The organism is Streptomyces sp. NPDC058239, assembly GCF_042882185.1.
Lineage (GTDB): Bacteria > Actinomycetota > Actinomycetes > Streptomycetales > Streptomycetaceae > Streptomyces.
Genome location: NZ_JBHVWS010000003.1, coordinates 115,344 through 171,597 on the forward strand (window position 1 = coordinate 115,344; position 56,254 = coordinate 171,597).

General features: G+C 70.9%; 49 protein-coding genes and 1 pseudogene (2 of these 50 only partly in view). 22 read left to right on the top strand and 28 right to left on the bottom strand.

Features of this window, described 5'->3' with window-relative positions; all coding sequences use genetic code 11:
- The 3 genes from ACFVYE_RS05515 to ACFVYE_RS05525 all read right to left on the bottom strand — a co-directional run.
- Positions 1–777, bottom strand: the beginning of a protein-coding gene (locus ACFVYE_RS05515) for an ATP-binding protein (RefSeq protein ID WP_389604210.1). It extends 2,589 nt beyond the left edge of the window; 777 of the gene's 3,366 nt are visible here — the first part of the coding sequence; its start codon is at positions 775–777; the stop codon falls past the left edge of the window.
- An 85-nt stretch (positions 778–862) separates the two neighbouring features.
- Complete coding sequence (locus ACFVYE_RS05520; protein ID WP_383958804.1) at positions 863–3,802, bottom strand: FG-GAP-like repeat-containing protein; 2,940 nt, start codon at positions 3,800–3,802, stop codon at positions 863–865.
- Positions 3,802–6,378, bottom strand: a complete 2,577-nt coding sequence (locus ACFVYE_RS05525) for a S8 family serine peptidase (protein ID WP_383958802.1) — start codon at positions 6,376–6,378, stop codon at positions 3,802–3,804. Before ACFVYE_RS05525 ends, ACFVYE_RS05520 begins: the two co-directional genes overlap by 1 nt.
- A gap of 264 nt (positions 6,379–6,642) precedes the next feature.
- Between ACFVYE_RS05525 and ACFVYE_RS05530 the strand changes: the two genes are divergently transcribed.
- The gene (locus ACFVYE_RS05530) at positions 6,643–8,031 is read left to right on the top strand and encodes an aldehyde dehydrogenase family protein (RefSeq protein WP_389604213.1); all 1,389 of its coding nucleotides are present in this window, start codon (positions 6,643–6,645) and stop codon (positions 8,029–8,031) included.
- A 52-nt stretch (positions 8,032–8,083) separates the two neighbouring features.
- Positions 8,084–9,163 carry a Zn-dependent alcohol dehydrogenase gene (locus ACFVYE_RS05535; RefSeq protein WP_383958798.1) on the top strand — a complete coding sequence of 360 codons (1,080 nt, stop codon included), beginning with the start codon at positions 8,084–8,086 and terminating at the stop codon, positions 9,161–9,163.
- 219 nt (positions 9,164–9,382) lie between these two features.
- Here the strand turns inward: ACFVYE_RS05535 and ppk2 are convergent, their stop codons facing one another.
- The 4 genes from ppk2 to ACFVYE_RS05555 form a co-directional block, all read right to left on the bottom strand.
- On the bottom strand, positions 9,383–10,276 hold the full coding sequence (gene ppk2, locus ACFVYE_RS05540; protein ID WP_383958888.1) for a polyphosphate kinase 2: 894 nt from the start codon (positions 10,274–10,276) through the stop codon (positions 9,383–9,385).
- A gap of 100 nt (positions 10,277–10,376) precedes the next feature.
- Positions 10,377–11,360: a DMT family transporter gene (locus tag ACFVYE_RS05545; protein ID WP_383958796.1), complete on the bottom strand. Its 984-nt coding sequence runs from the start codon at positions 11,358–11,360 to the stop codon at positions 10,377–10,379.
- Between the two features lie 33 nt (positions 11,361–11,393).
- Positions 11,394–12,116 carry an ArsR/SmtB family transcription factor gene (locus ACFVYE_RS05550; RefSeq protein WP_383958794.1) on the bottom strand — a complete coding sequence of 241 codons (723 nt, stop codon included), beginning with the start codon at positions 12,114–12,116 and terminating at the stop codon, positions 11,394–11,396.
- A gap of 15 nt (positions 12,117–12,131) precedes the next feature.
- Positions 12,132–12,806, bottom strand: coding sequence for a TetR/AcrR family transcriptional regulator (locus ACFVYE_RS05555; protein WP_383958792.1), 675 nt, complete (start codon positions 12,804–12,806; stop codon positions 12,132–12,134).
- A gap of 65 nt (positions 12,807–12,871) precedes the next feature.
- Here ACFVYE_RS05555 and ACFVYE_RS05560 point away from each other — a divergent pair, with 65 nt between their 5' ends.
- From ACFVYE_RS05560 to ACFVYE_RS05570, 3 genes are all read left to right on the top strand, one after another.
- Positions 12,872–14,023 (top strand): acyl-CoA dehydrogenase family protein, encoded by a 1,152-nt coding sequence (locus tag ACFVYE_RS05560; RefSeq protein ID WP_389604216.1) that lies wholly within the window; start codon positions 12,872–12,874, stop codon positions 14,021–14,023.
- Between the two features lie 91 nt (positions 14,024–14,114).
- Positions 14,115–14,405, top strand: a complete 291-nt coding sequence (locus ACFVYE_RS05565) for a YiaA/YiaB family inner membrane protein (RefSeq protein WP_383958788.1) — start codon at positions 14,115–14,117, stop codon at positions 14,403–14,405.
- A gap of 82 nt (positions 14,406–14,487) precedes the next feature.
- A complete protein-coding gene (locus tag ACFVYE_RS05570) occupies positions 14,488–15,111 on the top strand; it encodes a TetR/AcrR family transcriptional regulator (protein ID WP_389604218.1) in 624 nt (207 codons plus the stop codon).
- Between the two features lie 42 nt (positions 15,112–15,153).
- Here ACFVYE_RS05570 and ACFVYE_RS05575 read toward each other — a convergent pair whose 3' ends face one another.
- On the bottom strand, positions 15,154–15,615 hold the full coding sequence (locus ACFVYE_RS05575) for a MaoC family dehydratase (protein WP_383958784.1): 462 nt from the start codon (positions 15,613–15,615) through the stop codon (positions 15,154–15,156).
- 134 nt (positions 15,616–15,749) lie between these two features.
- Here ACFVYE_RS05575 and soxR point away from each other — a divergent pair, with 134 nt between their 5' ends.
- On the top strand, positions 15,750–16,223 hold the full coding sequence (gene soxR / locus ACFVYE_RS05580; protein WP_266362746.1) for a redox-sensitive transcriptional activator SoxR: 474 nt from the start codon (positions 15,750–15,752) through the stop codon (positions 16,221–16,223).
- Between the two features lie 58 nt (positions 16,224–16,281).
- On the opposite strand, the gene ACFVYE_RS05585 is transcribed toward soxR, so the two are convergent.
- Entirely contained in the window at positions 16,282–16,893 is a 612-nt protein-coding gene (locus ACFVYE_RS05585) for a hypothetical protein (RefSeq protein ID WP_383958782.1), read from the bottom strand.
- 225 nt (positions 16,894–17,118) lie between these two features.
- On the opposite strand from ACFVYE_RS05585, the gene ACFVYE_RS05590 reads away from it, so the two are divergent.
- Complete coding sequence (locus ACFVYE_RS05590; RefSeq protein ID WP_383958780.1) at positions 17,119–19,947, top strand: penicillin acylase family protein; 2,829 nt, start codon at positions 17,119–17,121, stop codon at positions 19,945–19,947.
- Positions 19,948–20,028: 81 nt separating this feature from the next.
- Here the strand turns inward: ACFVYE_RS05590 and ACFVYE_RS05595 are convergent, their stop codons facing one another.
- Entirely contained in the window at positions 20,029–21,294 is a 1,266-nt protein-coding gene (locus ACFVYE_RS05595; RefSeq protein WP_389604221.1) for an exo-beta-N-acetylmuramidase NamZ domain-containing protein, read from the bottom strand.
- A gap of 185 nt (positions 21,295–21,479) precedes the next feature.
- On the opposite strand from ACFVYE_RS05595, the gene ACFVYE_RS05600 reads away from it, so the two are divergent.
- Genes ACFVYE_RS05600 through ACFVYE_RS05610 form a run of 3 tightly spaced genes read left to right on the top strand, consistent with a single transcriptional unit; the run spans position 21,480 to position 24,547 of the window.
- The gene (locus ACFVYE_RS05600) at positions 21,480–22,244 is read left to right on the top strand and encodes an SDR family oxidoreductase (RefSeq protein ID WP_389604223.1); all 765 of its coding nucleotides are present in this window, start codon (positions 21,480–21,482) and stop codon (positions 22,242–22,244) included.
- Positions 22,241–23,899, top strand: a complete 1,659-nt coding sequence (locus ACFVYE_RS05605) for a class I adenylate-forming enzyme family protein (protein WP_389604225.1) — start codon at positions 22,241–22,243, stop codon at positions 23,897–23,899. The genes ACFVYE_RS05600 and ACFVYE_RS05605 overlap by 4 nt, the downstream gene beginning before the upstream one ends.
- Positions 23,900–23,953: 54 nt before the next feature.
- Positions 23,954–24,547 (top strand): TetR/AcrR family transcriptional regulator, encoded by a 594-nt coding sequence (locus ACFVYE_RS05610; protein ID WP_389604227.1) that lies wholly within the window; start codon positions 23,954–23,956, stop codon positions 24,545–24,547.
- A 93-nt stretch (positions 24,548–24,640) separates the two neighbouring features.
- Here ACFVYE_RS05610 and ACFVYE_RS05615 read toward each other — a convergent pair.
- Positions 24,641–24,833, bottom strand: a pseudogene (locus ACFVYE_RS05615) (LysR family transcriptional regulator); the annotation flags it as partial.
- A gap of 74 nt (positions 24,834–24,907) precedes the next feature.
- On the opposite strand from ACFVYE_RS05615, the gene ACFVYE_RS05620 reads away from it, so the two are divergent.
- On the top strand, positions 24,908–25,072 hold the full coding sequence (locus ACFVYE_RS05620) for a hypothetical protein (RefSeq protein WP_389604229.1): 165 nt from the start codon (positions 24,908–24,910) through the stop codon (positions 25,070–25,072).
- A gap of 52 nt (positions 25,073–25,124) precedes the next feature.
- The gene (locus ACFVYE_RS05625) at positions 25,125–29,735 is read left to right on the top strand and encodes a HEAT repeat domain-containing protein (protein ID WP_389604231.1); all 4,611 of its coding nucleotides are present in this window, start codon (positions 25,125–25,127) and stop codon (positions 29,733–29,735) included.
- Positions 29,736–29,792: 57 nt separating this feature from the next.
- Here the strand turns inward: ACFVYE_RS05625 and ACFVYE_RS05630 are convergent, their stop codons facing one another.
- Both ACFVYE_RS05630 and ACFVYE_RS05635 read right to left on the bottom strand, forming a co-directional pair.
- Complete coding sequence (locus tag ACFVYE_RS05630; RefSeq protein WP_383958768.1) at positions 29,793–31,007, bottom strand: acyl-CoA dehydrogenase family protein; 1,215 nt, start codon at positions 31,005–31,007, stop codon at positions 29,793–29,795.
- 7 nt (positions 31,008–31,014) lie between these two features.
- Positions 31,015–32,037 carry a phosphotransferase family protein gene (locus ACFVYE_RS05635; RefSeq protein ID WP_383958766.1) on the bottom strand — a complete coding sequence of 341 codons (1,023 nt, stop codon included), beginning with the start codon at positions 32,035–32,037 and terminating at the stop codon, positions 31,015–31,017.
- A 152-nt stretch (positions 32,038–32,189) separates the two neighbouring features.
- Here ACFVYE_RS05635 and ACFVYE_RS05640 point away from each other — a divergent pair, with 152 nt between their 5' ends.
- Positions 32,190–33,479: a glucarate dehydratase family protein gene (locus tag ACFVYE_RS05640; protein ID WP_389604233.1), complete on the top strand. Its 1,290-nt coding sequence runs from the start codon at positions 32,190–32,192 to the stop codon at positions 33,477–33,479.
- A 68-nt stretch (positions 33,480–33,547) separates the two neighbouring features.
- A complete protein-coding gene (locus ACFVYE_RS05645; RefSeq protein ID WP_389604235.1) occupies positions 33,548–34,492 on the top strand; it encodes an NADP-dependent oxidoreductase in 945 nt (314 codons plus the stop codon).
- 18 nt (positions 34,493–34,510) lie between these two features.
- On the opposite strand, the gene ACFVYE_RS05650 is transcribed toward ACFVYE_RS05645, so the two are convergent.
- The 6 genes from ACFVYE_RS05650 to ACFVYE_RS05675 form a co-directional block, all read right to left on the bottom strand.
- Complete coding sequence (locus ACFVYE_RS05650; RefSeq protein ID WP_266362768.1) at positions 34,511–34,822, bottom strand: DUF202 domain-containing protein; 312 nt, start codon at positions 34,820–34,822, stop codon at positions 34,511–34,513.
- Positions 34,819–35,214: a YidH family protein gene (locus ACFVYE_RS05655; RefSeq protein WP_383958760.1), complete on the bottom strand. Its 396-nt coding sequence runs from the start codon at positions 35,212–35,214 to the stop codon at positions 34,819–34,821. The genes ACFVYE_RS05650 and ACFVYE_RS05655 overlap by 4 nt, the downstream gene beginning before the upstream one ends.
- Positions 35,215–35,279: 65 nt before the next feature.
- The gene (locus tag ACFVYE_RS05660) at positions 35,280–35,801 is read right to left on the bottom strand and encodes an NUDIX domain-containing protein (RefSeq protein ID WP_389604237.1); all 522 of its coding nucleotides are present in this window, start codon (positions 35,799–35,801) and stop codon (positions 35,280–35,282) included.
- 33 nt (positions 35,802–35,834) lie between these two features.
- Positions 35,835–36,608, bottom strand: a complete 774-nt coding sequence (locus tag ACFVYE_RS05665) for a glucose 1-dehydrogenase (protein ID WP_389604239.1) — start codon at positions 36,606–36,608, stop codon at positions 35,835–35,837.
- Positions 36,609–36,637: 29 nt separating this feature from the next.
- Positions 36,638–37,267, bottom strand: coding sequence for a TetR/AcrR family transcriptional regulator (locus ACFVYE_RS05670; RefSeq protein ID WP_389604241.1), 630 nt, complete (start codon positions 37,265–37,267; stop codon positions 36,638–36,640).
- A gap of 70 nt (positions 37,268–37,337) precedes the next feature.
- Complete coding sequence (locus tag ACFVYE_RS05675; protein ID WP_383958752.1) at positions 37,338–38,231, bottom strand: DMT family transporter; 894 nt, start codon at positions 38,229–38,231, stop codon at positions 37,338–37,340.
- Positions 38,232–38,435: 204 nt separating this feature from the next.
- Between ACFVYE_RS05675 and ACFVYE_RS05680 the strand changes: the two genes are divergently transcribed.
- Positions 38,436–40,091 carry an FAD-binding dehydrogenase gene (locus tag ACFVYE_RS05680; RefSeq protein ID WP_383958750.1) on the top strand — a complete coding sequence of 552 codons (1,656 nt, stop codon included), beginning with the start codon at positions 38,436–38,438 and terminating at the stop codon, positions 40,089–40,091.
- Positions 40,092–40,201: 110 nt separating this feature from the next.
- Here the strand turns inward: ACFVYE_RS05680 and ACFVYE_RS05685 are convergent, their stop codons facing one another.
- Positions 40,202–40,651, bottom strand: coding sequence for an ASCH domain-containing protein (locus ACFVYE_RS05685; protein ID WP_383958748.1), 450 nt, complete (start codon positions 40,649–40,651; stop codon positions 40,202–40,204).
- Between the two features lie 214 nt (positions 40,652–40,865).
- Between ACFVYE_RS05685 and ACFVYE_RS05690 the strand changes: the two genes are divergently transcribed.
- Positions 40,866–41,531: a molybdopterin-dependent oxidoreductase gene (locus ACFVYE_RS05690; RefSeq protein WP_389604453.1), complete on the top strand. Its 666-nt coding sequence runs from the start codon at positions 40,866–40,868 to the stop codon at positions 41,529–41,531.
- A complete protein-coding gene (locus ACFVYE_RS05695; protein ID WP_389604244.1) occupies positions 41,473–42,159 on the top strand; it encodes a cytochrome b/b6 domain-containing protein in 687 nt (228 codons plus the stop codon). Before ACFVYE_RS05690 ends, ACFVYE_RS05695 begins: the two co-directional genes overlap by 59 nt.
- Here the strand turns inward: ACFVYE_RS05695 and ACFVYE_RS05700 are convergent.
- Positions 42,148–43,545, bottom strand: coding sequence for a GntP family permease (locus ACFVYE_RS05700; protein WP_383975042.1), 1,398 nt, complete (start codon positions 43,543–43,545; stop codon positions 42,148–42,150). The genes ACFVYE_RS05695 and ACFVYE_RS05700 overlap by 12 nt on opposite strands.
- Positions 43,546–43,556: 11 nt before the next feature.
- Positions 43,557–44,066, bottom strand: coding sequence for a gluconokinase (locus ACFVYE_RS05705; RefSeq protein ID WP_327276097.1), 510 nt, complete (start codon positions 44,064–44,066; stop codon positions 43,557–43,559).
- A 144-nt stretch (positions 44,067–44,210) separates the two neighbouring features.
- On the opposite strand from ACFVYE_RS05705, the gene ACFVYE_RS05710 reads away from it, so the two are divergent.
- Positions 44,211–44,912, top strand: coding sequence for a FadR/GntR family transcriptional regulator (locus ACFVYE_RS05710; protein WP_383975045.1), 702 nt, complete (start codon positions 44,211–44,213; stop codon positions 44,910–44,912).
- Between the two features lie 53 nt (positions 44,913–44,965).
- On the opposite strand, the gene ACFVYE_RS05715 is transcribed toward ACFVYE_RS05710, so the two are convergent.
- Positions 44,966–45,688 (bottom strand): TetR/AcrR family transcriptional regulator, encoded by a 723-nt coding sequence (locus tag ACFVYE_RS05715; RefSeq protein WP_383975048.1) that lies wholly within the window; start codon positions 45,686–45,688, stop codon positions 44,966–44,968.
- 99 nt (positions 45,689–45,787) lie between these two features.
- Here ACFVYE_RS05715 and ACFVYE_RS05720 point away from each other — a divergent pair, with 99 nt between their 5' ends.
- The 4 genes from ACFVYE_RS05720 (at position 45,788) to ACFVYE_RS05735 (ending at position 50,932) form a co-directional block, all read left to right on the top strand.
- Positions 45,788–47,317 carry an APC family permease gene (locus ACFVYE_RS05720; RefSeq protein ID WP_389604247.1) on the top strand — a complete coding sequence of 510 codons (1,530 nt, stop codon included), beginning with the start codon at positions 45,788–45,790 and terminating at the stop codon, positions 47,315–47,317.
- 35 nt (positions 47,318–47,352) lie between these two features.
- On the top strand, positions 47,353–48,990 hold the full coding sequence (locus tag ACFVYE_RS05725) for an amidohydrolase (RefSeq protein WP_383975052.1): 1,638 nt from the start codon (positions 47,353–47,355) through the stop codon (positions 48,988–48,990).
- Between the two features lie 227 nt (positions 48,991–49,217).
- Complete coding sequence (locus tag ACFVYE_RS05730; RefSeq protein WP_383975055.1) at positions 49,218–50,303, top strand: S-(hydroxymethyl)mycothiol dehydrogenase; 1,086 nt, start codon at positions 49,218–49,220, stop codon at positions 50,301–50,303.
- Positions 50,303–50,932: an MBL fold metallo-hydrolase gene (locus ACFVYE_RS05735; RefSeq protein WP_383975057.1), complete on the top strand. Its 630-nt coding sequence runs from the start codon at positions 50,303–50,305 to the stop codon at positions 50,930–50,932. The genes ACFVYE_RS05730 and ACFVYE_RS05735 overlap by 1 nt, the downstream gene beginning before the upstream one ends.
- Here ACFVYE_RS05735 and ACFVYE_RS05740 read toward each other — a convergent pair.
- From ACFVYE_RS05740 to ACFVYE_RS05760, 5 genes are all read right to left on the bottom strand, one after another.
- On the bottom strand, positions 50,926–51,879 hold the full coding sequence (locus ACFVYE_RS05740) for a pseudouridine synthase (protein ID WP_383975060.1): 954 nt from the start codon (positions 51,877–51,879) through the stop codon (positions 50,926–50,928). The genes ACFVYE_RS05735 and ACFVYE_RS05740 overlap by 7 nt on opposite strands.
- 115 nt (positions 51,880–51,994) lie before the next feature.
- Positions 51,995–52,279 carry a hypothetical protein gene (locus ACFVYE_RS05745; protein ID WP_389604250.1) on the bottom strand — a complete coding sequence of 95 codons (285 nt, stop codon included), beginning with the start codon at positions 52,277–52,279 and terminating at the stop codon, positions 51,995–51,997.
- Entirely contained in the window at positions 52,276–53,010 is a 735-nt protein-coding gene (locus ACFVYE_RS05750) for a hypothetical protein (protein ID WP_389604252.1), read from the bottom strand. Before ACFVYE_RS05750 ends, ACFVYE_RS05745 begins: the two co-directional genes overlap by 4 nt.
- Before the next feature lie 220 nt (positions 53,011–53,230).
- Positions 53,231–53,482, bottom strand: a complete 252-nt coding sequence (locus tag ACFVYE_RS05755; protein WP_389604254.1) for a hypothetical protein — start codon at positions 53,480–53,482, stop codon at positions 53,231–53,233.
- Between the two features lie 58 nt (positions 53,483–53,540).
- Positions 53,541–56,254: the 3' portion of a glycoside hydrolase family 2 TIM barrel-domain containing protein gene (locus ACFVYE_RS05760; protein ID WP_389604256.1), read on the bottom strand. Its footprint extends 172 nt past the window's final position; 2,714 of the gene's 2,886 nt are visible here — the last part of the coding sequence; its start codon lies off the right edge, out of view; its stop codon occupies positions 53,541–53,543.

The following is a 56,254-nucleotide window of genomic DNA, read 5'->3' on the forward strand; positions in this document are numbered from 1 at the left end:
CAGGGCCAGCAGGTACAGCTGCTCGGTCGCCGCGCCGGGCCGTACGCCGAGTTCGGCGTCGAGCGCCTCCCGGCACAAGTGGTACTGGCGCACGGCCTGCCGGCGAAGGCCCTGGCGCAGATAGGCGTCGATCAGCACTCGGTGGGCGCGCTCCTCGGCCGGGGCGGCGGCCATGGCACGCAGCGCCACCTCGGTGGCCGATTCGGTCTCGCCGTCGGTGAGATGGGCCTCGGCGAGTGCGAGCCGCACCCGGTCGCACAGCGCGGAGAGCTGCTCGCGCCGGGCCTCGGCCCAGGGCGCGTACCGGTCCTCGGGCAGCAGCTCGCCGGTGAACGCGGCGAGTGCGGTGGCCAGCTCCTCGGCCGTACCCGCGCCCAGTGCGTGCTCGGCGAGGCTCTCGGCGTGATCGGCGTCGATCACCACGGTCTGCGGATCGAGCCGGAGCAGGGTGCCCTCGCCGGTCAGATAGGACGAGGAGGCGCGGGGGGCCAGCTCCGGTTCCAGGGCGCGGCGGGCGGCGTGCAGGGCGACCCGCAGACTGCCGAGTGCGGCCCGGTCGTCGGAGTCCGGCCAGCAGATCTCCATGGCCTGCTCGCGGTGGAGGCTGTGGCCGGGGGAGACGGCGAGGAGTTTCACGAGGGCGCGGGCGCTGGGGCGGGGCCATTTGTCCGCGAGCGGGGGCCCGCCGTCGCGAGTCACCCGGAACCCGCCGAAAAGGTGCAGTCGCAGCAGCGGCGGACCGGCGTCCGTGCCGTGTCCCGTTCGCTCGGCGTCCATAAGGGCGCCACTGTAACGCCCCTGTTCGGGCAGGCCGCAGGCCCCCGGAGCGGAGTCCGGGGGGCCTGCGGCAGGGCGGGGCCTGTCAGGAGAGCGTGGACACCGTCATCTGGGAGATGGCGGTGAACTGCTGCAGATACCTGCCGCCGAGCAGCTCGGTCATGCGGTCGTAGCCCGTCTCGTCGAAGCCGAGGTTCACGACCTCGTCGACGCCGTCACCGTCCAGGTCGCCGGAGAAGTAGTTCCTGGCGCCCAGGAGAGTGATCTCGCCCACCTCGTCGGGGTAGTTGTGGCCCGCGGTCAGTACAGCCGGGTCGTACAGGTAGGTGCCCGCATCGACGCCGCCGATGAGGAGGCGCCGCCCGCCGGGCCCGGTGAGGAACCCGCCGGTCTGCACCGTCGGCAGGGTGAATATCGAGTAGTCCTGGCCTCCGGCCGCGTACGTCCGGAACGACGCCGTCCCCGCGAGGATCAGCCCCTCGGGCCCGGTGAAGAAGTTCCCGTTCGTCCAGGCGCCCCCGGCCAGGCCGTGGTGGAGGACCTCACCCGTGCGGCTGTCGCGGATCTCGACCACGTTGCGCAGGCTGGAACCGTCCGGCGTGCCCTCCGCCGTCGTCGAGGTGGCCGCCATCCAGGTGTAGACGACCGCGTGCCCATCGGCGTACGGGATCTTTGGCGAGGTGAAGACACCGTGGTTGAGGACGGCGCCGTACAGCTTGCCGTCCACGCTCTCGGCCGGGGCCTTCGGCGCGGCGGTCCAGCGCACGGTGCCCTTCCCGGCATCGAGCGCGACACCGTCGACCGCGGGCGACTCCTTGTCGAGGGAGCCGGTGCTCGCGTATTGCGCGTACACCCGCCCCTCGCCCACCGCGAGGTCGCCGAAGACGACGCTCCCCGCGCTGTCGGGCGCGCCGTAGGTCCACAGCTTCGATCCGTTGCCGCGGTAGGCCCGCAGCTTGTCGGTCGGCACGACGATGTCGGCGCGCTTGTCACCGTCGAGGTTCGCGACCGTCACGGAGCGGACGAACTGCCCGTTGCCGTCGATGCGTTCGATGACCTTGCCGGTGCGTCCGTCGATGACCGCGACAGCCGTGTCCGCGGCCACCGCGAAGTCGTCGTGGCCGTCGCCGTCGACGTCGCCCTTCTCGATGCGGTGCACCTGCCCGGGGACCGTGGCCTTCCACAGCAGCTTGGGCCTGCCCGCAGTCAGCGAAGAGCCCGAGTAGGCCCACACGCCGTTGGACTTGCCTCCGACGACGAGGTCCTTCTTCTTGTCGCCGTCGATGTCGGCCGACTGCGCCGACGACAGGTCGCCCTGGAGCGGCAGAAGGCTCTGCTGCTTGCCGTTGCCGAACCCGAAGGTGCGGACGTTCTCGTTCTGGTCGACGGTGCGCACGTGCCGGCCGTCGGCGTCGCGGTAGACCTGGTTGAAGAGGGGTGAGGCGCCGATTCCCTTCTCCCGCCAGCGCACGTCGCCGCTGCCGGAGAACACGGTGAGGGAGCCGTACTGCCCGTCACCGGGGTTCTCGGCGGTGTTCATGCCGGTGTCGTCCTGGGCGGACGTCACCAGATTGCCGTCGACGACGTCGAGGCTCCAGGCGCTCGGTCCGTCGTGGCCGTTGTCGGCGTCGCGCTTGACGGTGGAGGACCACAGCAGGCTGCCGGGGTCCGTGCCGTCCACGACCCGCACGGTGTTGGCATTGATGTACAGGTGCGGGTCGAGCGTGGACTCACTGACCGCGTACTCGGACTTCCGGTCGCCCCGCAGATCACCCGTCGTCATGTCGATGGGCAGCGCGTTGATCCGGGTGTCGAGCGTGGTGCGCCTGCCGTCGGCGAGGGAGTAGGAGTCCAGTTCGTACTTCACGCCGTCGGTGGGGTCGGACTGCTCCAGGGCGACGAGCCGCCCGCGCACGGTGTCCAGGTGCAACTGGCGCGAGTAGAGGGCGCTGTCCGTCTGCCACTTGACGGAGCCGTCCGCGGTGTCGAGCACCAGGGTGCGGCCGCGCCCCGCGGCGGTCGGGGTCCTGCGCTGGTTGTACGACGCGGCGACCAGTCCGCCGCCGAGGTCCTCCAGGGCTCCCCACGCCGTGCCGGCGCGCACGCCCGTGTCGTACGTCCAGGTGGCGGAGGGGGACAGTGTCCCGTCGGCGTACGAGAAGCGGATGCCCGACACGGTGGCGGTGGCGGCGGCGGGGGAGTTGAGGTTGTAGTACGGCGCGTCCGTGACGACGAGCGTCCTGCCGACGAGCTTCACGTTGTAGGCGTACGCGTACAGCTTCGACCACAGCGTCCTGCCGGTCCTGCCGTCGAGGACCGTGACGAAGGTGCCGTTGGCCAGCGAGGAACCGGGGGAGGTGAACGGGCGGTAGGGGGACACGCCCACGCTCGCCGAGAACACCACGTCGTCCACGCCGTCGCCGGTCAGGTCGCCGGTCACGTACCCCTGGTCCGACGCCGGCGTGAACGGGCTCACCGCGTTGTAGCCCATGACGATGCGCGCCGGGTACGGCTCCGTCTGCCAGGGCCGGCTCGGCTCGACGCCCCAGTCCGTGTACAGCGAGGCGTTGTCGCGCCGCCACAGGGCGGTGCCGTCGGCCTTGCTGCGCTGGACGCTGCCGAGGCTGTGCAGGGTGAAGTAGTCGCCGCCCCTGCCGGCCGGGAGGGTGGCGGCGAGGCCGCGTACGCCTTCCAGCGTGGACTTGGGGGAGATGGTCACGCCGGCATCGCTACCGGCGCCCGTACCGGTGCTTTCGTCGAGGTGGGAGCCGGAGCCCGGGTCATCCGTGCCCGAGCCGTCGGAGCCTTCGGTCGCGCCCTGCGGGTCGACGGTCTCGCGGTCGGCGTCCGCGTAGGCGTTCAGCTGGGCGTGGTCCCCCAGCTTCTCGGCCTGGCTTTCCGTGAGCGTGAGCAGGCTGCTGCTGCCGTCGTCGGAGGCCAGTGCGGGCGGTGCGGCGCTCAGCGCCAGACCGGCAGCGACCAGCGCGGAGACGAGCCGCAGCGCTCGCCGGGAGTCGGTTCTCATCACTTGGTCCCCTGCGCGATGCGAATGGCGGACCGGTCCGTGAGGACCGGCTCGTTGAAGGAGTACTGGAGGGCGTCGGTGCCGGCCTGGTTCTCGATGCCGACGGTCGCGCTCGCGCCGTTCCCGGGCGAGGCGGCGGACAGACCCCGGTACTGGAAGGTGACGGAGCCGGTGGCCTCGTCGAAGACGGCCTCGAAGGAGACACGGGCCGAGGTGTTGCCGGCGAAGGCGGCGTTGTTCCAGACGACCGCGAACTTGCGACTGCCGGCCGTGCCCGTGGTGGCCGTCTGCACGCTGGACCTCCTGTCCAGGGTCAGGTCGTCCCAGAAGGCGGCGACCGTGCCGTTGGGCTTGTCGGCCGATGGGAGCGCGACGTTGTCGTAGTCACCGAGGCGCGGTTCGAGGAAGTTGATCAGGCCGTTGGTGGTGACGCTCGCGCCGGAATAGGAGACGCCGTACAGCTTCACCGGGAAGGGCAGCGCGATCGTCCTCGCGTCCTCGTCGCCGCTGAGCGCGACCTTGCTGCTGCCGCTGATCCAGGAGTACGTCGCCGGGGCGCAGCTGTTGCCGTAGGCGTCGCTGCGGGCGGGCGCCCGGGCGGTCAGCGACTCGTCACCGTCCACGGTCAGCTTGCCGCTGTAGATGCCGTTGCACAGCACGGGCGCTGCGGGCGCGGCGGTCAGGGTGTACGAACCCTCGGCGACCTTCGGCAGGTTGAAGTGTCCGGTCGCGTCCGTGGTGACGGAGGCGACCGGAGTGCCCGCGACCTGGACGGTGGCCTCGGCGAGGGGCTTGCCGGTGACGTCGAGGACGGTGCCGGACACCGCGTGGGAGGCGACCGCGTCGAGTGTGAAGTCCTTGGTGAGCTGCTCACCGGTGGCGACCGTGACGCCGGACGCGGAGCCGTTCGCGTAGCCGTAGCCGCTGAGGGCGAAGTCGTACGTGCCCGCCGGCAGCGTGAGCCGGTAGGAGCCGCCCGCCGAGGTCGTCACGGTGCGCGTCGAGGCGGACCCGAAGGCCTTCACCGTGATGCCGGTCAGGGCGGAGCCGGTCGCCTTGTCGGTGACCTTGCCGGTGAGGACGGCCGCCGTGTGCGGGGCCCTGTCGACGGAAGCGAAGATGTCGAGCTTGCCCTCGCCCCAGACGTTGTTCGCGTCCGCGGTGCCGCCGCAGTGCGTGTCGTCGACGTCGACGGCGCCCTCGTTCAGCAGTGCGCGGGTCGCGTCGATGTTGCCGATGAGGGAGGGGGCGGACGACCACAGCAGGGCGACCGCGCCCGCGACGTGCGGCGTCGCCATCGACGTACCGGAGATGGCCTTGTACGTGTTGCCCGGCCAGGTGGAGCGGACATTGACGCCCGGGGCCGAGATGTTCGGTTTCATCGAGCCGTCGAGCCTGGAGGGACCGAAGCCGGAGAACGACGCGATCCTGCCGTCGACGTCATAGGCGCCGACGCCGTATGCAGGTGCCTGCGAGCCGGGCGCATGGCCGGTCGAACAGGTCGCGCCGTCACCGTCGTTGCCGGAGGCGAACGCCTCGAAGATCCCGGCCGCGTTCCACGCCTCGACGATGTCCTGGTAGAAGGTCGTGTCGCCGCCACCCCAGGAGTTGTTCACGATGTCGGGGGCGAGATCGGGGCGCGGGTTGCGACCGGTGTGGTCGGTCGGCGCGAGGATCCACTGCCCTGCCGCGAGCAGTGAGGAGTCCGAACAGGAGCTGGACTCGCACCCCTTGGCGGCGATCCACTTGACGCCCGGCGCGACACCGACACCGCCTGCGCCGGCCATGGTGCCCATGGTGTGCGTGCCGTGGCCGTTGTTGTCGCAGGGCGCCGACGTCGTGCACTGGCCCGTCGGGTCGTACCAGTTGTAGTCGTGCGTGAAGGAGCCGTCGCCGTTGTTGCCACGGTAGTTGCCGACGAGCGCCGGGTGGTCGTACTGGACGCCCGAGTCGACATTGGCGATGACGATGCCCTCACCGCGGTCGTCGTACTGGTCCCAGACCTGGTCGGCCTTGATGTCCTCGACGCCCCATTCGGGGGTGACCGGGTCGGCGTCGGTGGCGGCGTCCGACACCGCGCCCTCGGTGGCGTCGAGCTCGTAGTGGTGCTCCTTGACGATGCTCGCCACGTCGGAGCGGTTCGCCAGGTCCTCGACGAGCTGCTCGTCGCCCGTGACCTTGACGGCGTTGGCTATCCAGAAGGACCGGTAGCCGACCTTCTCCTTGTCCAGGAAGGACGTGAGCGGCTGCTGGCTCCTGTTGGCCTCGGCGCGCAGCGACGCGAACGCCGACTTCGCCTTTGCGGCGTGGCCGCGCCCGCCCTCGGCCGCGGACAGGTCCGCCTGCTTCTTCAGGACGACGAAAAAGGTCGACTCCTCGCCCTTCTCGACAGTGTCGAGAACGGCGGAGTCGACCTTGGCGGTGTTCCTTGCGGCGGTGTTCTTCGCGGCTGTACCGGTAACGGCGGTGCCGGACTGCGCGAAGGCGGGGGCCGGGCCGATCAGCACGGCCGCCGCCGTGATCGCGGCCGCCGCCCACGCGGCGGATCTGCGCCGGGGGGATCGGGGCAGGTGCATGGATCGCTCCTCCTGGACGGGTACGGGGGAGCCGGCCCCCGTACCCGGACCTACGAGAGGAAGTACGGGGTGGGGCGGGCTGGTGCCGGACGCTAGGAGGAGGCCGTTACTGGCGTATTACTGGCCGGGGCGGGCGGACTTCCGGCGCATGGCGTGACACCGTGACGGGAGCGATGGGAACGGCCCCTGGCGCCCAAAAACTAACAGCGCTAGTTTGGGGCGTCGACGACTACGCCGTAGCCACGGCACCCCGGGAGGAATGCGATGAAGGCCCACGACGGGATGTACATCGGCGGCGAGTGGCGGGCCGCCGCAGGCACGGACCTGATCGCGGTGGTCGATCCGGCGGACGAGCAGGTCATCGCCCATGTCCCGGCAGGCACCGCCGAGGACGTCGACGCCGCCGTGTCCGCCGCGCGTGAGGCCTTCCCCGTGTGGGCCGCGACCCCGCCCACCGAGCGCGCCGCGAAGATCGCCGCCCTGCGCGACGTCCTCGTCGCCCGCAAGGACGAGATCGCGGAGACGGTCACCGCCGAACTCGGCGCACCGCTGCCCTTCTCGCAGACGGTGCAGGCGGGCGTACCGATCCTGGTGGCCGGCTCGTACGCCGAACTCGCCGCCTCGTACGCCTTCGAGGAGAAGGTCGGCAACTCCACCGTCTACGCCGAGCCGGTCGGCGTCGTCGGCGCGATCACGCCATGGAACTACCCGCTGCACCAGATCGTCGCCAAGGTCGCCCCCGCGCTCGCGGCGGGCTGCACGGTCGTCCTCAAGCCCGCCGAGGACACCCCGCTGACCGCCCAGCTCTTCGCGGAGGCCGTCCACGAAGCGGGCATCCCCGCAGGCGTGTTCAACCTGGTCACCGGCCTCGGCCCGGTCGCGGGACAGGCGCTGGCCGAGCACGGGGGAGTCGACCTGGTCTCCTTCACCGGCTCCACCGCCGTCGGCAAGCAGATCGGTGCCGCGGCCGGCGCGGCCGTCAAGCGCGTCGCCCTCGAACTGGGCGGCAAGTCCGCCAATGTCATCCTGCCGAGCGCGGACCTCGCCAAGGCCGTCGGCGTCGGTATCGCGAACGTCATGGGCAACTCCGGCCAGACGTGCAGCGCCTGGACCCGCATGCTCGTGCACACCTCCCAGTACGACGAGGCGGTCGCGCTCGCCGCGGAGGCCGCCGTCAAGTACGGCGACCGCATCGGCCCCCTCGTCAACGCCAAGCAGCAGACTCGGGTGCGCGGCTACATCGAGAAGGGTGTGGCGGAGGGTGCGCGCCTCGTCGCGGGCGGACCCGAAGCCCCGTGCGAGCAGGGGTACTTCGTCAGCCCCACCGTTTTCGCCGACGTCACCCCGGAGATGACCATCGCCCAGGAGGAGATCTTCGGCCCGGTCGTCTCGATCATCCGCTACGAGGACGAGGACGACGCCCTGCGCATCGCCAACGGCACCGTGTACGGGCTCGCGGGAGCGGTCTGGGCGGGTGACGACGCCGAAGCGGTGGCCTTCGCCCGCCGGATGGACACCGGGCAGGTCGACATCAACGGCGGCCGGTTCAACCCGCTGGCCCCGTTCGGCGGATACAAGCAGTCCGGCGTCGGCCGCGAACTCGGTTCGCACGGGCTCGCCGAGTACCTCCAGACCAAGTCCCTGCAGTTCTGACCTTCCCCGCCCCTGCCCCGATCCCTGCTGCCGACCGTCAAGGAGCCTGTTCGTGGTCCGCGCCGCCGTACTGCCCGCCGTCGGAGCTCCCCTGGAGATCACCGACATCGAACTCCCGGAGCCCGGCCCCGGCCGGGTGCGAGTCCGTCTCGCCGCCGCCGGCGTCTGCCACTCCGACCTCTCCCTGTCCAACGGCACCATGCGGGTGCCCGTCCCCGCCGTCCTCGGTCATGAGGGTGCGGGCACCGTCGTCGCGGTCGGTGAGGGCGTCACCCATGTCGTGCCCGGCGACGGCGTCGTACTCAACTGGGCGCCGTCCTGCGGCAGTTGCCACCACTGCGGGATCGGCGAGGTCTGGCTCTGCGTCAATGCCCTGTCCGGTAAGGCCGGCATACATGCCCGTACCGCCGACGGCACCGAACTCCACCCCGGCCTGAATGTGGCGGCGTTCGCGCAGGAGACCGTCGTCGCCGCGAACTGCGTCGTGCCCGCCCCCGACGGCATCCCGCTCACCGACGCCGCCCTGCTCGGCTGCGCGGTCCTCACCGGATACGGCGCGGTCCACCACAGCGCCCGGGTCCGCCCCGGCGAGTCCGTGGTCGTGTTCGGCATCGGTGGTGTCGGCCTCGCCGTGCTCCAGTCCGCCCGGATCGCGGGCGCCTCGAAAATCATCGCCGTCGATGTGTCCCCCGAGAAGGAGGAGCTGGCCCGGCAGGCGGGCGCCACCGACTACGTGATCGCCTCCGACACCACCCCGCGTGCCGTCCGGGGGCTCACGGGCGGCCAGGGTGCCGACGTCGCGATCGAGTGCGTCGGACGGCCCGCCACCATCCGGGGCGCCTGGGACTCCACCCGCCGCGGCGGCCGCGCCACGGTCGTCGGCATCGGCGGCAAGGACCAGCTGGTGTCCTTCAACGCGCTGGAGATCTTCCACTGGGGCCGCTCGCTGACCGGCTGTGTGTACGGGAACAGCGACCCGGCCCGCGACCTGCCGGTCCTCGCCGAGCACATCCTGGCGGGCAGGTTCGACCTCTCCATGATGGTGACCGAACGGATCGCGCTGGACGGCATCCCGGCGGCCTTCGACAACATGATCGCGGGCAAGGGCGGCCGCGCCCTGGTGGTCTTCTAGCCGACGCCCGGAAGCGACCCCGGCCGCCCTCGGCGGCGGCGGGGATTCGCCGTGCCCGGCCTCTCCTCGTGGGCGCTGGCGGTGTTCGGCGGCGGCCTCGCCATCAAGGTCCTTGCGGGGCGGGCGAGTTCACGCTGATCGCGGCTCCCGGACCCGGTCCGGCCCCGGCGCCGGTGCCTCCCCCACCGGTGCCGGAGCCGTCGCGCGCCGAGCAGACCGTTACGTCGTCGTCCCGCCCTCCGTCCGCCCCGTGGCGAGCAGCCGGGCCTCCATCTCGCCGCGCTCGAAGAGCTGGGAGGCCGGGCCGACGATCAGCGGGTCCGGCTCGCCCGCCACGTCCATGTCCTTGTCCGGGTAGTCGAAGCGGTGCAGTACGTGCCGGATCGCCTCCAGCCGGGCCCGCTTCTTGTCGTTGCTCTTCACCACGGTCCAGGGCGCGTCCGCCGTGTCCGTGTGGAAGAGCATCAGCTCCTTGGCCTCCGTGTACGCGTCCCACTTGTCGAGGGAGGCGAGGTCGACCGGGCTCAGCTTCCACTGCCGTACCGGATCGATCTGCCGGATCATGAACCGGTTGCGCTGCTCGTTGCGCGAGACCGAGAACCAGAACTTCACCAGGTGGATGCCGTCCCGGGCGAGCATCCGCTCGAAGCCCGGCGCCTGGTGCATGAATTCAAGGTATTCGCGGGTGGTGCAGAACCCCATCACCCGCTCCACACCCGCCCGGTTGTACCAGGAACGGTCGAACAGCACGATCTCCCCGGCGGCGGGCAGATGGGCCGCGTAGCGCTGGAAGTACCACTGGGTGCGCTCCCGTTCGGTGGGCTTCTCCAGCGCCACCACCCGCGCACCACGGGGGTTGAGATGCTCGGTGAAGCGTTTGATCGTGCCGCCCTTGCCCGCCGCGTCGCGCCCCTCGAAGAGGATGACGAGGCGTTCGTCGCGCTCCTTCACCCAGTGCTGGAGCTTGAGCAGCTCGATCTGCAGGGCGCGCTTGGACTTCTCGTACGCCTTCCGGCCGAGCTTGTTGTCGTACGGATAGTCCTCGCGCCAGGCGTCCCGGGCCCGGCCCTCGGGCGTCACCAGGACCGGATCGTCGTCACCGCTGTCGGCCACAGCGAAGCCGTCGAGCCCGGAGCCGCCGTAGCGGGCCGCCTCGGTGAGGGCGTCCAGCATGGCTTCCCGGGCCCCGGCCGACTTTTTCTCCGTCTTCTTCCTACGGCCGCTCGGTTCCTCGGCGCTCCGCGTCATGTCGGCGTCCCTCCACCGGCTGTGCCGGATTCTTCCGCGTCAGGCCAGTCTGCGGACGCATCCGGGAGACCGCCACCCCGGCCAGACAGAGCAGACCCCCGCCGACGGTGAGCAGCGCGGGCACCTCGTCCAGCAGCAGCCAGGACATCAGCACCACCAGCGCGGGCACCGCATAGGTGGTTGCTCCCATTCGTCCCGCGGTGGTCCTGGCGAGTGCGTAGGCCCAGGTGGTGAAGGCCAGCGCGGTCGGGAAGAGCCCGAGGTAGACCACGTTCAGGGTGGCGGACAGAGGCGCATCGGCGGCGTCGGAGATCAGCGCACCGGAGAACGGCAGACAGGCGACGGTGCCGACCAGACAGCCGAACGTGGTGATCTGCAGTGCGGAGCCGTGCCGCAGCGCCGGCTTCTGGCTGACCACCCCTGCCGCGTACGCCACCGCGGCCAGCAGACAGAGCGCCACGCCGAGCACCGACGCGTCCCCGTGTCCCGACATCGAGAGTCCGACCACGGCGGCGCCCGCGAACGACACGGCCATGCCCGCGATCAGCCTGCCGGGCAGCCCCTCGCCGAGCATCCGGGCACCGAGCAGCGCGATCAGCAGGGGTCCGATGTTCACCACCATCGCGGCCGTGCCCGCGTCGACCTGCTGCTCACCCCAGTTGAGCACCACCATGTAGAGGCCGAACCAGAGCAGGCCCGACCATATGATCCCCGGCCAGGCGGCCCGCGGCGGCAGCCCCTCGCGCCGCAGCACCAGCAACGTGCCCAGCGCCAGGGAGCCCGCGAGCAGCCGGCCGAGAGCGAGCGCACCGGGCGAGTAGGCATCCCCGGCGCTGCGGATGGAGACAAAGGCGGAGGCCCACAGCAGCACAGTGGTGCAGGCCGCGGCAGGGGCCCGCCAGTCACGATGTGCCGCGGGTGTCGCCGCCGGGGCGGGTGTCGTCGTCATGTACCCGACCGTAGGGCCGCGACCGTTCGGCACCTACCGAATTGTTTCCGGCTCGATGCCGAGGTGTTCGTGGAGCGCCCGTTCCCCGTCCGGGGTCGCTCTCACCGCACGCCCGGACCCGATCCGTACGCACCACCCGGCATCCAGCGCATGGCGGCACAGCGCTGCTCCCGCCACCCCTGCCAGATGCGGCCTGCGCTCCGTCCAGTCCAGACAGCTCCGTACGAGCGGACGCCGCGACCTCGACCCCAGACCGATACCCAGTCCGTCGAACCAGCCGAGCCCGTCGTCGGTGAGCGCGAAGCCGGTGTCCTGCTCCAGCAGTCCCCGTACGGTCATGGCATCGGCGATCGCGATGCCGATCCGGCCCGCGAGATGGTCGTAACAGGTGCGGCCGCGAGCGAGTGCGCTGCCCGCGCTCGCCGCGCTCAGGGTGCGCGGCCGCTCGGGCGCGGTGCCGGGGACGACCTGGGCGGCCAGGTCCTCGACCAGGTGCGCGGTCCGTTCGTCGGCGAGCCGCAGATAGCGGTGGCGGCCCTGCCGCTCCTCGGCCAGCAGCCCGCCCGCGACGAGTTTGCCGAGGTGTTCGCTGGCGGTGGACGGTGCCACCGAGGCGTATCTGGCCAGTTCGCCCGCGGTCCAGGCGCGGCCGTCGAGCAGGGCCAGGCAGAAGGCCGCGCGGGTCTCGTCGGCGAGGAGCGTGGCCAGGGCGGCGAGGCGGGGTGCGGCCGGGTCGGGGTGTGCCATGCGTGCCATGTGTTCCAGGATGCGTCAGGAACGCTTCGGTGCCGGTCGAACAGTCCCGGCGGACGCCAGCTGCTCGTACTGGAGGCAGAGGCCGTCGACCAGCGCTCGCAGCCCGGTCTCGAACGCGCCCTCGTCGACCTTCTGGCGGCGGTCGGCCAGCAGATGGGCCTGGCCGAGGTGCGGATAGTCCGCGGGGTCGTACGCCGTCTCGTCGTCGACGAAGCCGCGGGCGAACGAACCGAGGGCCGAGCCGGTGATGAAGTAGCGCATCAGGGCCCCGATGTACGTCGCCTGGGCGGGCGGCCAGCCGGCCCTGACCATCGAGCCGAAGACCGCGTCGGCCACCCTCAGACCGGCCGGGCGGCGTCCCGGGCCCTGGGCGAGCACCGGGACGATGTGCGGGTGCTCGGTGAGCGCCGCACGGTAGGAGACGGCCCAGTCGTGCAGGGCGGCGCGCCAGTCGCGGGTGTCCGACTCGTCGAACATCGACAGATCGACCTGGGCGGACACGGCGTCCGCGACCGCGTCCAGGATCTCGTCCTTGTTGCGGAAGTGGTTGTAGAGCGAGGGTCCGCTGACCCCGAGTTCGGCGGCGAGCCGGCGGGTGGAGACGGCGTCGAGCCCCTCGGAGTCCACGAGTGCGCTCGCCGTCTCGACGATGCGGTCTCTGCTGAGGAGGGGCTTGCGCGGTCGGGCCATGCGGCACATAGTAGGGCCTGCAAACGAAAAACTAGCAGTGCTAATTAAAAGTGGAGAGTCGAAGGATGAACCTGGAGCTCAGCGAGGAGCAGGAAGCCGTCCGGCAGCTCGCCAAGGACTTCGTCGCCCGCGAGATCGCGCCCCATGCCGTGGAGTGGGACCGGGTCGAGAGCGTCGACAAGTCGATCGTGAAGAAGCTGGGCTCCGTCGGCTTCCTCGGCCTCACCGTCCCCGAGGAGTACGGCGGCTCGGGCGGCGACCACCTCGCGTACTGCCTGGTCACCGAGGAGCTCGGCCGCGGCGACTCCTCGGTCCGCGGCATCGTCTCCGTATCCCTCGGCCTGGTCGCCAAGACGATCGCGGCCTGGGGCGACGAGGCGCAGAAGCGGCACTGGCTGCCGAAGCTCACCGCGGGCGAGGCGATCGGCTGCTTCGGCCTCACCGAGCCCGGCACCGGCTCGGACGCCGGGAACCTGACGACGAAGGCCGTCCGGGACGGCGACTCGTATGTCATCAACGGCAGCAAGATGTTCATCACCAACGGAACCTGGGCCGATGTGGTGCTGCTCTTCGCCCGCACCAACGACACCCCGGGCCACCAGGGCATATCCGCCTTCCTGGTCCCCACCGACACCCCCGGCCTCGGCCGCCGCACCATCCACGGCAAGCTCGGCCTGCGCGGCCAGGCCACCGCCGAGGTGGTCCTGGAGGATGTCCGCGTGCCCGCCTCGGCGCTCATGGGCCCGGAGGGCAAGGGCTTCTCCATCGCGATGTCCGCCCTGGCCAAGGGACGGATGTCGGTCGCGGCCGGCTGTGTCGGTATCGCACAGGCCGCCCTCGATGCCGCCGTGGGCTACGCGGGCGAGCGCGAGCAGTTCGGCAAGTCCATCGCGAGCTACCAGCTCGTCCAGGAACTCATCAGCGACATCTCCGTCGACGTCGACGCCGCCCGGCTGCTGACCTGGCGGGTGGCCGACCTCATCGACCGCGGCGAGGACTTCGCCACCGCCGCCTCCAAGGCGAAGCTCTTCGCCTCCGAGGCCGCCGTCCGCGCCGCCAGCAACGCCCTCCAGGTCTTCGGCGGCTACGGCTACATCGACGAGTACCCGGTGGGCAAGCTGCTGCGCGACGCCCGTGTGATGACGCTGTACGAGGGCACCAGCCAGATCCAGAAGCTCATCATCGGCCGCGCGCTGACGGGGGTCTCCGCCTTCTGACCCCTTCGTCACCGCTCGAACGGGAGTCTGAGTACCGGACTGAGTACGGGGACGGATGTGGCACACACCACGTCGGCCGATGCTGGGCGACATGAGTGACACAGCATCGGTCAAGCAGCAGAGCACGGCGGCCTTCTACGGCCAGGCCGTCGCGTCCTTCGGGGTGGCGATGGCTGCGACGGCCCTCGGTATCTACTTCCTGGACGCCGACGCCTGGGTCCGCGGATTCCTCGCGATCGGCGTCCTCTATCTCGTCACCTCCTGCTTCACCCTGGCCAAGGTCATCCGTGACCGTCAGGAAGCGGGACAGATCGTCAGCCGGGTCGACCAGGCCCGGCTGGAGAAGATCCTCGCCGAGCACGACCCCTTCCAGAAGCTCTGACGATCCCGCCCGGACGGACCCTAAGCGCTTGCTCAGGTTCGGGGTATGGTGTTCGTCCTGCTGACGAGAGGGGCGAGTGACGATGAGCACGGCGGAGGAGACCGACGGCGACAGTGCGCCGTGGGCCGAGGTGACGCCCGAGGCGGCCAGGCGGCTCCTCGTCGCCGCCGTCGAAGCCTTCGCCGAGCGCGGATACCACGCCACCACCACCCGCGACATCGCCGGCCGGGCAGGGATGAGCCCCGCCGCGCTCTACATCCACTACAAGACGAAGGAAGAGCTGCTCCACCGGATCAGCAGGATCGGTCACGACCGCGCCCTGTTCGTCCTGGAGGCCGCCGCCGACGGCGGGGGCACGGCCGCCGAGCGGCTGGCCGAGGCCGTACGGTCCTTCGTCCGCTGGCACGCCGAACGGCACACCACGGCCCGCGTCGTCCAGTACGAACTCGACGCCCTCGGTGAGGAGCACCGCACCGAGATCGTCGAGCTGCGCCGCAAGAGCGACGCGGTGGTGCGCCGGATCATCAGCGAGGGCGTGCAGGCCGGGGAATTCGACGTCCCCGACGTCCCGGGCACCACGCTCGCGGTGCTCTCGCTCTGCATCGATGTGGCGCGCTGGTTCAACGCGCAGGGCAGCCGGACGCCGGACGAGGTCGGCGAGCTGTACGCCGACCTCGTGCTGCGCATGGTCGCTGCCAAGCGGTAGCGGTAGCAGGGGCGGGCCGCGCCGTCAGGAGCAGCCGCGCCGTCAGAAGTAGTAGCGCGACACCGACTCGGCCACGCATACGGGCTTGTCGCCGCCCTCGCGCTCGACCGTGACGAGGGCGGTGACCTGCACGCCGCCCCCCGCCTCCTCGACGCTCTTCAGGGCGGCAGTAGCACGCAGCCGTGAGCCCACGGGCACGGTGGACGGGAAGCGGACCTTGTTCGTCCCGTAGTTGATGCCCATCTTCATGCCCTCGACCCGCATGATCTGGGGTACGAGGGCCGGCAGCAGCGAGAGCGTGAGGTAGCCGTGTGCGATCGTCGTGCCGAACGGCCCGGCCGCGGCCCGCTCCGGGTCCACATGGATCCACTGGTGGTCACCGGTGGCCTCGGCGAAGAGGTCGATCCTCTTCTGCTCGATCTCCAGCCACTCGCTGTGACCCAGCTGCTCGCCCACCCCGTCGCGCAGCTCCTGCGCGGACGTGAAGATCCTCGGCTCTGCCATGTCCCTGGTCCCTGCCCTTCCAGCTCTCGGCCATCCGGCGTCGCGCCTCTGTCTAAGCGCTTGCTCAGCATGGTTGGCGGGTGCGTTCCTGTCAACGACGGACCGGCCGGGGGCGGACAAGTAGGGTTGGAGGGGTGCCCCAGATCCCACAGACACTCCATGAACTCACGGTCGGCCAGCTCTCCGCACGCAGCGGCGCCGCCGTTTCGGCCCTGCACTTCTACGAGGCCAAGGGCCTGATCAGCAGCCGCCGCACCAGCGGCAACCAGCGTCGCTACACCAGGGACGCGCTGCGCAGGGTCGCGTTCGTCCGTGCGGCGCAGCGGGTCGGAATCCCGCTCGCCACCATCCGGGACGCCCTCGCCGAACTCCCGGAGGAGCGCACCCCGAACCGTGACGACTGGGCGCGGCTCTCCGCGGCGTGGCGCTCCGAACTGGATGAGCGCATCGAGCAGTTGGGCCGGCTGCGGGACCATCTCACCGACTGCATCGGCTGCGGCTGTCTGTCGCTGGAGAACTGTGTGCTCTCCAATCCGGACGACATCTCCGGTCAGCGGATCAGCGGCTCACGCCTGATGCCGGAGCGCCGGTCGGCCGACTGTCCGTAGAAGCGGGGGCCCGGCCGCTCAGGCGCCCGACGGGCGAGCCGGGCGCTCTCGCTGTCCGTCACGCCGCCGACGCCAGATCCCGGCGCAGTGCGCCCCGGGCCTTCGCCAGCGCCCCCGGTGTGAGCACCGGCTGCGGCACCACGATCCCGCACCCCGTGCAGACCGGCCCCGACCACGGCTCGCACTCCAGATCCGGCCGCCAGACGATCTCGGCGCCCGCGCACACCGGACAGGACGCGCCCGGTTCCGACTCCAGCGCGGCGATCAGCCGGCCGAGAACCACGGCGAGCGGCGCCGAGGGGTGAACCGTCGGGTCCTCGCAGCGGGCGACGCCGTGGCCGCCCCAGGTGCGCCGGTGCCAGTCGTCGAACGCGCCGGGCCTGCGCAGCCCGTCGTGCTTCTCCCGCCTGCGGCGCTCGGCGAACCCCGCCTCGTATCCGAGCCAGACGGCCCTCGCCGCCTCCAGTTCGTCCAGTGCGCGCATCAGCCGCACCGGATCGGGGGACCGGTCCTCGGGCTCGATCCCGTGCCGGGCGCACAGATGATCCCAGGTCGCCCGATGCCCGTAGGGGGCGAACCTCTCCAGGCACTTGCGCAGCGAATACCGCCGCAGCGCCAGGTCGCCCCGTGGATCGCGGACCTGTCTCGCAAGACTCCGGAATCCGGCCACTGCACTGCCACCTCCGTCGCTCGTACTTCGGCGTCAAGGAATGGACGTACGGCTGCCCGATTCGGATCCATCGAAATATGCTGACGTCCAGCATGTGAGATGACTCGTCGTCATGGGGTCGCATGCGGCGCATGTGTTGATTCGGAAAAGGTGACTGTTGTTCACCTTACCGGCGGGTCATACCGCCAGTAACCTCCGGCGCATCGGCCTCTCGGAGGAGCGCGCATGCCCCCACGCACCGTCAAGTTCAGAGCCGCCACCGTCGCGGCGGTTCTCGCACTCGGCACCACCCTGCTGGCGGCCTCGCCGCAGTCCGGCGCCGCGGCAGCGGAACCCGCACCCGTCACCGACTACTGCCAGGGGCAGTGCGACGACATCCTGCCGCCCGGCGAGAACGGCAACGCCACGCTCGTCGACATCCTCGGCAACAAGGCGTTCGGTACGCACCCCGCCCACAGCGACGACCAACTCGACCGCTACAACGGCCTGGTGGCCGGGCACACCGGTCTCACCGACCAGAAACTGACCGACTTCTTCAACGACGCCTCGTTCGGCGTCCCCGAGAACCAGGTCGAGTCCGTCACCTCGCCGCGCGACGATGTCACGATCACCCGTGACAAGGCGTCCGGTGTCCCGCACATCAAGGGCACCACCCGTTACGGCACCGAGTTCGGCGCCGGATTCGCGGCCGGGCAGGACCGGCTCTGGCTGATGGACCTCTTCCGGCACATCGGGCGCGGCGAACTGACCTCGTTCGCCGGTGGCGCGCTGGCCAACCAGGGCCTGGAGCAGCAGTTCTGGCCGCAGGCCCCGTACACCGAGGCCGATCTCGAAGCGCAGGTCGAGTACATCAGGACCCACGAGGGTGCCCGCGGCGAACAGGCCATGGCGGACGCCCAGGCGTATGTCGACGGCATCAACGCGTATCGCGAGAAGTCCAAGAACGGCCGCTACTTCCCCGGTGAGTACGTCCTCACCGGAAAGATCGACGCCATCACCAACGTCGGGGAGATCCAGCCGTTCGAGCTGACCGACCTGATCTCGATCGCCTCCGTGGTCGGCGGTCAGTTCGGTGGCGGCGGTGGCGGCGAGGTGCAGGCGGCGCTCTCGCTGCTGTCCGCCCAGCAGAAGTACGGCGTCGCCGAAGGCACCAAGGTCTGGGAGTCGTTCCGGCAGCGCAACGACCCCGAGGCCGTGCTGACGATCCATGACGGCACGTCGTTCCCGTACGCCGGCAAGCCCGACACGGCCCGCGGCACCGCGCTGCCCGACAGCGGGTCCGTCACCGCCGAACCCCTGATCCATGACCGCACCGGCTCCGCGGGCACCGACAGGAAGGCCCCCGTCAAGGCCCCGGCCACGCTCAAGAAGGCCCAGGGCATCTACGACGACGGTGTCATCCCCGAGGGCTCGCTGCCCGGTTCCGGCTCCGCAGCCCAGAAGCGCGGCATGTCCAACGCCCTGCTGGTCTCCGGCAAGAACACCGCGAGCGGAAACCCGATCGCCGTCTTCGGACCCCAGACCGGCTACTTCGCGCCGCAGCTGATGATGCTCCAGGAGCTCCAGGGCCCCGGCATCAGCGCCCGAGGCGTCTCCTTCGCCGGTGTCGGCATGTACATCCAGATGGGCCGCGGCCAGGACTACGCCTGGAGCGCCACCTCGGCCGGCCAGGACATCACCGACACCTACGCCATCGACCTGTGCGAGCCCGACGGCTCCACGCCGACCAAGGACTCCACGCACTACCTCTACCGCGGTACGTGCACCGCCATGGAGACCCTCGAGCGCACCAACTCCTGGAAGCCGACCGTCGCCGACTCCACGGCGAAGGGCTCCTACCGGATGCAGGTCCGGCGCACCGATTACGGCATCGTCACCCACCGTGCCACCGTGGGCGGCAAGCCCGTCGCCTACACCTCGCTGCGTACCACCTACCGTCACGAAGCCGACTCGATCATCGGCTTCCAGATGCTCAACGACCCGGCGTACGTCAAGGACGCCGCCTCGTTCCAGCGGGCGGCGAGCAATATCGACTACGCGTTCAACTGGTTCTACGCCGACTCCCGCACCGCCGCGTACTACAACAGCGGTATGAACCCGGTGCGTGCGGCGGGCGTCGACCCGGCGCTGCCCGTGAAGGCCGCGCAGGCCTACGAGTGGAAGGGGTACGACCCGGCCGCCAACACCGCCGCGTACACCCCGTTCGCCGAGCACCCGCAATCCAGCGGCCAGGACTACTACGTCTCCTGGAACAACAAGCAGGCCGAGGGGTACGCCTCCGCGGGCTTCGGCCTCAGCGCCGTGCACCGGGCCGATCTGCTGGACGACAGGGTGGCGAAGCTGGTCGAGGAGGGCGGTGTGACCCGTGCGTCCCTCACCCGGGCGATGGCTGAGGCCGCCGTCACCGATCTGCGCGGCGAGCAGCTGCTGCCCGAACTGCTGAAGGTGATCCGCTCGCGCCCGGTCACAGATCCAGAACTCAACGGCGTCGTACAGCAGTTGGAGTCCTGGCGGGCGGCAGGTTCGCAGCGCAGGGAGAGCGGCCCCGGATCGCATGCGTACACCTACGCCGACGCGGTACGGATCATGGACGCATGGTGGCCGAAGCTGGTCGAGGCCGAGTTCAAGCCGGGTCTCGGCGACGGCCTGTACGGGGCACTGACCGCGAACCTCGCCACCGACGAGTCCCCGGCGGCCAGCCACGGGCCGAGCGGGGCGCACAGCGGTTCGGCGTTCCAGTACGGCTGGTGGGGCTTCGTGGACAAGGACCTGCGCCGGGTCCTCGGACAGCCGGTCAAGGGTCCGCTGGCCAAGGCGTACTGCGGGAACGGCGATCTGGGCAGCTGCCGTGACGCGCTGCTGGCGTCCCTGAAGGCGGCTGCGGCGGAGCCGGCCGCGGAGGTCTACCCGGGTGACGACAGCTGCAAGGCCGGCGAGCAGTGGTGCACGGACTCGATCGTCCACCGGCCGCTCGGCGGGATCGCCCAGAAGTCCATCCACTGGCAGAACCGCCCGACGTACCAGCAGGTGGTGGAGTTCCCCGCCCACCGGTAGTGCATTTCCGGCCCGTCCGGCGTTCGCGGACGGAACCGGTGCGCCGGGCGGGCCCGAACCCTCGGACCCGCCCGGCCCCTGTCACCGGTACTGGAGATACCTCTTCCGCACGGCCCGGAACGCGGCGAGATCCTCCGCCCACGCCCCTGCCACCTCATCCGTGCCGGCCCCCGCATCGATCATCGTGCGGACCCGTGTGTTGCCGGTGAGCTTGTCGATCCAGTTGTCGGAGCGCCACGCGAACCCGCTCCACGTCCGCTTCGCCGTCACCAGCAGCGCGATCCCCGTGCGTACCGGATCGAAGACCTCGCGGTCCTGGACGTGCAACTGCACCCCGCCGACCGTCTTCCCCTGGAACTTGGAGAACGTCGGCGCGAAGTACGCCTCGCGGAAAGCGACTCCGGGCAGGTCGAGCGCGTTCGCGGCCGCCGCCCACCGGTGGTCGATGCCCTCCGCGCCGAGCAGTTCGAACGGCCGGGTGGTGCCGCGCCCCTCGGAGAGGTTCGTGCCCTCGAACAGGCAGGTCCCCGAGTAGACCAGCGCCGTGTCCGGCGTCGGCATGTTGGGGCTCGGCGGAACCCAGGGCAGCCCGGTCGTGTCGAAGAAGTCCGAGCGCTTCCACCCCGACATCTTCACGATGCGCAGGTCGACCGGCCGCTGGGCCACGAACTCCGCGTTGAAGAGCAGAGCCAGCTCGGTGACCGTCATGCCGTGCGCCTGCGAGATCTCCCGGCGGCCCACGAACGTGGAGAACGCCGGGTCGAGCACCGGCCCGAGCGCCGCCCGCCCGGTCACCGGATTCGGCCGGTCCAGGACGACGAACCGCTTGCCCGCGAGAGCCGCCGCCTCCATGCAGTCGTACAGCGTCCAGATGTATGTGTAGAAGCGGGCGCCCGCGTCCTGGATGTCGAAGACGATGGTGTCCACGCCGGACGCGGTGAAGACATCGGCGAGCGGCTGCCCGCTCTTCAAGTACGTGTCGTAGACGGGGAGTCCGGTCGCCGGGTCGTCGTACCGCCCCTCGGAGCCGCCCGCCTGAGCGGTGCCGCGGAAGCCGTGCTCGGGTCCGAAGACCGCGACCAGGTCGACCCGCTCGTCCGGGTGCATCACATCGACGATGTGGCGCACATCGGAGGTGATCCCGGTCGGGTTGGTGACGACGCCGACCTTCTGGCCCTTCAGCAGCGCATAGCCGTCCGCCGCCAGCCGGTCGAAGCCGGTGCGGACCCGGCCGTGCCCCTTGCCGGGCGTGGGGGCGGCGGTCGCGACCCCGGTACCGGCGGCCGTCGCCGCGAGGGCTCCCACCGCACCGCCGGCGGCCAGCAAACCACGTCTGGACAGGCTCATTCAGCTACCTCCATGATCGCGACGTCTGTCATGGTCACGCACGCTAGCGCGCGTTCAGGCCATACGGAATGAGCCGGACGAGTCGGTTGTGACAGGAGTGTCGCCCGAGCGGTGCCGGCCCCTTCCACAATCACATACCGACTGGTTAGTCTGCTGGGGCAGTCGGCCGAGAGAGGCGGGACCCGATGAGTACGGTGCAGGGCGCGGGCGTAGTGGTCACAGGGGCCGGAGGCGGCATCGGAGCCGCTCTGGCCCGCCGATTCGCCGCGGAAGGCGCGCGGGTCGTGGTCAACGACCTCGACGAGGCCAGGATCAAGCCGCTGGCCGAGGAGATCGGCGGCACAGCCGTGGCCGGTGATGCCTCGCAGATCGTGGACGCCGCCCGCGACGCACTGGACGGCACCGTCGACATCTACTGCGCCAACGCGGGCCTCGCCTCGCCCGGCGACGTCTTCGCCGACGAGGAGGTCTGGGCCGCCGCCTGGGACGTCAATGTGATGGCCCATGTCCGCGCGGCGAGGGCGCTGCTGCCGGACTGGCTGGAGCGCGGCAGCGGCCGCTTCGTCTCCACCGCGTCCGCCGCCGGGCTGCTGACCATGATCGGCGCGGCGCCGTACAGCGTCACCAAGCACGGAGCCGTCGCCTTCGCCGAATGGCTCTCGCTGACCTACCGCCACCGCGGCATCAAGGTCCACGCGATCTGCCCGCAGGGCGTGCGTACGGACATGCTGACCGCCGCCGGATCGGCCGGCGAGCTCGTCCTCGCCCCCAGTGCCATCGAGCCCGAGGCGGTCGCCGACGCGCTCTTCGACGCCATGGCCGAGGACCGCTTCCTCGTCCTGCCGCACCCCGAGGTCGCCGGTTTCTACCGGGCCCGCACCAAGGACACCGACCACTGGCTCGGCAGTATGAACCACCTCCAGCAGAAGTGGGAGGAGACCGGCGCATGACCGAGTCCATCTACGCGGCAAAGCCCTGGATCTCCCTGCTCAGCGAGGCCCAGCGGGCCCCCGTCAGCCCGGCCGAGACCCTGGTCCATGCCTTCCGCTCCTCCGCCGCCCGCAGCCCCGGGCATCCGGCGCTCGCCTACTTCGACGGACGCCTGAGCTACCGCGAGACCGACGCGCTCTCCGACTCCGTGGCCGGGCACCTCGCCGCCGAGGGCCTGGAGCGCGGCGACCGTGTCGCGATCATGCTGCAGAACACCCCGCAGTTCGTGCTCGCACTCCTCGGCGCCTGGAAGGCCGGTGCCACCGTCGTCCCGCTCAACCCGATGTACAAGTCCGCCGAGGTCGGCCACGTACTGAAGGACGCCGAGGTCACCGCGCTGATCTGCGCGGACCGGGCCTGGGAGGCGTATCTGCGGGACACCGCGGCCGACGCCCCGACCGTACGGATCGCGCTCACCACCAGTGAGCTCGACCTCCAGACGCAGAACGACGAACGCGTACTGGGCTTCGAGCGGCTGCCCGTGCCCGAGGACGCCGACGATCTGGTCGCCGTCGCCCGGCAGGGCCTGGGGGCTCCCGAAGGGCGCGAACCCACCTCCGCCGACGTGGCGTTGATCAGCTACACCTCCGGGACCAGCGGCACCCCCAAGGGCGCCATGAATTCCCACGGCAACATCATGATCAACGCCGAGCGGCAGCGGACCGGCCACCCCATTGCCGAGGGCTCCTCCTACTTCGCGCTCGCCCCGCTCTTCCACATCACCGGCATGGTGTGCCAGCTGGCCGCCTGCCTCACCAACGCGGGCACCCTCGTGCTCGCGTACCGCTTCCACCCGGGCGTCGTCCTCGAAGCCTTCGCCGAGCACCGCCCCGCCTACACCGTGGGCCCGTCGACCGCCTTCATGGCACTGGCCGCCCACCCCGGCGTCACCCCCGAGCACTTCTCCTCCTTCCAGGTGATCTCCTCCGGCGGCGCACCGCTGCCGCCCGCGCTCGTGGAGAAGTTCCGGGCGGGCTTCGGCCCGTACATCCGCAACGGCTACGGCCTCACCGAGTGCACGGCCCCCTGCGCTGCCGTACCGCCGGAGCGCGAAGCCCCCGTCGACCCGGTCTCCGGAACCCTCTCCGTCGGCGTCCCCGGCCCCGACACGGTGGTGAGGATCCTCGACGAGAACGGCAGCGAAGTGCCCTTCGGCGAGCAGGGCGAGATCGCGGTGCGCGGACCGCAGGTCGTCTCCGGCTACTGGCGGCTGCCCGAGGCCACCGCCACCGCCTTCCCGGACGGCGAACTGCGCACCGGTGACATCGGTTTCATGGACAGCGAAGGCTGGCTCTATGTCGTCGACCGCAAGAAGGACATGATCAACGCCTCCGGCTTCAAGGTCTGGCCGCGCGAGGTGGAGGACGTCCTCTACACCCATCCGGCGGTCCGGGAGGCGGCCGTCGTCGGTGTCCCCGACGCCTACCGCGGCGAGACCGTCCGTGCCTACGTCAGCCTGCGGCCGGGCGCCACGGTCGAACCGGAGGAACTGGGCGCGTACTGCAAGGAACGGCTTGCCGCGTACAAGTACCCGCGCGAGGTCGAGATCCTGACCGAACTCCCGAAGACGGCGAGTGGGAAGATCCTCAGGCGGGAACTGCGTTCCCCTCGATAGACCGCTTCACGCACAGCACGGATTCACGCACGGTACGAAGGGAAGGTGGCGGCAATGGCCAAGGCGACGGACGGGGACACGGCCCCCGTTCCTCAGCGGCTGCTGGCCGCCGCCACCCGGCTCTTCGCCGAGCAGGGGTACGACCGCACCTCGGTCCAGGAGATCGTCGAGGCGGCAGGCGTCACCAAGGGTGCGCTCTACCACTACTTCGGCTCCAAGGAGGACCTCCTCCAGGAGGTCTACGCCCGGGTGCTCCGGCTTCAGCAGGAGCGCCTCGACGCCTTCGCGGACGCCGACGCCCCGGTCGAACAGCGGCTGCGCGACGCCGCCGCGGACGTGGTCGTCACGACCATCGAGAACCTCGACGACGCCTCGATCTTCTTCCGGTCCATGCACCACCTCAGCCCGGAGAAGAACAAGCAGGTACGGGTGGAGCGGCGCCGCTACCACGAGCGCTTCCGGGCCCTGGTGGAAGAGGGCCAGCGGAGCGGAGTGTTCTGCACGGCCACCCCGGCGGACCTGATCGTCGACTACCACTTCGGCTCGGTCCACCATCTGTCCACCTGGTACCGGCCCGACGGCCCGCTCAGCCAGCAGGAGGTCGCCGACCACCTGGCCGACCTGCTGCTGCGAGCCCTGCGTCCCTAGCCGACGGCTGAGGAGAGCCGCCGGTCAGCCGGTCGAGGAGTGCCTGCGCCACCGGGTTGCGGGGGCGGGGCGCCCGCCCCGCGAGGACCACCGTCCGGCCGGGCTCCGCCCCGGTGAGGATCACGCGCCGGCCGGTCCGGTCGAACAGCTCGGCGCCCAGCTCCCGTTCGAGGTTGCGTACGGAGGTGCTCGGCACGGACTGCACGATCAGCTCGGCACGGGCGGCGGCGGTGAAACCGCCGTGCGTGACCACCGCCATGAAGTGGCGGAGCCGGCGTATCTCCATCCATCCACGGTATCGATCACAGCCGGCTGAACCATCTGTTGGACCGACCACCGGTACGGGTCGAAGCTGGATGTATGACTCATATCCAGCCATCCGCACACGTTCCCGCACTCTGGGTCGCGGCATACGGCCCGCGCCACACACCGGCCGTCCGCCTCGTCGCCCGGTGCCTGTTGCGTGTGAGGGCTTTCGCCCGCGACCTGGCGCTGGCCGATCATGTGCCGTTCGGCGGCTACTGACGGGGACGAAATCCGTTGGTGGAGCCGGGAGCGCCCCGGTTAGCATCCGACGGTGAAGACGCCGGCCGACGAACAGTTCCACGACGCCGTACGCCGGGCCGACGCCGGGCGGCTGTCGAGACTCCTGGACGCACAGGACTGTCCACCGGCAGCCCTGGGACGTCTGATCCGGCACGCGGACGCCGCCCTGCGTCATCTGGGGCTGGTCCTGCTCACCGAGCGAGTGGCAGCGGGCCGCCCGTCCGACGACGGGGAGACGGCCGAACTCGCCCGGCTGCTGCCCGTATCGCTGATGGGGCCGCCGGAGGCGGATCTCCTCCTGGCGGGGCTCTACGAGCGACTCGGCCACCATCTCAGGGGCCGCCCCCGCCCGGCATGGCGCACGGCCGGGCTGCCGGTACGGGTGAGGATCGCGTGGCTGCGCACCGAACTCCTCGACGAGCCGGCGGTGATCCGTGACGAGGCCCCGGGCGAACTCCTCTACCAGGCCGTACGGGAGACGGGCATCACCGCGGCGCATCGGCCGGCTCAGCTCGTGGACGTGCTGGCGGACAGCGGCGACCCCGTGCTGCAGGCCGAGGCGCTGCGGCTCGCGCGGCAGGGGCTGCGCGCCGGAGTGCTGGCTCCCGCACTGGTCCGCGAAGACCTGATCGGCCTGCTCGACGCCGACAGCGACCGGGTCGTCACCGGTGCGCTGGGCGAACTCACCGAGCCGTGGGCGGCGATGGAGCCGCTGCCGCAGGGGCGCATCTCTTTGTTTCTCGCCGCCGGTTCGGCACGGGACAGGCCCGCGGTGGCCGATGCCGCCCTCGCGGCCGCCGCCCGCCACGGCCACAAGGACCTGCTGCGGCAGATCATCGACGATCCGGATCTTCCGCCGGGCCTTCGCCGACGAGGAATGGAACTGCTCGGCGATCTGGCGGACCGCGACGACATCGGTGGACTCACGGCCGTGGCCGCACGCGATCCGCTGCTGTTCGGCAGGCCGACGGTGACGTGCCTGCGCGGTCTCCACCGGCGCGGGTACTTCGTGGACGGTCCGGAAGTTCCGGCCGTGATCGGCCTGGCCCTGGCCGATCACTCGATTCCGCTCCGTGAGATCGCGACGATCCTGTTCACCTGCCGGAAGGAGGCGTTCCGGGTACTGGCGGAGGCAGCCGCCGATGATCCGAGCCGGCCGCGACGGCTCGCCCTGCTGGTGGCCCTGGCCGGGCAGGGAACGGGCGAGCTCCCGATCGGGGACGCGATCGCACGCGTACTTCCTTCGGCCCCCGCCCCCGGTCCGTTCCTCGACGCGATCCGGGAGCTGCGCCATGCGGATGCCGAAGACGCCGTGATCGCGCTGCTGCCCTCGGCGCCCGCCGCGGCCCTGGACGCCCTGGAGGCCATCGGAGGGCAGCGGACGGTACTGGCCCTGCGAGAAGGGCTGGGCCTGGCCGGTGACGCGATCGCGCCTCACCTGTACGCCGTACGGGACCGCGCCCTCGAACTGCTGTGGCAGCTGACCCGCGATCCGGCACACCGCCGCGCCCTCCTCGTACGGCTGGATCCCGTCGACCTGCCGGCGCGCATCGCGGCGGACCTGGGCGGCCCGGACGAGCGGGAACTGGCCCTGCTGAGTTCCCATCTGAACCCGGACGAGCCGGTGGCGGCGCTGTGCCGTCTTGCGGACCACGGCAACGCCGGCACACTGCCGGCCGTCGCAGACCTGCTGCTGCGCATCGTGGCCGAGCAGGCCGCGTTGCAGGATCGGGAACACGGACAGCCGGGCGGTGAGCCCGTGGTGCCCCAAGAGGTCCTGGACGCCGTGCACGCCCTGGGCCGCCGTCTCCACGAGCGGGGCGCGATCCGGCCGGTCTGCCTGCTCGACACGGCAGATGCGCAAGAGGCCGGCCACGCACTCGTCGCGACCATGGCACTGGATCTGCTGGACCGGCCCGGACTGTCCGACCGCGAGCGGGCGATCCTGCTCGAACTGCTGCTCAGGGCCCCCTGGGCGGGCACCAGAGCCCGGGTGCACCGGCTGCTGCGCCACCGCGACCGGCACGTACGCAAACACGTCATCGCCCTGCTCGCCCGCGACGCCACGGGCGAGGACGCACAGGCGCTGTCGGCGACCCTGATCGCGCTGACGACCGCCGAGGACATCCAGACCGTCCGGCAGGCCCTGCTCGCACTGGGTCACGCACAGGCCCACTGGGCGTGCACCGCGATCGCCGCATGTCTCGACCATCCGAACATGAACATCAAGAAGACCGCCGCCGAGGTGCTGGTCCGCGCGGGCACCGCGGCGGCGCTGCCCAAGCTGCTCTTCTGGCTCGGGCACCACGACAACCCCGGGCTGCGCGGCACGCTCGTCGCGGCCCTGCGCGCCGTCCTCGGCGACGCCTGCGCGGCGACAATTCTCGCCGCCGCCGAGCACAGCCGGGACGGCCGTACCCGTGAACTGCTGCTGGCGGGCCTCGACGGCGCCCTCGGCGCCCGCTCGGTCCTCGCGCTGGACGACCAGGCGTCACCGGTGGCGGCCACCCTGCTCTCCCTGGTGGCGGACGGCCGGGTCGCTCTGGCCTCCGGGGACGTCAAGGATCTGGTGATACCGCTGGCCAGGCACGGCATCACCACATCGGCCGTCGCACAGCGGTCATCGGTGGACAGTGCGGCGGACCGTGACATCAGGTCGCTGGTGGCCGGGGGCTGGAATCCCTCGGTCGCGCTGCGCGTCGCCGAGAGGGACGCGCCGCTCCACCCCGACCGGCTGAACGAGCTGAGGCCGATGCTCACGGACTGGCTCCGGCTGGCCGGCTCCCGGCCCGCGGCCCGGGACCGGCTGGTGCGGTTCGCGCTGCGTATCTGCCCCGCGCCACGGGCGGCCGGGGAGCTGACGGCATTCGCCCGGTCCACACGGGTCCTGCTCGACGCGCTCGTGGACGCCCGGGACGAGGACCGGCACGACCTGATCGCGGTACTCGAAGCGGTCGCGCCGACGCTGACGGCGGCCGGCAGACCGGCCGTTGCCGCTGCGGTACGGGCACTGCGTCCCGCACCCACGACGCCGAGCCGGTCCACGCTGACGCTGCTGCGCCGCCTCGGCGCGGTGCTGGTCCGCGCCGACCTCGATCAGGCACTCGCGTCGGCCCGGCTCGGCGCCGACCCCTGGCAGGCGCAGGCCGCCGTGCTGAGGGAGGTGTTCGCAGCCCCGGAGACCACCGCGGCACCCGTGCCCGCCGAGACCCGGGCATGGCGGGCGGCGCTGGACGACGCGGTGCGCGCACCGGACACTCTGGAGGAGTTCCGCCGACAGGACGACGGCAGGGTCGGCTCGCGGGACCGGCTGACCGCACTGATCGAGGTCCATCATGGCGCGGACCCCGAAGTCCAAGCCGCCCTGCTCGACTGGATGACGCTTCTTCAGCCCCTCGACGCACCGCCCTGGACCATCACCGAGGCCGCCCGGGTCCCGGCGCCGCGGCCCCGGCACGTACACATCGACGACCTCGACCAGCCCCGTTCGTCGGCCCTGAGGGAGCGCCTGCTCGACATGCTGGGGTCGACCCGTGCAGACCGCAGGGAGACCGCCGCCCTGGCACTGGCGAAGTGGCCCGAGCCCGAGGCCCGGCTGCCGGTTCTTCGCGCGTACCTCCGCGGGCACATCGACATACCCATCGGCGTGGAGCTGGCCCGTGCACTGCGCACCCTCGACGAGACGGAGCTCCGGGGCGAGGACGTCCTGCACGACAGGGTGGCTCTCGCGGCCTCGAAGCTCTCCCCGTGGACGTTGGAACCGCTGGTGCCGCTGTTGCTGGATTGGTGGGAGCACGCCCCGCCCGCCGCCGGACCGGCAATCGGCGACGCACTGCGCAACTACCCTGCCGACGCGCTCGCCAGGATCCTCGGCGACCGTCTCGACGCCGGGGCCTGGGGCTTCCTCGACCTGCTCCTCGACCGCCGACTCCTGCGCACCCCCGCGCTGACGCGCACGTGTCGGCGGCTGCGCGCCGAAGGACGCGACGACATGGCGGACCGGCTTCTGCTCGTCGAGGGTCCGCTGCGCGGCCCGGACGCCGCACAGCAGGACGCAGCAGCGCTGGCAGCGCTCCGTGACCGCCCCCCGGCCGCGCCCGGCGGAGCTTCGCACCGCCCGTCCTGGCAGGAACTGCTGGACCTGGCCCGGACCGGCACCCCGGAACAGATATGCAGGGCACTCACAGAACTGGCCGAGGCCCACTCGGGCCGGGACACGGACCGGGACCCCGGGCTGCGGGACCTGATCGGTGAATTGCTGAACCATCCCCGGGCCAAGGTACGCCTGCGCGCCCACCGGACCTCACGGACGATGCTGGACCGGGGTACCTATCTGAGCCACACCATGCTCCTGCTGGACGACCCCCGGCCGGAATTGACACGTACGGCGATCCGTACGCTCTGCCACGCCGGCTGGGAGCCCGCGATCCCCGCCGTGACCGGACTGCTCGCGCACCCGCATCCCGTCGTGCGCAGGACGGCGGCCGAGGGGCTCATCGGGATGAGGGAGGCAGCGATCCCCGCCCTCCGCCAAGCCGCCGCCCACGCCCGCCCCGACAAACGCTCCCTCTACACGGACGTCCTCGACCGGCTCGGAAATTCGGGCCCGTCCGGCAACAATCCGAGCCCGTCCGGCGATTGAGGACAAAACGGCAACCGGGCGGGCCCTCGCACCCACCGGCCCCGCCCGGGCCACCGCCTACACGTACCGCTTGATCTCCCGCCGGGCCAACGACCGCTGATGCACCTCGTCCGGCCCGTCCGCCAGCCGCAACGTCCGTGCCGCCGCCCACAGTTCCGCCAGCGGGAAGTCCTGGCTGACGCCGCCCGCGCCGTGCAGTTGTACCGCCCGGTCGAGGATGTCGACCACCGCACGCGGGGTGGCGATCTTGATGGACTGGATCTCCGTGTGCGCACCCCGGTTGCCCACCGTGTCCATCAGCCACGCAGTCTTCAGCACCAGCAGCCGCAGCTGCTCCACCGTGACCCGCGCGTCCGCGATCCAGTTCTGCACGACGCCCTGCTGGGCGAGCGGCTTGCCGAAGGCCGTACGGGACACCGCCCGCTTGCACATCAGCTCGATCGCCCGCTCGGCCATGCCGATCAGCCGCATGCAGTGGTGGATGCGGCCCGGCCCCAGACGCGCCTGGGCGATGGCGAAGCCGCCGCCCTCCTCGCCGATCAGGTTCGCGGCGGGCACCCGTACGTCCGTGAAGACGACCTCGGCGTGACCGCCGTGATAGTGGTCCTCGTAGCCGTACACCTGCATGGCGCGCCGCACTTCGAGACCGGGGGTGTCGCGCGGGACCAGGATCATCGACTGCTGGCGGCGGATGTCGGCGCCCTCCGGGTCGGTCTTGCCCATCACGATGAAGATCCGGCAGTCCGGGTTCATCGCCCCTGAGATGTACCACTTGCGGCCGTTGATGACGTAGTCATCACCATCGCGCACGATGCGCGTCTCGATGTTGGTCGCGTCCGACGAGGCCACCTCGGGCTCCGTCATCGCGAACGCGGAGCGGATCTCCCCGGCGAGCAGCGGCTCCAGCCACTGCTTCTTCTGCTCGTCCGTGGCGAACTGGAAGAGCACCTCCATGTTCCCGGTGTCCGGGGCCGCGCAGTTGAGTGCGGTCGGCGCCAACTGCGGGGAACGGCCGGTGATTTCGGCGAGCGGTGCATATTGGAGGTTGGTCAGCCCGGCGCCGTACTCGGCATCGGGAAGGAAGAGGTTCCACAGCCCCTGCCGCCGCGCCTCGGCCTTCAGGTCCTCGACGATCTGCGGGGTGTCCCACGGCGAGGCCAGGAGCGCGCGCTGTTCGTCCGCGGTCTTCTCGGCCGGGTGGACATGCTCGTCCATGAAGGTGAGCAGCCTGTTGCGCAGCTCTTCGGTACGGGCGTCGAATGCGAAGTCCATGGGGTGATCAGCCTTCCTGGAGGGTGGTGAGGCCGTGCTCGATGAAGACGGGGACGAGATCGCCGATGCGGTCGAAGCCGTCGCCGACGGTCTGGCCCAGGGTGTAGCGGTAGTGGATGCCCTCCAGGATCACTGCGAGCTTGAACCAGGCGAACGCCGTGTACCAGGAGATGGCGGAGGTGTCCCGGCCGGAGCGGGCGGCGTAGCGCTCGATCAGCTCGGCGGGGGTGGGATGGCCGGCCGCGCCGCTGGTGGTGGAGACCGGGGACTTCGTCAGACCGAGGTCGGAGCTGTACATCACCAGCAGGCCGAGGTCGGTCAGCGGGTCGCCGAGCGTCGACATCTCCCAGTCGAGAACGGCCTTGATCCGGTCGTCGGAGCCGATCAGGACGTTGTCCAGGCGGTAGTCGCCGTGTACGACGGTGGGCGCGGGGGAGACGGGCAGCTCTCGGCCGAGCGCGGCGTGCAGCTCGTCGATGCCGGGCAGTTCGCGGTTGCGGGAGGCGTCCAGCTGCTTGCCCCAGCGGCGCAGCTGCCGGTCGAGGAAGCCCTCGGGGCGCCCGAAGTCGCCGAGTCCGACGGACTCGGGGTCCACGGCGTGCAGTTCGACGAGGGTGTCGACGAGACCGAGGACGGCCTCCCGGGTGCGCTCGGCGCCCAGTGGGGCGAGCTGCTCGGCCGTGCGGTACGGGGTGCCCTCGACGTACTCCATGACGTAGAAGGGCGACCCGATCACCGAGTCGTCCTCGCAGAGCAGCACCGGTTCGGGCACCGGAACGGCCGTGGGGTGCAGGGCACTGATCACCCGGTGCTCGCGCTTCATGTCGTGTGCGGTGGCCAGCACATGACCCAGCGGGGGCCTGCGTACGACCCAGTGGCCGGTGCCGTCCGTGACGATGTACGTCAGATTGGAGCGGCCGCCCTCGATGAGCCGGGCTTCGAGCGGTCCGTTCACCAGATCCGGCCGCTCGCGGTCGAGATATCCGCGCAGCCGGTCGAGGTCGAGACCTGGCGGGTGGACTGGGCTCATCGTGCGCACCTCCGGGGTGAAAGACGGTCGGTGTTCATGATGCCGACCAGTCGGTATGCCGTCCAGTGGACTCCCGGAATCCGGTGCGTGGACTCCGCCCCGACTCGGGCCGGAGTCTGGCGCTCAGCCGCATCCCTGAATATGGTTCACGTATGAATACCGAGCTGCTGATCGACGAAGTCCGGCTGACCCCGATCCTGATAGCCGACCCGCCCCTGCTCAACACCCAGGGCGTCCACCAGCCGTACACCCCCCGGCTCATCGTGGAAGTCGTCACACGCGGCGGTGTGACCGGTATCGGGGAGACGTACGGGGACGGCAAGTACCTCGAACTCGCCCAGCCGCTCGCCACCGCTCTCGTCGGACGCCCGGTCAGCGATCTGAACGGCCTGTTCGCACTGGCCGACGAGGTGTGCGGTGATTCACGCGCGGCCGACGAGCGTGTCGACGCCGGTGGGCTGCGCGGCGTCCAGACCGCCGACAAGCTCCGGCTCTCCGTCGTCTCCGGCTTCGAGGTTGCCTGCCTGGACGCGCTCGGCAAGTCCCTCGGCCTCCCCGTGCACGCTCTGCTCGGCGGCAAGGTCCGCGACAGCGTCGAGTACAGCGCATACCTCTTCTACCGCTGGGCCGCTCACCCCGAGGGCGGCGAACAGGACGACTGGGGCGCCGCCGTCGACCCGGCCGGAGTCGTCGCCCAGGCCCGGCGCTTCGCCCGCGAGCACGGCTTCTCCTCCTTCAAGCTCAAGGGCGGCGTCTTCGAACCCGACCGGGAGATCGCCGCGATCCGTGCCCTGGCCGAGGAGTTCCCCGGGCAGCCGCTGCGCCTCGACCCCAACGGCGCCTGGTCCGTCGAGACCTCGCTGTACGTCGCCGAGCAGCTGAAGGACGCACTCGAATATCTGGAGGACCCGTCGAGCGGCACGGACCTGATGGCCGCCGTCGCCGCGGGCACCGACGTGCCACTCGCCACCAACATGTGTGTCACGACGCCGGCCGAGGTCCCGGAGGCCTTCGCCCGCGGCGCCGTCCAGGTCGTGCTCTGCGACCACCACTACTGGGGCGGCCTGCACCGTACCCGTGAGCTGGCAGGGATCTGCCGCACCTTCGGGGTCGGACTCTCCATGCACTCCAACACCCACCTCGGGATCAGCCTGGCCGCCATGACCCATGTCGCGGCCACCGTCCCCAACCTCGACTACGCCTGCGACAGCCACTACCCCTGGCAGACGGAGGACGTCATCACCACCCGTCATGTCTTCAAGGACGGCCGGCTGACCGTCTCTGACGCCCCCGGGCTCGGCGTCGAGCTCGACCGGGAGCAGCTGGCCGTGCTGCACCGGCGCTGGCTCGACGACGACGGCACGATGCGCGAGCGCGACGACGCGGCCGCGATGCGCAAGGCCGAGCCCGGATGGCAGACCCCCTCGATCCCGCGCTGGTGACGGAACCGTTGCCCGGAGCGGCCACGGCCTGAGTTGCGGGGGCTCCGGCCCGCACCGAGGGTCGGTACATGAAGGCGATCAGCTACAGCAGCTACGGCGGGGCCGACGTCCTGGAGTACGGGGAACGACCCGACCCCAAGGTCGGCCCCGATACCGTCCTGGTGAAGGTGCGGGCCGCAGCGGTCAACCCGGTCGACTGGAAGGCCCGCGAGGGTTACCTGGACGCCGGTCTGCAGGCCGTGTTCCCCGTGATCCCCGGCTGGGACGTGTCCGGCGTCGTGGTGCAGCCCGGTGTCGCCGTCGACGAATTCACGGTGGGTGACGAGGTCATCGGCTATGTCCGGGAGGACTTTCTCTGCCGCGGTACGTTCGCCGAGTACGTTGCCGCGCCCGTGCGCACTCTCGCCCGCAAGCCGCTGAGCCTGAGCTTCGAGGAGGCCGCGGGCCTGCCGCTGGCCGGCCTCACCGCGTACCAGGTGCTCCACCGGACACTGAAGATCCAGGACGGCGAGACGGTCCTCGTCCACGCGGCGGCGGGCGGCGTGGGCTCGCTCGCCGTCCAGATCGCCCGCCACGCGGGCGCCCGCGTCATCGGCACCGCGAGCGAACCCAACCACGAACATGTGCGGCAGCTCGGCGGGGAGCCGGTGGCCTACGGGGACGGCCTCGCCGACCGGCTGCGGGCGCTGGCCCCGGACGGGGTCGACGCCGCGTTCGACACCGTCGGCGGCCAGGCGCTCCGGGCCTCCGCCGAAGTGCTGAAGCCCCAGGGCCGGCTGGCCTCCATCGCGGACGGCGAGGTCTTCTCGTACGGCGGCCGCTACGCCTTCGTGCGCCCGGACGCCAAGGACCTCGCCCACCTGGCAGAACTGGCCGAGCAGGGCATCGTCACCGTCCATGTGGACCGGGTGTTCCTACTGGAACAGGCGGCGGACGCCTACCGGCTGAACGAGCAGGGGCGCACCCGCGGAAAGATCGTCGTCACCGTCCCCTGGGACACCCCGGACGTCTGACACGCCCGGTGCCGGGTCTCAGAACAGCATGGCGGCGGCGAACACCGCGAGCGCGACCGTGCACGCCCCCGCGGTCAGCGCACCGCGAGCCGAGAGCGGCTGCGGCCGCGCGGTCCCCATCCCGAGCACCCGCCGGTGCGCCACGAGCAGGAAACCCAGCCAGGCCAGTGCGCTCAGCGCCACGGCGACGATCCCGGCCGGGCTCGCCCCGCTGTGCAGCGCCTGCTTGACCGCCAGCAGCGCCACCACCGTGCAGGACAGGGTCGTACGCCGCCACGCCAGCCTGGTCCGCTCGGGCTGCAGTCCGGGGTCGCGCCCGTCGGCCGTCACCGGCCCTCCCAGCCGAAGAGGACCACCACCACCATCGCCACGGCGACGACGGCGACCGCGAGACCCAGCAGCGTCGGGAACCGGGAGACCGGCAGGTCCTCCCCGCGCCGCATCGCCCGCTCGCACCGCACCCAGTGATTGATCGCCCGAAGCGCACACAGCACACCGGCCGCGAGCAGCGCGAGCGCCAGTCCCGCGCGGATGCCCCACACCAGCTCCGGGAGGAACTGGTCGACCGCGAAACCACCGCCGATCAGCGCGAGAGCCGTCCGGATCCAGGCGAGGAACGTGCGCTCGTTGGCGAGCGAGAACCGGTAGTCGGGGGTTTCGCCCTCTTCGCGGATTCGCTGCGGCGCGAACCACAGCCGCAGGCTCTGTACGAATTCGATCACGCGTGAACCTTAGACCGACCGGAAAATGGGGGGAGGAGGAGGCGGCAGGTGACCGGAGCCCCGGCTCAGGAGGCTGCCCCGCCCGCTCGGAAGGCGCGCAGCCGGTGGTACGTCTCCAGGCCGTCCGGCACCCACTCCCAGTCGCCGAGCCGCTGTTCCAGCTCCGCATCGGTGAGGAAGGTGTGCCAGGCGACCTCCTCCACCTGCGGATTCACCGGCAGTTCGCACCGTACCTGGTAGACGTGGCTCCACCAGGAGTGCTCCGCGCTCTGGTAGAGGAACTTGAACAGCGGCTCGGGGCGGGGGAGCCCGGAGACCCCCAGCTCCTCCTCGGCCTCCCGCAGCGCCGCCTCGTCGTAGGACTCGCCCGCCCCGACCACCCCGCCGACGAACATGTCGTAGCGGGACGGGAAGACCAGTTTGGTCGGGGTCCTGCGGTGCACGAAGAGCCGGCCCCCCGCATCCCTGGCCTCGATGAAGACACAGCGATGGCGCAGGCCCCGCGCGGTCGCCTCACCGCGCGGGGCCTGCCCCACGACCACGTCGTTCTCGTCGACGATGTCCAGGATCTCGTCAGAAGGAGTCATGCCCCTCATCCAACATCAGCCTGCTGACAGTGATTACTGGCCCATGACGTACTTGACGGTCGGGCCCGTGGTCCAGCCGCCGTCCACGGCCAGTTCGGCGCCGGTGATGTACGAGGCGGCGTCGGAGAGCAGGAAGGTGACCGCCTCCGCGATCTCCGGGGCCTCGCCGACCCGGCCCATCGGGGTGTTCGGGTAGTTGCCGTCGCCCTGCTGAATGCCGACGGACGCGGTCATCGGCGTGTAGACCATGCCCGGGTGCACGGAGTTCACCCGTATCTTCGCCGTGCCGAGCTCCACCGCGCCGACCTTCGTCAGACCGCGGACCCCCCACTTGGAGGCGCCGTAGCTGGAGGTCATGGCGAGACCCATCAGACCGGCGGCCGAGGAGATGTTGACGATCGAACCGCCGCCGTTCTCCTTCATCACCGGGATCACCGTCTTCATGCCGATGAAGACGGCCGTCAGGTTGATGTCGATGACCTTGCGGAAGTGCTCGACCGTCTCGGTCTCCAGCGGCTGACCGGTCGATACACCGGCGTTGTTGACCAGGCCGTCGATCCGGCCGAACTCGGCGACGGCGTATTCGGCGACGCGCTGCCAGTCCTTCTCGGAGGTCACGTCGTGGTGCATGAAGCGGGCCTGCGCCCCGAGGGCGGCGGCGGTGGTGGCGCCCTCGTCGTCGAGCACATCGGTGATCACCACTTGGGCGCCGCCCGCAACGGCGAGGCGGGCGGCCTCGGCACCGAGGCCCCGGGCGCCGCCGGTGATGACGACGGTTTTGTCGCTGAGCTTGTTCTTGCCGGTCATGACACTGTCCTTCGTGGGGTGCGGGTGGTTCACGCGCCGCCGGGCACGGGCGCGTGCAGGAACGCGGCGGTGGTCTCGACGAGATCGGCGAGGAAGAACTCCTCGCCGGTCAGCGGCCGGGTGCCGTCGAGACCCTGGCGGGCGCGGTCGGCCAGCGCCGCGCCGATCAGGGTGAGTGCCAGGTCCAGGCGCTCCAGGCGCACGGGCCCGGGCAGTGCGCCCAGGCAGTCCCCGATGCGGCCGATCAGCCGCCCGTAGGCGGTGTTGTCCAGGGCGGGGTGCAACCGGCCGGTCCGCAGTCCGGTCTCGTGGCTGAGCCGGGCCGAGATCCGAAGACAGCGGCGGCCCCGGTCGTCGGCGAGCAGGCTCGCCTCGGCCGTCACCAGCGCGGTGAGCAGTTCCCGTACGCCACAGTCCTCGGCCAGTTCGTCGAGCAGCGGTGCGATCACCCGTTCGGTACGGGTCTGGCGGCCTTCCATCACCGCGTCGAGCAGCCCGGCCCGGGAGCCGAAGTGGTACTGGACCGCGGAGGGGTTGCTCTGCCCGGCCAGTCGGACGATGTCCCGCAGCTGGGCGCCGTCCGGCCCCTGCGCGGCGAAGATCTCCTCGGCCGCGCGGATCAGCTTGTCCCTGGTCTCTTGCCCTGACGTTCTCGCCATGAAGGCCACTCTAATGCTGGCCATTATTAATAACCAGGCGGGTGGCCCCCTGTGACCGGACAGACGCCGGTCAGTTCGGCTGGAGGCTCTTCTCCCGGCGTCCGCCCACGGGCCCCTCCGGCATCGCCGGATGCAGTCCCAGCAGCACGATCCCGACGACGATCGCCGCGAGACCGACCGCCTGCCAGGCCAGTGCGCCGGTGTCGGTACGCAGTCGGTCGCCGAGGAAGCCGATCCCGCAGGCGATCCCGGCCAGCGGCTGGGATGCGGTCAGCGGAGGCAGTGAGACCCGCAACGGGCCCGTCTCGAACGCGCTCTGCACCAGGAGCAGACCCGTCACCCCCAGCACCGCCACCGCGTACGGCTGCCACGCCGTCACCAGCGCCGACCAGCCCTCGTCGGACAGCCGCTCGCCGGTGACCCGGGTGAGGGCGTCCTGGAGCCCGTACAGCAGCCCCGCCGCCACCGCGAGCAACGCCGGGGCGGCCCCGGACTCCGAGCGTTTGGCGAAGGTGGTGAGCAGCAGGGCGATTCCCACGACTACGCCGATGACCAGCCAGTGCCGCAGCGGACTGGTCACCGCCTCGCCGCCCTGCGGCCGGCCCGCCAGCAGAAAGGCGGCGACTCCGCCCGCCAGCAGCCAGAGCCCGGCCCAGCCCTGCCGGCCGAGCCGCTGTCCGGTGCGATGGCGTGACAGGGCCATCGCGAAGAGCAGATTGGTCGCCAGCAGGGGTTCGACGACGGACACCTCGCCCTTGCCCAGGGCCAGGGCCCCCAGCACCATGCCGCAGACCATCAGCCCGATCCCGGCCAGCCAGCTCGGCACCCGCATCAGGTCCAGCAGCAGCCGAAAGGAGAGATAGTCGCTCTTCGGGGCGTGCGAAGCGGCGGTCTGCTGCAGGACGAAACCGAACCCCAGACAGCAGGCGGCACTCACGGCGAGCACGAGGACCAGCACCGACACGCTTCTACCTCAAGTCAGGCCAGAAGTGGGTGATTTGTTTCGACGATAGCGCCTGCGCCCTGCGGGTGCGGTCGGAACGCCGCCGACCGGGCGGTTGACGCCGTGGCGGCCGATGCAGAGGATCTGACGCACGAGTAACTTCCGGCGTCCGAGCCGGACCGTCACCGTGGCCGTGACCGGATCGCCCCGACAAGGATGGAACCCATGGCGTACGACGCTGATGTGATCGTTATCGGGGCGGGGCTCGCGGGTCTGGTGGCCACCGCCGAGCTGGTCGACGCGGGCCGCTCGGTGATCCTGCTCGACCAGGAGCCCGAACAGTCGATCGGCGGCCAGGCACACTGGTCCTTCGGCGGTCTCTTCCTCGTCGACTCGCCCGAGCAGCGCCGGATGCGGATCAAGGACAGCCATGAGCTGGCCCTCCAGGACTGGCTCGGCACGGCGGGCTTCGACCGCGAGGAGGACCACTGGCCACGGAAGTGGGCCGAGGCGTACGTCGACTTCGCGGCCGGTGAGAAGCGCTCCTGGCTGCACGCCCAGGGGCTGCGGCTCTTCCCCGTCGTCGGCTGGGCGGAGCGCGGCGGCTACGACGCGACCGGCCACGGCAACTCCGTACCCCGCTTCCACATCACCTGGGGCACCGGCCCCGGCGTCGTCGCCCCCTTCGAGCGCCGGGTCCGCGCGGGCGTCGCCAAGGGCCTCGTACAGTTCGGGTTCCGCCACCGGGTCACCGGTCTCGGCCGCACCGCGGGCGCCGTCGACACGGTGAGCGGCGAGATCCTGGAGCCGAGCGCCGCCGCCCGGGGCACCGCGAGCAGCCGGGTGCCGACCGGTACGTTCGAGCTGAAGGCCCAGGCGGTGATCGTCACCTCCGGCGGCATCGGCGGCAATCACGACCTCGTACGCAAGCAGTGGCCCCCGCGGCTCGGCACCCCGCCCGCGAAGATGCTCTCCGGCGTCCCCGCCCATGTCGACGGACTCATGCTCGGGATCACCGAGGAGGCGGGCGCCCACCACATCAACCGCGACCGGATGTGGCACTACACCGAGGGCATCGAGAACTGGAACCCGATCTGGGCCGAGCACGGCATCCGGATCCTGCCGGGGCCGTCCTCCCTCTGGCTGGACGCCCGCGGCAAGCGGCTGCCGGTCCCGCTCTTCCCGGGCTTCGACACCCTCGGCACCCTCGAACACATCATGAAGTCCGGCCACGACCACACCTGGTTCGTTCTCGACCAGAAGATCATCGGCAAGGAGTTCGCGCTCTCCGGCTCCGAGCAGAACCCCGACCTGACCGGAAAGTCGATCCGTGACGTGATCGGCCGGGCCCGCGCGGACGTACCGGCCCCGGTGAAGGCTTTCATGGACCACGGGGTGGACTTCGTGGTCGAGAAGGATCTCGGCGCACTGGTCCGCGGGATGAACGCGCTCACCGACGAGCCGCTGATCGACGAGGCCGAACTGCGCCGCGAGATCACCGCACGCGACCGCGAGATCGCCAACCCCTTCACCAAGGACCTCCAGATCACCGCGATCCGCGGGGCCCGCAGCTATCTCGGCGACAAGCTGATCCGTACGGCTGCGCCGCACCGCATCCTCGACCCCAAGGCCGGCCCGCTGATCGCGGTACGGCTCAACATCCTGACCCGCAAGTCGCTCGGTGGACTGGAGACGGACCTGTCCTCCCGGGTGCTGACCGAGGACGGCACGCCCCTGCCCGGTGTGTACGCGGCGGGGGAGGCGGCAGGCTTCGGCGGCGGCGGGGTGCACGGGTACCGCTCCCTCGAAGGGACCTTCCTCGGCGGCTGCATCTTCTCCGGCCGGGCGGCGGGGCGGGCGGCGGCGCGGGCCACGTCCTGAGGGGTGCCCGCGAAGTCCCGCCCGCACCGGCCGCCGCGGCACTGTCGCCCCACCGTCGACCTGCCGCGAGATCACGGCCCCGCAGGCGCAGGAGACCGGCGGGCCCCCGCCTACCGTTCTGCCGCGCCCACGAGGGGATCCAGCAGCTCGACGACCCGGAACCGTTCGGCGACGACCATGGTGTCGTCGTCGACCGTGAACTCCGGGTCGCCGAGCGCCTCCCGCATCTCCTGGCTGTGCCAGAACTTCTCGTGGCCGGCACGCCACTCGGCCACCGAGGTGTCGCCCTCGCCCTCGTCGATCGCATGCTGAAGATCGATGTCGCCGAGGCGCAGCACCCGCACCTCCGTCACCTCCAGCACCGCGATCTCCCGGCCGTCCGAGTCGATCAGCGCGGACCGCTCACCCACCGGAGGCAGCTCCTCCTTCTCCGCCTCGTACTCCGCGAGCAGCCCGGTCGTCGACACCTTCTCGCCGGCGAGCACCGCCCCCACCAGCCGGTCGCGCAGCGGCCCGGGAAAGGTGAGCAGAAAGGGCTTGAGAGGTTCACGGTTCGACATGGCGCCAAGTCTGACATGTCCGGCCGGGCGCGGCGCCGGGAAGCGCACCCGAGCGGGTCGTCAACTGTGCCGGGAACGGGAAGAGTTGACATCGGGAAAGGGCAGGTGGCCGCGACCCCTGGTGACCTGCGGCCGCAGATGCTCGAATGGCCGGGTGAACAGTCGCCCTCCCGACGCCGAAGGCACACCCCTGGGCCGCCGTGTCGTCCTGGCCATGCTCGGTCTCGGCGCCGCCGCAGTCGTCGCTGCGCCCGTGCTGCAACGCACGCTGGAATCGGGTCTCGGCGCGGTCGCAGACAAGGACCCCACCGGCCTGACCGGCCTGCTCCCCAACGGCGGCGGCTTCCGCTACTACTCCGTCGCCTCGTCCGTACCGGAGAAAGGTACGGACGACTACCGGCTGACCGTCGACGGGCTGGTCGACCACCCGGCCACATACACCCTGGACGCCCTGAAGGCGCTGCCGCAGACCCGTATGGTCCGCGATGTCCAGTGCGTCACCGGCTGGCGGGTGCCCGAGACCCCCTTCGAGGGGGTACGCCTCTCGGCGCTGCTGGACGCGGCGGGCGTACGGCCCGGGGCGAAGGCCGTCCGCTTCACCTGCTTCGACGGCGCCTACAGTGAGAGCCTCACCCTTGCGCAGGCCCGCCGCGCCGATGTGCTGGTCGCGCTGCGCATGCAGGACCGGCCGCTGGCCCACTCCCACGGCGGTCCGGTCCGGCTCTATGTGGCCCCCATGTACTTCTACAAGTCGGCGAAATGGCTCTCCGGGATCACCGTCACCGACTCCGTACGGCCCGGCTACTGGGAGGAGCTCGGCTATGACGTCGACGCCTGGGTCGGCCGGTCCAACGGCCGCGACGACGCCCCCACCACCTGACCCCGCGGAGCGTGTGCGGCGCTTCAGCGGTGCGGAGCGCCGGGTGCACCGCACCACGGCCACGCTGATGCTGCTGTGTGTGGCGAGCGCGGCGTGTCTGTACGTACCCCAGCTCGCCGAGCTCGTCGGCCGCCGTCATCTGGTGGTCACCGTGCACGAGTGGTCCGGGGTGCTGACCCCCGTACCGTTCCTGGCCGGTCTGCTGTCACGGGCGTTCCGGGCCGACCTGTCCCGGCTCAACCGCTTCGGTCCGCACGACCGTCAGTGGCTGCGGGCCGTATGGCGCCGCGACCACCGGCCCGGGGCGCGTCCGGCCGGAAAGTTCAACGCCGGGCAGAAGCTGTATGCGGCCTGGATCGCGGGCGCGGTGCTGGTGATGACCGGCACCGGCGCGCTGATGTGGTTCACCGGCCTCGCATCGCTGATGTGGCGCACGAGCGCGACCTTCGTCCACGACTGGCTGGCGCTCGCGATCGGGATCGTGCTGGCCGGGCACATGGCAATGGCGCTCGCCGACCCGGAGGCACGCCGTGGCATGCGCACCGGGTCGGTCGAGCGCCATTGGGCACGGTCACAGCATGCGCTGTGGGGGGAGGACCGTGCGGGCAGCCGCTCGCTAGAGGACTAGCGACAGCAGCAGGATGAAGGCCAGCGAGACCACGGAGATGATGGTCTCCATCACCGACCAGGTCTTCACCGTCTGGCCGACGTTCATGCCGAAGTACTCCTTCACCAGCCAGAACCCGGCGTCATTGACATGGCTGAAGAAGAGCGAACCCGCGCCGACGGCGAGGACCAGCAGTGCGGCGTGCGAGGTCGACATGTCGGCGGCCAGCGGGGCGACCAGACCGGCCGCCGAGATGGTGGCCACGGTCGCCGAACCGGTCGCGAGCCGGATCGCGACGGCGATCAGCCAGCCCAGCAGCAGTGCCGGGATCGACCAGTCCTTGGAGAAGTCCAGGATCATCTGGCCGACGCCGGCGTCGATGAGGGTCTGCTTGAAACCGCCGCCCGCACCCACGATCAGCAGCACACCCGCGATCGGGGCAAGGGACTTCTCGACGGTGGTGGAGAGCCGGCCCTTGGTGAAACCGGCAGCCCGGCCCAGCGTGAACATGCCGACTATGACGGCCGCGAGCAGCGCGATCAGCGGCGAGCCGATCACATCGGTGACCCGCTGGACACCCTGCTCCGGGTCGTCCACGACGATGTCGACCAGGGCCTTGACCAGCATCAGCACGACGGGCAGCAGAATCGTCGCCAGGGTGGCGCCGAAGCTGGGCCGACGGTCCAGCTCCTCCGAAGGACGCTGCGGAATCATCTTCTCCGGAGCCTTGATGTCCACCCAGCGCGCGGCGTAACGGGAGAAGACCGGCCCCGCGATGATCACGGTCGGGATCGCGACCAGCACACCCAGCGCGAGCGTGACACCGAGGTTGGCGCCGAGGGCGTCGATCGCCACCAGCGGGCCGGGGTGCGGCGGAATCAGCCCGTGCATCACGGAGAGTCCGGCCAGCGCCGGGATACCGATCCGCATCAGGGAGTAGTTGCCGCGCTTGGCGACGAGCAGCACCACCGGGATCATCAGCACGATCCCGACCTCGAAGAACAGCGGCAGACCGATGATCGAGGCGATCAGGACCATCGCCCACGGCATGGCCCGCCCGCTCGCCTTCGCGAGGATCGTGTCGACGATCTGGTCCGCGCCGCCGGAGTCGGCGAGCAGCTTGCCCAGAATGGCGCCGAGCGCGATGAGGACACCGACACCCGCGACGGTCGAGCCGAGGCCGGCGGTGAAGCTGGCGATCGTCTTGGCCGGTGCGGCGCCGGCGAACGAGCCGAGCGCCAGCGAGCCGATGGTCAGCGCGAGAAACGCGTGCATCTTGAACTTGGTGATGAGCAGAACGATGACGGCGATGCCCGCCAGGACTGCGATGCCCAACTGCGCGTTGCCTGCCGAAGTGATCGGTTCGACGGCGTCCGCTGCCAGCATCTCGACGCTGAGACTGGTCACGGTGGTGATCCTTAGCTATCGAGCCGGCGCAACGCGGCGACGGCTCGCTGGGTGATTTCTTCGGGGGTGCCGGACACATCGACCGAGACTCCGGCCTCGTCCTCCTGCAGCGGCTGCAGGGTGGCGAACTGCGAGTCGAGCAGTGCGGTGGGCATGAAGTGGCCCTTGCGCTCCGCCATGCGCTCCTCGATCAGAGCCCGGTCGCCGGTCAGATGGAGGAAGACGGCACCGGGGGCCTCGGCGCGCAGCCGGTCCCGGTAGACCCGCTTGAGCGCCGAGCTGCTCACCACCCCGCCGAGCCCCGCCCGGCCGTGCGCCCACTGACCGATCGCATCGAGCCAGGGCCACCGGTCGGAGTCGTCCAGGGGGGTACCGGCCGACATCTTGGCGATGTTCGCCGCGGGATGGAAGTCATCGCCCTCGGCGTACGGAACGCCGAGTTCGGCGGCGAGCAGGGGGCCGATCGTGGTCTTGCCGGTCCCTGCAACGCCCATCACCACGACGACGTGGGGGGTGCTCATTGGTGGTGCCTCGCTGTCTTCTTCGACGTCTTCCTCGACATCGGTCCGTCGCGCTACTGAAACCCATACGTACGACTTATTCAAGATGCTGTGACATAAACGTCGTACTTTTTGTTCCTGAAGGGCGCCCCGTAGGCTGTGCTCATGACCACACAGGGCCCTGGGCTGCATACACATGTGCTGGACACCCTGGGTCTGGAGATCGCCGCGGGGGAGCACCCGCCGGGGCAGGTGCTGCGTACCGACGAGCTGGCCCAGCGCTTCGACGTCTCGCGCACGGTCGTACGCGAAGTGGTCCGGGTCCTCGAATCCATGCACCTGGTCGAGTCCCGGCGCCGCGTCGGCGTGACCGTACAGCCGACCGAGGCATGGAATGTCTACGATCCGCAGGTCATCCGGTGGCGGCTGGCCGGCGCCGACCGTCCGCGCCAGCTGCGCTCCCTGACCGTGCTCCGCTCGGCGATCGAACCGGTCGCGGCCGGCCTCGCCGCCCGTAACGCCACCCCGGAGCAGTGCGCGGCCCTCACCGAGTGCGCGCTCGGCATGGTCGCCACTTCACGCGGCCAGCAGCTGGAGGGCTATCTGGAGCACGACATCGCCTTCCACCGGATCGTGCTCAACGCTTCCGGCAACGAGATGTTCGCGCGGCTCGGCGATGTCGTCGCCGAGATCCTGGCCGGCCGCACCCACCATCAGGTGATGTTCGAGGACCCCGACCCGGCCGCGGTCACCCTCCACGTCCGGCTCGCCGAAGCGGTGCGCGAGGGCGACACGGGGGCGGCGGAGCGGCTGACGAAGGAGATCGCGGTGGGCGCCCTGCACGAGCTGGACGTGCTCGCACCCTGAGGCCCGTACCGCGGCGCCGTCGCGTGTACGTACCCGCTCCCCGAGGTCCGTCCCTACGGTGCCGAGGTACGCACGTGCTGCAGCCGGGCCGCGGCCGCGGCGAGCACCATCTCCAGCGCCGCCGGATACCCGCTGCGGTCCATCTCCGCGACCAGCACCCCCGCGGTCGCCGCGATATTCGGATGGGTATCGGCCGGAAGCCGGGCGTACGTCTGAGGCCAGGTCCGCACCTCCTGCGCGCGGGCCTGCTCCGACAGCACCAGCGTGGACGCGTCCAGTGCCGCGAACGACAGCGTCTGGTCCACGAAGACGTGGTAGATCCGCACCGCCTCGGCATCCGGGAATCCCGCACCGCGCAACACCCCGAGAATCGCCTCCACCGACCGGATCTCATGCGCCCGGCCGGTCACCCGGGTACAGGTCAGCATCGCCGCCTGAGGGTGCGCCAGATAGTCCGCGTGCATCCGCAGGCCGAGGGTGCGCAGATCGGCCCGCCAGTCACCCGTCGGCCGCCAGGCGTGCAACGTACGGCCGATCAACTCGTCGGCCACCGCGAGCAGCAGTTCGTCCGTGTCCCGGAAGTACCGGTACAGGGCGCTGGGATCGCAGCCGAGAGCCGCACCGAGCCGGCGTACGGTGAGCGCCGCCGCCCCGTGCTCCCCGATCAGCCGCAACGCCGTTTCCACGATCAGCTGCTCGGACAGCACCGTGCCCTGTTTGGTGGGGCGCCTGCGGCGCCGCGCCCCCTCCGGCACCACCCGCTCGCTCGCGCTCATGGCGGAAGCTTATGACAACAGCATTGACGTGTGAACCCGCCGGAGAGTTCGATGTGCCGCCATCGGGGCCGAAAAGTGCCCCTCGGCGAAGGAGCCACCGTGACGGTCTCACCCACCCCGTACGGCAGTGACCCACCGGCACCCGCGGCGCTGAAGAAGAGCCTGGGCGTCGTGGACGGCGTCGTCATCGCCGCATCCTCCACGGCCGCCACCACCAGCATCGGTATCGGGCTCGGCGTGACCGCGGGCGCCGTCGGCCTGCATCTGCCGATCATCATGCTGCTCGCGTTCCTGCCCATCCTGGGTATCGCCGGCGCGTACTCCCGGCTCAACAAGGTCGAGCCGAACATGGGCAGCGGCTATGTCTGGGTCGGTCGTTCCCTCAGCCCGTGGCTCGGCTTCCTCGTCGGCTGGATCGGCATCGTCTCCACGGTCGTCTTCCTGTCCTACACCACGACCGTCACGGGCTCCGCCCTGCTCCAACTCGCCGGCGAGGGAGGGCTGCACACCCTCGCCGGGCTCCACCTCGACCCGGACTCCACCGCCCAGTCGACCGCGCTGGGCATCGTTGTCCTGATCGCCGTCACCTTCACCGCGATCACCGGCATCCGGTCCGCCGCCAACCTGCAGAAGTACCTTCTCGTCTTCGAGTACGTCGTCCTGCTCGGCTTCTGCGGGTACGGACTGGCCGTCGGCCCGCACCCGTTCAGCCTCGACTGGATCAACCCGTTCACCATCCCGTCCGGGCAGCAGCTCGCCCAGGGGCTGCTGCTCTCCGTCTTCTGCTACTGGGGCTTCGAGTCGACGTTCAGCGTCACCGAGGAGATCCGTGACCCGCAGGACGCCTCCCGCGCCGGTCTCATCACCCTGTTCACCATGCTCGGCTTCTTCCTGCTCGGCTCCTTCGCCTTTCAACGCGTCCTCTCACTCGACGAGTTGACCGGTCACGGCGCCCAGGGCCTCACCTACCTCGGTGACCGGCTCGCCGATCAGCCGCTCGCCGCGCTCCCGCTGATCGCCCTCACCTTCTCCGCCGTCGCCTCCCTCCAGTCCGGCGTGATACCCACCGTGCGCGGCATGTTCGCGATGGGCCGCGACCGCACGCTCGGCCCGTTCTGGACCAGGGTCAGCCCGCGCTACGGGACACCGGCGGCCGGAACCGTCGCGATCGGCTGTATCGCCGCCGCCATCGCCCTCGTCTCGCTCGTCATCCCGAAGGTCGGCGACCTCATCCTGGCCTCCGTCAACGCGATCGGTGTCGTCGTCGCGGTCTACTACGCCCTCACCGCGCTGGCCGCCGCCGCCCGCTTCCGCGGCGCACTGCGCGAGAGCCCGTCCGAGGCGCTGCGCGCCGTGGTGCTCCCGGTGGTGAGCGCCGTCGTCCTGCTGGGCCTCGGCGGCTACCTCTGCTGGACCTTCTACACCTCCGCCGACCACTTCGAGATCAGCCCCGACAACGGCTGGTTCATGCTCTTCTGCCCGGCCGTCATGCTGCTGTCCGGAGTCGGCGCGGCAGCCTGGGCCAAGTGGGTGCGGAAGTCTCCGTACTTCGTCACCGGCCGGTCCACCGCCCCGGACCTCACCGCCGAACCCGAACCCGGGCGCGAGAGCGCGCCCGGCCCCGCCTGACCGCACGCAGCACCCTCAAGGAAACGGAACCACCCATGCACCGCACCCCCGCCGATCTCGTCCTCACCGGCGGCCCCGTCCTCACCATGGACGCGGCACGCAGCCGCGCCACCACCGTCGCCGTCACCGACGGCCGCATCACCGCCGTCGGCCACGACGAGGTACGGGAACTGGCCGGCCCGAGGACCGAAGTCGTCGACCTCGCCGGCCGGCTGCTCGTCCCCGGCTTCCAGGACGCCCACATCCACCCGGTCACCGCCGGACTGGAACTCGCCCGGTGCAACCTCACCGATACCCACACGGCGGCGGACACCGTCGCCGCCGTCCGGGCCTACGCCGACACCCACCCCGACCGGGAGTGGATCACCGGCGGCGGCTGGTCCATGGACGCCTTCGACGGCGGCGCCCCCACCAGGGAGCAGCTCGACACCGCAGTACCCGACCGCCCCGCCTACCTGGTCAACCGTGACCACCACGGCGCCTGGGTCAACACCCGCGCCCTGACGCTCGCCGGCATCACCCGGGACACCCCCGACCCGGCCGACGGCCGCATCGAACGCGACGACCGCGGCGAACCCACCGGGCTCCTCCAGGAGGGCGCCATGGACCTGGTCGCCCGCCACACCCCGCGCTCCACCCCGGCCGACCGGCTGGCCGCCCTGCTCCGCGCCCAACGGCTGCTCCACTCCTACGGGATCACCGCCTGGCAGGACGCCATCATCGGCGGATTCGGCTCCATGGACGACCCGGCCGACGCCTATCTGACCGCCGCCCGCGACGGCTCGCTCACCGCACGGGTCGTCGGTGCCCTCTGGTGGGACCGCGAGCGGGGCGCCGAACAGATTCCCGAACTCGTGGCCAGGCGAGAGGAGCTGAACGCCGGACGCTTCCGGGCAGGCACAGTGAAGATCATGCAGGACGGCGTCGCCGAAACCGGCACCGCCGCCCTGCTCGCCCCCTACCTCGACGGCTGCGGCTGCGCCACCGCCAACCGCGGCACCAGCTTCGTCGACCCCGTCGAGCTGCGGCGCCACGTCACCGAGCTGGACGCCCTCGGCTTCCAGGCCCACTTCCACGCGCTCGGCGACCGCGCCGTGCGCGAGGCACTCGACGCCGTCGAAGCGGCCCGCGCCGCCAACGGCCGCACCGACACCCGCCCCCACCTCGCCCACCTCCAGATCGTCCACCCCGACGACATCCCCCGGTTCCGCGAACTCGGCGCCACGGCCAACATCCAGCCGCTCTGGGCCGCGCACGAACCGCAGATGGACGAGCTGACCATCCCCTTCCTCGGCGCCGAACGCGCCGCACTGCAGTACCCGTTCGGCGCCCTGCTGCGCTCCGGTGCGACGGTCGCGGCTGGCAGTGACTGGCCGGTCAGCAGCGCCGATCCGCTGCACGGCATCCACACCGCGGTCAACCGGGTGACCCCCGAGGGCGAGGGGCCGGTCTTCCTCCCGGAGCAGCGCATCTCCCTGACCGCAGCCATCGCCGCGTACACGGCGGGCTCGGCGTATGTGAACCATCTGGACGACACCGGAAGCATCCGTCCCGGAGCCCTCGCCGACCTGGTGGTCCTGGACCGGGACCCGTACGCGGGCCCGCCCGAGGAGATCGGTCACACCCGCGTCCTTCAGACGTACGTGGGCGGCAGGCGGGTCCACGAGGCCTGAGGCAATACGGTGGCCCCCGCGGAACGGTCCCGCGCGGGCCGCCGGCGCAGCCGGGTCAGCCGCTGTGCCTGCGACGGCCACCGTGCCCGGCGCCGTGAGCGGTACATCCCACCGGGTGGACGGCAGTCGTTTCCCGCCAACGCGGCGCGCCGTCGTGACACCCTCACGGGGCGTACGGTTGTTCGTGTTCGATCTTCACGAAATGACGGAAACAGGGAGACCACGGTATGTCGCAGCAGGTGCAAGGTGTCATCGCACCGGGGAAGAACGAGCCGGTACGGGTCGAGACGATCGTGATCCCGGACCCGGGCCCCGGCGAGGCCGTGGTGAAGATCCAGGCGTGCGGCGTCTGCCACACCGATCTCCACTACAAGCAGGGCGGCATCAACGACGACTTCCCCTTCCTGCTCGGCCACGAGGCCTCGGGCGTGGTGGAGTCCGTCGGCGAGGGGGTCACGGACGTCGAGCCCGGCGACTTCGTCATCCTCAACTGGCGTGCCGTGTGCGGGCAGTGTCGTGCGTGCCTGCGCGGCCGCCCCTGGTACTGCTTCAACACCCACAACGCCAAGCAGAAGATGACGCTGCTCGACGGCACGGAGCTGTCACCGGCGCTCGGTATCGGCGCGTTCGCCGAGAAGACCCTGGTCGCCGCCGGTCAGTGCACCAAGGTCGACCCGGAGGTCTCCCCGGCCGTCGCCGGGCTGCTCGGCTGCGGCGTGATGGCGGGCATCGGCGCAGCCATCAACACCGGGCAGGTCGGCCGCGGCGACTCGGTCGCCGTGATCGGCTGCGGCGGTGTGGGCGACGCGGCGATCGCGGGCGCGCGACTGGCCGGAGCGGCGAAGATCATCGCCGTGGACATCGACGACCGCAAGCTGGAGACGGCAAGGACGATGGGCGCCACGCACACCGTCAACTCCCGCTCCACCGACCCGGTCGAGGCGATCCGCTCCCTGACCGACGGCAACGGCGCGGATGTCGTCATCGAGGCGGTCGGCCGCCCGGAGACGTACAAGCAGGCCTTCTACGCCCGCGACCTCGCAGGCACCGTCGTCCTGGTCGGCGTCCCGACCCCGGAGATGCAGCTGGAACTGCCGCTCATCGACGTCTTCGGCCGCGGCGGCTCGCTCAAGTCCTCCTGGTACGGCGACTGCCTGCCCTCGCGCGACTTCCCGATGCTCATCGACCTGCACCAGCAGGGCCGGATCGACCTCGGCGCGTTCGTCACCGAGACCATCGGGCTCGGCGACATCGAGCAGGCCTTCGCCCGGATGCACGAAGGCGACGTGCTGCGCTCGGTGGTGGTCTTCTGATGGCCGCCCGCATCGACCACCTCGTCACCTCCGGCACCTTCGCCCTCGACGGCGGGGAGTGGGACGTCGACAACAACGTCTGGATCGTCGGCGACGACACCGAGGCGATCGTCATCGACGCCGCCCATGACGCCGCCGCCATCGAGGCCGCGCTGAACGGCCGTACGCTGCGCGCCATCGTCTGCACGCACGCGCACAACGACCACATCGACGCGGCCCCGGCCCTCGCCGACGCCACCGGCGCACCTGTCCTGCTGCACCCCGACGACCTGCCGCTGTGGGAGCAGACCCACCCGGACCGCGCCCCGGACGGCGAACTGGCCGACGGCCAGGAGCTGGAGATCGCCGGAACGACGCTCCAGGTCCTGCACACCCCCGGTCATGCCCCGGGCGCCGTCTGCCTGTACGCCCCCGAGCTGTCCACCGTCTTCACGGGTGACACGCTCTTCCAGGGCGGCCCCGGCGCCACCGGGCGGTCCTTCTCCCACTTCCCGACGATCGTCGCGTCGATCAGGGACCGGCTGCTAGCCCTGCCGCCCGAGACCGCCGTCCGCACCGGACACGGCGATTCCACGACCATCGGCGCGGAGGCCCCGCATCTGGACGAGTGGATCGCCCGCGGTCACTGAGCACCACGGCTCACCGGTCCGGGCCATGCACAGAGCCGCAGCCGGCTCTCGAAGCGGCGCGGCCAGCCCGTGACCGGATCGGTGAACTCCAGTACCCGGGCCAGGAGTTGGAGCGGGTGCGACCAGTCGTCGGTCGCACCCTCCGGCCGGACCACCGGGTAGACCGGGTCGTGGACGAGCGGCAGCCCCAGGCTGTTCATATGGACCCGCAGCTGATGGGTGCGTCCGGTGGCGGGCAGCAGCCGGTACCGGCCGAGACCCTCCCGGTGCTCCAGCAGCTCGATCCGGCTCTCGCTGTTCGTCTCGCCCGGCTCCTCGCGGGCGGCGATGACTCCGCGCTCCTTGACGATGCGGCTGCGTACGGTCCGCGGGAAGGCCGGTCCGGGGTCGTACGGTGCCACCGCCTCGTACTCCTTGAGCACCGAGCGGTCCCGGAACATCGTCTGGTACGCGCCCCGCTCCTCGGGCCGCACGACGAAGAGGACGAGGCCCGCGGTCAGCCGGTCCAGCCGGTGCGCGGGCTGCAGCTCGGGCAGGTCCAGCTCGCGGCGCAGCCGGGCCACCGCGGTCTCGGTGATGTGCCGGCCGCGCGGTGTCGTCGCCAGGAAGTGCGGCTTGTCGGCGATCACGATGTGCTCGTCACGGTGGACGACACCGACCGGGAACGGCACCGGCTCCTCCGGCGCGAAATCCCGGTGGAACCAGATGTACCGGCCGGCGGTGTACGGCTCGTCGGCGGACACCGGGCCCTGTACGGAGACGAACCGGCCCTCGGCGAGCATGGCGTCGACCCGCGCCGCCCCGATCGCACCCGCGAACCGCGCCAGCAGGTGATCGCGTACGGTCGACCACCGGCCGTCCGGATCCTCGGGGAATCGCAGCCGGACCGGATCGATCCCGTCCCGCTGCGGCAACGGCGCCGCCGGGGGCTTCGCACGCCCCCTCATCGGGGTGTGCCGGCCGGTGCAGCGGTGAGCATGGTGCGGGCTCCTCATATCTTCTGCCGGGGTGTCCGCACAGTATCGCCCGTTCCGCCCGCCCACCGGGGCCCTGCCCCCGCACTCAGGCGTTCGGCAGCGTCACCTTCTCCGGGGCGCACCCGATGCGCTCGGCCTCGGCGGAGACATAGCCGGGCAGCAGCTCACCGGTGAGGTCGAAGCCCTCGTCCGTCGGCTGATCCAGCTGCTCCACCATGAAGATCACGGGCCCGGTCTGGCAGCTCGCCCGGTAGACGCCCCGCGACCCGTCGAGCCGGCCGAACCCCTTGGAACCCTTGAGAGGCAGACCGGCCTTGTGTGTGTCCCCGGAGAAGATCTCGGTCAGCGCCGGGTCCGTCACCGTGGTCATCCGTACGACGGGGGAGTAGGTGCCACCGGACTCGCAGACCCGGGCGGGCCCGCCGTCGTCGCTGACGCGAGTCTGCTCCAGAGCCTTGCGGTACGCCGCTGGGACGGTGAGGCCCTTGAGCCCGCACAAGGGGCGTTGGTCTTCGTGTCCTGCCGGTCCACGAGGGCGGGCAGGGTGCGGGGTGTCCGATAGGTGCCGGAGCAGCCGAATTCGCGGATGACCCCATTGGCCGCCTCCACCACCGTGCGGGTCAGGGCGGCGCGGTCCTCCCGGTCGTACTCCGACCCGGTGTCGAGTCCGGCCTGTCCCATGCCGATGTCCACCACAGTGGGACCGGTGAACTCGTCCCGTCCCGTCCCGTCCCGTCCCGTGCAGCTCTGCGGCAGCGCCAGCCAGGCGCGCGACGACGAGGTCATCCCGGGCAGCCCGTCCCCGAGCGACACCATGCCGGCCGCGAGGAACTCCTGCGGCCACTCGTGCGCGTCGGTGCCCCGGAGGCCGTCCAGCCGGTGCACCCGCAGGGTCACTTGGCGGCGAGGATCGTCGTCCTTGTAACTGGTGATGCGGCACTGCCCGTACGACGGTTCCCGATCGCGCGGATTGGCCTGCAGGGACTGCTCCTCGACCTCGGTCCTGCGGTCACCGAAGAGGTCCGACATGGTCGAGTCGCCGAGAGAGTCCCAGCAGGGGGCGGGGCCGAGCAGCGGAAGCGTGTCCGTCCGCCAGGCCACCGCACCGGCTCCGAGGAGAGCACCGGCCAGCCCGGCGGCAGTGACGGCGCGAGCGGTACGGCTGCGGAACAGGCGGCGCAGAACGGGGGTGTGCGCGGGGCGGGCTCCTGCTCCGGGGACGGACCCGGCTGTGGCTCGTGCGCCTGCGCCTGCTCCTGAGGAACTGTGGTCCTCTCGCCGTCCACCGCCGCTGCCCCGTTCTCTTCGGTCTCTTCGCCGTTCACGCCACCCCACCGGCCCCGCATCCGATGCGCTTGCTCACGGACTTGGTGAAGTTCGTGAACACCTGCCGATCCTCGGGCCGGCCCGCGCCCTTCAGGCCGGACTGGACGTTTCCGCAGAACACCGTCTGCCGCCCGTTGCACTCGGTGCGTACGAGTCCGTTGCCGGGCCCCTCGGGGAGCCCCTTGAACAGCGCGACCAGGCGCGGCTCGCCCGCCATCACGTACTGCGCCGCCGGCTCGGCGGGCATCCGCAGCGCGCCACACCACCGAACAGGTCTGGAGCCGCTCCCCGCCTGCCGCCGCAGATCAGCCGGTCGCCGAGAACACGAACGAGAACTCCGCAGCCTCCGCATCGAGCCGGTACTCCGGCAGCACCCCCGGCCCGCACGACTGCGAACCGATCCCCTGCACCGCATGGTCCAGATTGACCCAGACGGTCTCGCCGGCCCGCAACTGCGGTACGTGCTCCGCCGCATCCAGCTGCTCGCTCGTCCACCGCCGCGCGGTGAACCAGAACGGTGCACCCCCCTCGACCCGTACCCCCACCCCGCAGCCGTCCGTCAGCTCCGCCCACCGGACATCGGCCCGCGCGCCGTTCTCCTGGGGCCGGACGTACGGGGTCTGCATCGCATCCACGGACATCTGCCACCGCCCGAGCACCGAAGCGGCCCGGGTGTCCGGGTACGCCTCACCGGGCCCGCCGCCGAACCAACGCGCCCCGCCGTACGCGGCAGGCAGCCCGAACCGGATCCCCAGCCGGGGCAGCGGCACCCGCCACTCGCCCTCCGGCACCACGGACACGGTCAGCCCCAGCCGCTCCCCGTCGGCTGTCCACCGGTACGCGGTACGCAGGCCCTGGCCGACCCCCGCCGGTGCCACCCGGGCCCGTACGACCAACGCGTCCTCGCCCACCTCGATCGCATCGGTCCGGTGCCGCATCCGGTGCAGGCCCAGCTCCCGCCAGCGCAGCCCGTATCGCTCACCGGGCTGCCACGCCGCGCCGTTGTCGTTGTCGGTGGGCGCCCGCCACACATCCAGTCGCAGCCCCTCGACCGGCACCGCTCCCAACCGCACCAGCGCCCCGGTCGCCGCGTCGAAGACCCCGGCCCCGAGGGTGATCACCCCCTCATTCCGCTCCGGCCGCTCACCCACCGCAGCCGCAGGAGTGCCGGGTGCCCCGGCCTCCACCTGCCCCCACGCCACCACATGTCCGCGCTCACCCCAGGCGGTGTCCCGGGCGAGCACCGCCCGTACGGTCCATACCCCGTCGCCCTCCATCGGCAGCCCCACCTCGGCCGATGCGCCGGGCGCCAGGTCCGGCACATCGAGCGCGCCCGACCCGACGAGCGCGCCGTCCACCTCGTACGACCACACGAAGTCCAGGTGCTCCAGCCCCGCGAAGTCGTACCCGTTGGAGATCCTGACCGCGCCCGCACCCGCCACGGGCTCGATCCGTACGGGTTCGACGACTTTCTTGTACTCGATCAGTCCGGGGGAGGGGGTGCGGTCGGGGAAGAGCAGTCCGTCGCAGACGAAGTTGGAGTCGTGCAGCTCCTCGCCGAAGTCCCCGCCGTAGGCGAAGCCGTGCTCGGAGTGGGCGATGCCGTGATCGATCCACTCCCAGATGAAGCCGCCCTGACAGCGCTCGTACCGCTCGAACAGCAGCTGGTACTCACCGAGTCCGCCCGGACCGTTCCCCATCGCGTGCCCGTACTCGCACATGATGAAAGGCATCGCCCGCCGCCGCGCGTCCGACTCCGCGTCGCTCCAGGGCTCCTCCGCCCGCTTGCCGATCAACTCGACCTCGGCGTGGGCCGGGTACATCCGCGAGTACAGGTCGACGTCCCGACAGGACGGATCGCCCTCGTAGTGCACCAGCCGCTCCGGATCCCGCCCCCGGATCCACTTCGCCATCGCGGTCAGCCCTCGCCCCGACCCGCACTCGTTGCCGAGCGACCAGATGATCACCGACGCATGGTTCTTGTCGCGCTCCACCATCCGCGCGGCCCGGTCGAGCAGCGCCGGCGTCCAACGCCTGTCGTCCACCGGGTTGTTGCGCCACTCCAGGCCGGCAAAGCCATGAGTCTCCAGATCGCACTCGTCGATCACCCAGAGCCCCAGCTCGTCGCAGAGATCGAGAAAGGCGGGATGCGGCGGATAGTGGCTGGTCCGCACGGCGTTGATGTTGTGCTGTTTCATCAGCACCAGATCGCGCCGCATGGTGGCCGCGTCCACGGTCCGCCCGGTCTCCGGATGGAACTCGTGCCGGTTCACCCCGCGGAAGAGCACCCGCCGCCCGTTGACCCTGATGACACCGTCCTGCACGACGACGGTACGGAACCCCACCCGCAGCGGAATGCGTTCGGCGGCCGTCACCAGCTCCCCGTCGTACAGCCGGGGTGTCTCGGCCGTCCACGGCTCGACCGCCACGGTGACCGTCTCGCCCGTTGCCGCATCGACGCCCAGCTCGGGCAGGACGATCCGCCCCTCGGCCCCGTCGCACTCCACCCGCAAGATCCCGGACCCGTCGCGATGGTCGTACCCCGCATGCACGAAGAAGTCCCGGGGCGCACCCTGCGGCCGCTCCAGCAGCGTCACGTCCCGGAAGATCCCGGGCAGCCACCACTGGTCCTGGTCCTCCAGATAACTCCCCGACGACCACTGGTGCACCCGTACGGCCAGCACATTGCCCCCGGCCCGCAGCAGCCCGCCGACCGCGAACTCGTGCGGCAGCCGCGATCCCTTGAAGTGGCCGAGCTCCTGTCCGTTGAGCCAGACCCGGGCGCAGGACTCCACCCCGTCGAAACGGAGCACGACCTCGCTGTCCCCGGGCCACCCGCCGGGCAGATCGAAGGCCCGCAGATGATCCCCGGTCGGATTCTCGGCAGGCACCCGCGGCGGATCGACCGGGAAGGGGTACACCACATTCGTATACGCAGGAGCCCCACCGGCCCCTTGCAGCACCCAGTGCCCCGGAACCGCGACCGTTCCCCACCCCGAAGCATCGAAACCGGGCCGCA

Bases quoted from the DNA above. Each gene is read 5' to 3' on its own strand.
- ACFVYE_RS05560 (WP_389604216.1), top strand. From the start codon at position 12,872: ATGAACCTGGAGCTCAGCGAGGAGCAGGAAGCCGTCCGGCAGCTCGCC.
- ACFVYE_RS05735 (WP_383975057.1), top strand. From the start codon at position 50,303: ATGGCCGCCCGCATCGACCACCTCGTCACCTCCGGCACCTTCGCCCTC.
- ACFVYE_RS05685 (WP_383958748.1), bottom strand. From the start codon at position 40,651: ATGTCGAACCGTGAACCTCTCAAGCCCTTTCTGCTCACCTTTCCCGGG.
- ACFVYE_RS05745 (WP_389604250.1), bottom strand. From the start codon at position 52,279: ATGACCACGGTGACGGACCCGGCGCTGACCGAGATCTTCTCCGGGGAC.
- ACFVYE_RS05665 (WP_389604239.1), bottom strand. From the start codon at position 36,608: ATGACCGGCAAGAACAAGCTCAGCGACAAAACCGTCGTCATCACCGGC.
- ACFVYE_RS05590 (WP_383958780.1), top strand. From the start codon at position 17,119: ATGCCCCCACGCACCGTCAAGTTCAGAGCCGCCACCGTCGCGGCGGTT.
- ACFVYE_RS05600 (WP_389604223.1), top strand. From the start codon at position 21,480: ATGAGTACGGTGCAGGGCGCGGGCGTAGTGGTCACAGGGGCCGGAGGC.
- ACFVYE_RS05670 (WP_389604241.1), bottom strand. From the start codon at position 37,267: ATGGCGAGAACGTCAGGGCAAGAGACCAGGGACAAGCTGATCCGCGCG.
- ACFVYE_RS05530 (WP_389604213.1), top strand. From the start codon at position 6,643: ATGAAGGCCCACGACGGGATGTACATCGGCGGCGAGTGGCGGGCCGCC.
- ACFVYE_RS05570 (WP_389604218.1), top strand. From the start codon at position 14,488: ATGAGCACGGCGGAGGAGACCGACGGCGACAGTGCGCCGTGGGCCGAG.
- ACFVYE_RS05635 (WP_383958766.1), bottom strand. From the start codon at position 32,037: ATGAGCCCAGTCCACCCGCCAGGTCTCGACCTCGACCGGCTGCGCGGA.
- ACFVYE_RS05630 (WP_383958768.1), bottom strand. From the start codon at position 31,007: ATGGACTTCGCATTCGACGCCCGTACCGAAGAGCTGCGCAACAGGCTG.
- ACFVYE_RS05710 (WP_383975045.1), top strand. From the start codon at position 44,211: ATGACCACACAGGGCCCTGGGCTGCATACACATGTGCTGGACACCCTG.
- ACFVYE_RS05715 (WP_383975048.1), bottom strand. From the start codon at position 45,688: ATGAGCGCGAGCGAGCGGGTGGTGCCGGAGGGGGCGCGGCGCCGCAGG.
- ACFVYE_RS05620 (WP_389604229.1), top strand. From the start codon at position 24,908: ATGACTCATATCCAGCCATCCGCACACGTTCCCGCACTCTGGGTCGCG.
- ACFVYE_RS05555 (WP_383958792.1), bottom strand. From the start codon at position 12,806: ATGGCCCGACCGCGCAAGCCCCTCCTCAGCAGAGACCGCATCGTCGAG.
- ACFVYE_RS05695 (WP_389604244.1), top strand. From the start codon at position 41,473: ATGACGTCGACGCCTGGGTCGGCCGGTCCAACGGCCGCGACGACGCCC.
- ACFVYE_RS05605 (WP_389604225.1), top strand. From the start codon at position 22,241: ATGACCGAGTCCATCTACGCGGCAAAGCCCTGGATCTCCCTGCTCAGC.
- ACFVYE_RS05690 (WP_389604453.1), top strand. From the start codon at position 40,866: ATGCTCGGTCTCGGCGCCGCCGCAGTCGTCGCTGCGCCCGTGCTGCAA.
- ACFVYE_RS05550 (WP_383958794.1), bottom strand. From the start codon at position 12,116: ATGGCACGCATGGCACACCCCGACCCGGCCGCACCCCGCCTCGCCGCC.
- ACFVYE_RS05595 (WP_389604221.1), bottom strand. From the start codon at position 21,294: ATGAGCCTGTCCAGACGTGGTTTGCTGGCCGCCGGCGGTGCGGTGGGA.
- ACFVYE_RS05525 (WP_383958802.1), bottom strand. From the start codon at position 6,378: ATGCACCTGCCCCGATCCCCCCGGCGCAGATCCGCCGCGTGGGCGGCG.
- ACFVYE_RS05755 (WP_389604254.1), bottom strand. From the start codon at position 53,482: ATGCCCGCCGAGCCGGCGGCGCAGTACGTGATGGCGGGCGAGCCGCGC.
- ACFVYE_RS05520 (WP_383958804.1), bottom strand. From the start codon at position 3,802: ATGAGAACCGACTCCCGGCGAGCGCTGCGGCTCGTCTCCGCGCTGGTC.
- ACFVYE_RS05575 (WP_383958784.1), bottom strand. From the start codon at position 15,615: ATGGCAGAGCCGAGGATCTTCACGTCCGCGCAGGAGCTGCGCGACGGG.
- ACFVYE_RS05545 (WP_383958796.1), bottom strand. From the start codon at position 11,360: ATGACGACGACACCCGCCCCGGCGGCGACACCCGCGGCACATCGTGAC.
- ACFVYE_RS05610 (WP_389604227.1), top strand. From the start codon at position 23,954: ATGGCCAAGGCGACGGACGGGGACACGGCCCCCGTTCCTCAGCGGCTG.
- ACFVYE_RS05730 (WP_383975055.1), top strand. From the start codon at position 49,218: ATGTCGCAGCAGGTGCAAGGTGTCATCGCACCGGGGAAGAACGAGCCG.
- ACFVYE_RS05740 (WP_383975060.1), bottom strand. From the start codon at position 51,879: ATGAGGGGGCGTGCGAAGCCCCCGGCGGCGCCGTTGCCGCAGCGGGAC.
- ACFVYE_RS05645 (WP_389604235.1), top strand. From the start codon at position 33,548: ATGAAGGCGATCAGCTACAGCAGCTACGGCGGGGCCGACGTCCTGGAG.
- ACFVYE_RS05725 (WP_383975052.1), top strand. From the start codon at position 47,353: ATGCACCGCACCCCCGCCGATCTCGTCCTCACCGGCGGCCCCGTCCTC.
- ACFVYE_RS05565 (WP_383958788.1), top strand. From the start codon at position 14,115: ATGAGTGACACAGCATCGGTCAAGCAGCAGAGCACGGCGGCCTTCTAC.
- ACFVYE_RS05660 (WP_389604237.1), bottom strand. From the start codon at position 35,801: ATGACTCCTTCTGACGAGATCCTGGACATCGTCGACGAGAACGACGTG.
- ACFVYE_RS05705 (WP_327276097.1), bottom strand. From the start codon at position 44,066: ATGAGCACCCCCCACGTCGTCGTGGTGATGGGCGTTGCAGGGACCGGC.
- ACFVYE_RS05640 (WP_389604233.1), top strand. From the start codon at position 32,190: ATGAATACCGAGCTGCTGATCGACGAAGTCCGGCTGACCCCGATCCTG.
- ACFVYE_RS05680 (WP_383958750.1), top strand. From the start codon at position 38,436: ATGGCGTACGACGCTGATGTGATCGTTATCGGGGCGGGGCTCGCGGGT.